63 protein-coding genes and 6 tRNA genes (1 of these 69 only partly in view) are annotated in these 53,118 nt (G+C 65.3%); 23 read left to right on the top strand and 46 right to left on the bottom strand.

The genetic code is table 11. The annotated features are described in order from the left end of the window. A protein-coding gene (locus PHR85_RS04140; protein WP_300050807.1) for an NAD(P)H-hydrate dehydratase crosses the window boundary here: on the top strand, window positions 1-1,163 show its 3' portion. Its footprint begins 412 nt before the window's first position; only the last 1,163 of its 1,575 coding nucleotides appear in the window; its start codon lies off the left edge, out of view; it ends in the stop codon at window positions 1,161-1,163. A gap of 12 nt (window positions 1,164-1,175) precedes the next feature. Here PHR85_RS04140 and PHR85_RS04135 read toward each other — a convergent pair whose 3' ends face one another. Further along, window positions 1,176-1,724, bottom strand: a complete 549-nt coding sequence (locus tag PHR85_RS04135; RefSeq protein WP_300050805.1) for a YggT family protein — start codon at window positions 1,722-1,724, stop codon at window positions 1,176-1,178. Window position 1,725: 1 nt separating this feature from the next. Then, the gene (gene rnr / locus PHR85_RS04130; RefSeq protein WP_300050803.1) at window positions 1,726-3,996 is read right to left on the bottom strand and encodes a ribonuclease R; all 2,271 of its coding nucleotides are present in this window, start codon (window positions 3,994-3,996) and stop codon (window positions 1,726-1,728) included. Window positions 3,997-4,047: 51 nt separating this feature from the next. On the opposite strand from rnr, the gene PHR85_RS04125 reads away from it, so the two are divergent. The 5 genes from PHR85_RS04125 (at window position 4,048) to PHR85_RS04105 (ending at window position 4,857) form a co-directional block, all read left to right on the top strand. Further along, window positions 4,048-4,132 (top strand) — tRNA-Leu (locus PHR85_RS04125). A 59-nt stretch (window positions 4,133-4,191) separates the two neighbouring features. Continuing rightward, window positions 4,192-4,276: transfer RNA gene (locus PHR85_RS04120), tRNA-Leu, on the top strand. A 204-nt stretch (window positions 4,277-4,480) separates the two neighbouring features. Further along, a tRNA-Leu gene (locus tag PHR85_RS04115) sits at window positions 4,481-4,565 on the top strand. A 61-nt stretch (window positions 4,566-4,626) separates the two neighbouring features. Further along, a tRNA-Leu gene (locus PHR85_RS04110) sits at window positions 4,627-4,711 on the top strand. 61 nt (window positions 4,712-4,772) lie between these two features. Next, window positions 4,773-4,857, top strand: a tRNA-Leu gene (locus tag PHR85_RS04105). 145 nt (window positions 4,858-5,002) lie between these two features. Here PHR85_RS04105 and rimO read toward each other — a convergent pair. Continuing rightward, complete coding sequence (gene rimO, locus PHR85_RS04100; protein WP_300050801.1) at window positions 5,003-6,382, bottom strand: 30S ribosomal protein S12 methylthiotransferase RimO; 1,380 nt, start codon at window positions 6,380-6,382, stop codon at window positions 5,003-5,005. A 34-nt stretch (window positions 6,383-6,416) separates the two neighbouring features. On the opposite strand from rimO, the gene PHR85_RS04095 reads away from it, so the two are divergent. Next, window positions 6,417-7,997, top strand: a complete 1,581-nt coding sequence (locus tag PHR85_RS04095) for a recombinase family protein (RefSeq protein ID WP_300050799.1) — start codon at window positions 6,417-6,419, stop codon at window positions 7,995-7,997. Window positions 7,998-8,068: 71 nt separating this feature from the next. Here PHR85_RS04095 and PHR85_RS04090 read toward each other — a convergent pair whose 3' ends face one another. Then, window positions 8,069-8,617 (bottom strand): hypothetical protein, encoded by a 549-nt coding sequence (locus tag PHR85_RS04090; RefSeq protein ID WP_300050797.1) that lies wholly within the window; start codon window positions 8,615-8,617, stop codon window positions 8,069-8,071. Between the two features lie 18 nt (window positions 8,618-8,635). After that, window positions 8,636-9,040: a hypothetical protein gene (locus tag PHR85_RS04085; protein ID WP_300050795.1), complete on the bottom strand. Its 405-nt coding sequence runs from the start codon at window positions 9,038-9,040 to the stop codon at window positions 8,636-8,638. Window positions 9,041-9,438: 398 nt separating this feature from the next. On the opposite strand from PHR85_RS04085, the gene PHR85_RS04080 reads away from it, so the two are divergent. From PHR85_RS04080 to PHR85_RS04065, 4 genes are read left to right on the top strand one after another with little or no spacing between them, the layout of a single operon-like run. Beyond that, a complete protein-coding gene (locus tag PHR85_RS04080; RefSeq protein ID WP_300050792.1) occupies window positions 9,439-9,681 on the top strand; it encodes a hypothetical protein in 243 nt (80 codons plus the stop codon). Beyond that, entirely contained in the window at window positions 9,678-10,499 is an 822-nt protein-coding gene (locus PHR85_RS04075; RefSeq protein ID WP_300050789.1) for a Rha family transcriptional regulator, read from the top strand. The genes PHR85_RS04080 and PHR85_RS04075 overlap by 4 nt, the downstream gene beginning before the upstream one ends. A 23-nt stretch (window positions 10,500-10,522) precedes the next feature. Further along, window positions 10,523-11,944, top strand: a complete 1,422-nt coding sequence (locus PHR85_RS04070; protein ID WP_300050786.1) for a hypothetical protein — start codon at window positions 10,523-10,525, stop codon at window positions 11,942-11,944. A 14-nt stretch (window positions 11,945-11,958) separates the two neighbouring features. Beyond that, window positions 11,959-13,335: a hypothetical protein gene (locus PHR85_RS04065; RefSeq protein WP_300050784.1), complete on the top strand. Its 1,377-nt coding sequence runs from the start codon at window positions 11,959-11,961 to the stop codon at window positions 13,333-13,335. 26 nt (window positions 13,336-13,361) lie between these two features. Here the strand turns inward: PHR85_RS04065 and PHR85_RS04060 are convergent, their stop codons facing one another. The 33 genes from PHR85_RS04060 to PHR85_RS03900 all read right to left on the bottom strand — a co-directional run bounded on the left by PHR85_RS04060 (window position 13,362) and on the right by PHR85_RS03900 (window position 38,575). After that, complete coding sequence (locus tag PHR85_RS04060; RefSeq protein ID WP_300050782.1) at window positions 13,362-13,916, bottom strand: glycoside hydrolase family 19 protein; 555 nt, start codon at window positions 13,914-13,916, stop codon at window positions 13,362-13,364. Continuing rightward, window positions 13,913-14,080, bottom strand: a complete 168-nt coding sequence (locus tag PHR85_RS04055; RefSeq protein WP_300050779.1) for a hypothetical protein — start codon at window positions 14,078-14,080, stop codon at window positions 13,913-13,915. The genes PHR85_RS04060 and PHR85_RS04055 overlap by 4 nt, the downstream gene beginning before the upstream one ends. Window positions 14,081-14,126: 46 nt before the next feature. Continuing rightward, entirely contained in the window at window positions 14,127-14,417 is a 291-nt protein-coding gene (locus tag PHR85_RS04050; protein WP_300050776.1) for a hypothetical protein, read from the bottom strand. Continuing rightward, window positions 14,410-14,871, bottom strand: a complete 462-nt coding sequence (locus PHR85_RS04045; protein WP_300050774.1) for a hypothetical protein — start codon at window positions 14,869-14,871, stop codon at window positions 14,410-14,412. Before PHR85_RS04045 ends, PHR85_RS04050 begins: the two co-directional genes overlap by 8 nt. Then, complete coding sequence (locus tag PHR85_RS04040) at window positions 14,871-16,307, bottom strand: SGNH/GDSL hydrolase family protein (protein ID WP_300050772.1); 1,437 nt, start codon at window positions 16,305-16,307, stop codon at window positions 14,871-14,873. Before PHR85_RS04040 ends, PHR85_RS04045 begins: the two co-directional genes overlap by 1 nt. A gap of 23 nt (window positions 16,308-16,330) precedes the next feature. After that, entirely contained in the window at window positions 16,331-17,497 is a 1,167-nt protein-coding gene (locus PHR85_RS04035; protein WP_300050769.1) for a hypothetical protein, read from the bottom strand. 23 nt (window positions 17,498-17,520) lie between these two features. Then, window positions 17,521-17,739, bottom strand: a complete 219-nt coding sequence (locus tag PHR85_RS04030) for a hypothetical protein (protein WP_300050767.1) — start codon at window positions 17,737-17,739, stop codon at window positions 17,521-17,523. Then, on the bottom strand, window positions 17,736-18,272 hold the full coding sequence (locus PHR85_RS04025; protein WP_300050765.1) for a hypothetical protein: 537 nt from the start codon (window positions 18,270-18,272) through the stop codon (window positions 17,736-17,738). The genes PHR85_RS04030 and PHR85_RS04025 overlap by 4 nt, the downstream gene beginning before the upstream one ends. A gap of 12 nt (window positions 18,273-18,284) precedes the next feature. After that, window positions 18,285-20,732 carry a host specificity factor TipJ family phage tail protein gene (locus PHR85_RS04020; protein ID WP_300050762.1) on the bottom strand — a complete coding sequence of 816 codons (2,448 nt, stop codon included), beginning with the start codon at window positions 20,730-20,732 and terminating at the stop codon, window positions 18,285-18,287. Next, the gene (locus PHR85_RS04015) at window positions 20,719-21,111 is read right to left on the bottom strand and encodes a hypothetical protein (RefSeq protein WP_300050759.1); all 393 of its coding nucleotides are present in this window, start codon (window positions 21,109-21,111) and stop codon (window positions 20,719-20,721) included. Before PHR85_RS04015 ends, PHR85_RS04020 begins: the two co-directional genes overlap by 14 nt. Further along, the gene (locus PHR85_RS04010) at window positions 21,108-21,596 is read right to left on the bottom strand and encodes a DUF1833 family protein (RefSeq protein ID WP_300050756.1); all 489 of its coding nucleotides are present in this window, start codon (window positions 21,594-21,596) and stop codon (window positions 21,108-21,110) included. The genes PHR85_RS04015 and PHR85_RS04010 overlap by 4 nt, the downstream gene beginning before the upstream one ends. Beyond that, entirely contained in the window at window positions 21,593-22,048 is a 456-nt protein-coding gene (locus PHR85_RS04005) for a hypothetical protein (protein ID WP_300050753.1), read from the bottom strand. Before PHR85_RS04005 ends, PHR85_RS04010 begins: the two co-directional genes overlap by 4 nt. Further along, on the bottom strand, window positions 22,048-24,603 hold the full coding sequence (locus tag PHR85_RS04000; protein ID WP_300050750.1) for a hypothetical protein: 2,556 nt from the start codon (window positions 24,601-24,603) through the stop codon (window positions 22,048-22,050). The genes PHR85_RS04005 and PHR85_RS04000 overlap by 1 nt, the downstream gene beginning before the upstream one ends. A gap of 12 nt (window positions 24,604-24,615) precedes the next feature. Continuing rightward, window positions 24,616-24,876 carry a hypothetical protein gene (locus PHR85_RS03995; RefSeq protein ID WP_300050747.1) on the bottom strand — a complete coding sequence of 87 codons (261 nt, stop codon included), beginning with the start codon at window positions 24,874-24,876 and terminating at the stop codon, window positions 24,616-24,618. A gap of 29 nt (window positions 24,877-24,905) precedes the next feature. Next, window positions 24,906-25,220 carry a hypothetical protein gene (locus tag PHR85_RS03990; protein WP_300050744.1) on the bottom strand — a complete coding sequence of 105 codons (315 nt, stop codon included), beginning with the start codon at window positions 25,218-25,220 and terminating at the stop codon, window positions 24,906-24,908. A gap of 2 nt (window positions 25,221-25,222) precedes the next feature. Next, window positions 25,223-25,693: a phage tail tube protein gene (locus PHR85_RS03985; RefSeq protein WP_300050739.1), complete on the bottom strand. Its 471-nt coding sequence runs from the start codon at window positions 25,691-25,693 to the stop codon at window positions 25,223-25,225. Between the two features lie 58 nt (window positions 25,694-25,751). After that, window positions 25,752-26,108, bottom strand: coding sequence for a DUF3168 domain-containing protein (locus PHR85_RS03980; RefSeq protein ID WP_300050737.1), 357 nt, complete (start codon window positions 26,106-26,108; stop codon window positions 25,752-25,754). Beyond that, entirely contained in the window at window positions 26,108-26,605 is a 498-nt protein-coding gene (locus PHR85_RS03975) for an HK97-gp10 family putative phage morphogenesis protein (protein WP_300050734.1), read from the bottom strand. Before PHR85_RS03975 ends, PHR85_RS03980 begins: the two co-directional genes overlap by 1 nt. Beyond that, window positions 26,602-26,763: a hypothetical protein gene (locus tag PHR85_RS03970; RefSeq protein WP_300050732.1), complete on the bottom strand. Its 162-nt coding sequence runs from the start codon at window positions 26,761-26,763 to the stop codon at window positions 26,602-26,604. Before PHR85_RS03970 ends, PHR85_RS03975 begins: the two co-directional genes overlap by 4 nt. A 2-nt stretch (window positions 26,764-26,765) precedes the next feature. Continuing rightward, window positions 26,766-27,095, bottom strand: coding sequence for a phage head closure protein (locus PHR85_RS03965; RefSeq protein ID WP_300050730.1), 330 nt, complete (start codon window positions 27,093-27,095; stop codon window positions 26,766-26,768). Continuing rightward, complete coding sequence (locus PHR85_RS03960; protein WP_300050728.1) at window positions 27,092-27,664, bottom strand: phage head-tail connector protein; 573 nt, start codon at window positions 27,662-27,664, stop codon at window positions 27,092-27,094. Before PHR85_RS03960 ends, PHR85_RS03965 begins: the two co-directional genes overlap by 4 nt. Window positions 27,665-27,681: 17 nt before the next feature. Next, window positions 27,682-27,945 (bottom strand): hypothetical protein, encoded by a 264-nt coding sequence (locus PHR85_RS03955; protein ID WP_300050725.1) that lies wholly within the window; start codon window positions 27,943-27,945, stop codon window positions 27,682-27,684. Between the two features lie 49 nt (window positions 27,946-27,994). Then, on the bottom strand, window positions 27,995-29,359 hold the full coding sequence (locus tag PHR85_RS03950) for a phage major capsid protein (RefSeq protein ID WP_300050722.1): 1,365 nt from the start codon (window positions 29,357-29,359) through the stop codon (window positions 27,995-27,997). Between the two features lie 12 nt (window positions 29,360-29,371). Continuing rightward, on the bottom strand, window positions 29,372-30,004 hold the full coding sequence (locus PHR85_RS03945) for an HK97 family phage prohead protease (protein ID WP_300050720.1): 633 nt from the start codon (window positions 30,002-30,004) through the stop codon (window positions 29,372-29,374). Next, a complete protein-coding gene (locus PHR85_RS03940; protein ID WP_300050718.1) occupies window positions 29,997-31,214 on the bottom strand; it encodes a phage portal protein in 1,218 nt (405 codons plus the stop codon). Before PHR85_RS03940 ends, PHR85_RS03945 begins: the two co-directional genes overlap by 8 nt. Then, window positions 31,211-32,845 (bottom strand): terminase TerL endonuclease subunit, encoded by a 1,635-nt coding sequence (locus PHR85_RS03935; protein ID WP_300050716.1) that lies wholly within the window; start codon window positions 32,843-32,845, stop codon window positions 31,211-31,213. Before PHR85_RS03935 ends, PHR85_RS03940 begins: the two co-directional genes overlap by 4 nt. Before the next feature lie 44 nt (window positions 32,846-32,889). Continuing rightward, window positions 32,890-33,462: a phage terminase small subunit P27 family gene (locus PHR85_RS03930; RefSeq protein ID WP_300050714.1), complete on the bottom strand. Its 573-nt coding sequence runs from the start codon at window positions 33,460-33,462 to the stop codon at window positions 32,890-32,892. A gap of 133 nt (window positions 33,463-33,595) precedes the next feature. Continuing rightward, window positions 33,596-33,805 carry an HNH endonuclease signature motif containing protein gene (locus PHR85_RS03925; RefSeq protein WP_300050712.1) on the bottom strand — a complete coding sequence of 70 codons (210 nt, stop codon included), beginning with the start codon at window positions 33,803-33,805 and terminating at the stop codon, window positions 33,596-33,598. Between the two features lie 258 nt (window positions 33,806-34,063). After that, a complete protein-coding gene (locus PHR85_RS03920) occupies window positions 34,064-34,462 on the bottom strand; it encodes a hypothetical protein (RefSeq protein WP_300050710.1) in 399 nt (132 codons plus the stop codon). Window positions 34,463-34,464: 2 nt separating this feature from the next. Continuing rightward, window positions 34,465-34,722 carry a hypothetical protein gene (locus PHR85_RS03915; protein ID WP_300050708.1) on the bottom strand — a complete coding sequence of 86 codons (258 nt, stop codon included), beginning with the start codon at window positions 34,720-34,722 and terminating at the stop codon, window positions 34,465-34,467. 431 nt (window positions 34,723-35,153) lie between these two features. Then, on the bottom strand, window positions 35,154-37,727 hold the full coding sequence (locus tag PHR85_RS03910; protein WP_300050706.1) for a VapE domain-containing protein: 2,574 nt from the start codon (window positions 37,725-37,727) through the stop codon (window positions 35,154-35,156). Window positions 37,728-37,810: 83 nt separating this feature from the next. Next, a complete protein-coding gene (locus tag PHR85_RS03905; protein WP_300050704.1) occupies window positions 37,811-38,104 on the bottom strand; it encodes a hypothetical protein in 294 nt (97 codons plus the stop codon). 3 nt (window positions 38,105-38,107) lie between these two features. Next, complete coding sequence (locus tag PHR85_RS03900) at window positions 38,108-38,575, bottom strand: phage regulatory CII family protein (protein ID WP_300050702.1); 468 nt, start codon at window positions 38,573-38,575, stop codon at window positions 38,108-38,110. 232 nt (window positions 38,576-38,807) lie between these two features. Between PHR85_RS03900 and PHR85_RS03895 the strand changes: the two genes are divergently transcribed. From PHR85_RS03895 to PHR85_RS03850, 10 genes are all read left to right on the top strand, one after another. Next, window positions 38,808-39,401 carry a helix-turn-helix transcriptional regulator gene (locus PHR85_RS03895; RefSeq protein WP_300050700.1) on the top strand — a complete coding sequence of 198 codons (594 nt, stop codon included), beginning with the start codon at window positions 38,808-38,810 and terminating at the stop codon, window positions 39,399-39,401. Between the two features lie 211 nt (window positions 39,402-39,612). Continuing rightward, on the top strand, window positions 39,613-39,813 hold the full coding sequence (locus tag PHR85_RS03890) for a hypothetical protein (protein WP_300050699.1): 201 nt from the start codon (window positions 39,613-39,615) through the stop codon (window positions 39,811-39,813). Continuing rightward, window positions 39,810-40,025: a hypothetical protein gene (locus PHR85_RS03885; protein ID WP_300050697.1), complete on the top strand. Its 216-nt coding sequence runs from the start codon at window positions 39,810-39,812 to the stop codon at window positions 40,023-40,025. Before PHR85_RS03890 ends, PHR85_RS03885 begins: the two co-directional genes overlap by 4 nt. Further along, complete coding sequence (locus PHR85_RS03880) at window positions 40,022-40,225, top strand: hypothetical protein (RefSeq protein WP_300050695.1); 204 nt, start codon at window positions 40,022-40,024, stop codon at window positions 40,223-40,225. The genes PHR85_RS03885 and PHR85_RS03880 overlap by 4 nt, the downstream gene beginning before the upstream one ends. 3 nt (window positions 40,226-40,228) lie before the next feature. Further along, window positions 40,229-40,789 (top strand): DUF4406 domain-containing protein, encoded by a 561-nt coding sequence (locus tag PHR85_RS03875; protein ID WP_300050694.1) that lies wholly within the window; start codon window positions 40,229-40,231, stop codon window positions 40,787-40,789. After that, the gene (locus PHR85_RS03870) at window positions 40,786-42,927 is read left to right on the top strand and encodes a ParB/RepB/Spo0J family partition protein (RefSeq protein ID WP_300050693.1); all 2,142 of its coding nucleotides are present in this window, start codon (window positions 40,786-40,788) and stop codon (window positions 42,925-42,927) included. The genes PHR85_RS03875 and PHR85_RS03870 overlap by 4 nt, the downstream gene beginning before the upstream one ends. Then, a complete protein-coding gene (locus PHR85_RS03865) occupies window positions 42,924-43,496 on the top strand; it encodes a hypothetical protein (protein WP_300050691.1) in 573 nt (190 codons plus the stop codon). The genes PHR85_RS03870 and PHR85_RS03865 overlap by 4 nt, the downstream gene beginning before the upstream one ends. Next, a complete protein-coding gene (locus PHR85_RS03860; protein WP_300050689.1) occupies window positions 43,493-43,894 on the top strand; it encodes a hypothetical protein in 402 nt (133 codons plus the stop codon). The genes PHR85_RS03865 and PHR85_RS03860 overlap by 4 nt, the downstream gene beginning before the upstream one ends. After that, window positions 43,891-44,100: a hypothetical protein gene (locus tag PHR85_RS03855; protein ID WP_300050687.1), complete on the top strand. Its 210-nt coding sequence runs from the start codon at window positions 43,891-43,893 to the stop codon at window positions 44,098-44,100. Before PHR85_RS03860 ends, PHR85_RS03855 begins: the two co-directional genes overlap by 4 nt. Beyond that, window positions 44,097-44,345, top strand: coding sequence for a hypothetical protein (locus tag PHR85_RS03850; protein WP_300050686.1), 249 nt, complete (start codon window positions 44,097-44,099; stop codon window positions 44,343-44,345). Before PHR85_RS03855 ends, PHR85_RS03850 begins: the two co-directional genes overlap by 4 nt. Window positions 44,346-44,519: 174 nt before the next feature. Here PHR85_RS03850 and phaR read toward each other — a convergent pair whose 3' ends face one another. The 4 genes from phaR to uvrC all read right to left on the bottom strand — a co-directional run bounded on the left by phaR (window position 44,520) and on the right by uvrC (window position 48,031). Then, window positions 44,520-45,044 (bottom strand): polyhydroxyalkanoate synthesis repressor PhaR, encoded by a 525-nt coding sequence (phaR, locus tag PHR85_RS03845; protein WP_300050676.1) that lies wholly within the window; start codon window positions 45,042-45,044, stop codon window positions 44,520-44,522. 170 nt (window positions 45,045-45,214) lie between these two features. After that, a tRNA-Val gene (locus PHR85_RS03840) sits at window positions 45,215-45,290 on the bottom strand. A 104-nt stretch (window positions 45,291-45,394) separates the two neighbouring features. Next, window positions 45,395-45,961, bottom strand: a complete 567-nt coding sequence (pgsA, locus tag PHR85_RS03835; RefSeq protein WP_300050674.1) for a CDP-diacylglycerol--glycerol-3-phosphate 3-phosphatidyltransferase — start codon at window positions 45,959-45,961, stop codon at window positions 45,395-45,397. Window positions 45,962-46,024: 63 nt separating this feature from the next. After that, the gene (gene uvrC, locus PHR85_RS03830) at window positions 46,025-48,031 is read right to left on the bottom strand and encodes an excinuclease ABC subunit UvrC (RefSeq protein WP_300050672.1); all 2,007 of its coding nucleotides are present in this window, start codon (window positions 48,029-48,031) and stop codon (window positions 46,025-46,027) included. Window positions 48,032-48,091: 60 nt separating this feature from the next. On the opposite strand from uvrC, the gene earP reads away from it, so the two are divergent. Both earP and efp read left to right on the top strand, forming a co-directional pair. Further along, the gene (gene earP / locus PHR85_RS03825; RefSeq protein WP_300050669.1) at window positions 48,092-49,201 is read left to right on the top strand and encodes an elongation factor P maturation arginine rhamnosyltransferase EarP; all 1,110 of its coding nucleotides are present in this window, start codon (window positions 48,092-48,094) and stop codon (window positions 49,199-49,201) included. A 128-nt stretch (window positions 49,202-49,329) separates the two neighbouring features. Further along, window positions 49,330-49,884 carry an elongation factor P gene (efp, locus tag PHR85_RS03820; RefSeq protein ID WP_300050666.1) on the top strand — a complete coding sequence of 185 codons (555 nt, stop codon included), beginning with the start codon at window positions 49,330-49,332 and terminating at the stop codon, window positions 49,882-49,884. 72 nt (window positions 49,885-49,956) lie between these two features. Here the strand turns inward: efp and PHR85_RS03815 are convergent, their stop codons facing one another. From PHR85_RS03815 to PHR85_RS03800, 4 genes are all read right to left on the bottom strand, one after another. Further along, window positions 49,957-51,408 carry an NAD(P)(+) transhydrogenase (Re/Si-specific) subunit beta gene (locus PHR85_RS03815; protein WP_300049974.1) on the bottom strand — a complete coding sequence of 484 codons (1,452 nt, stop codon included), beginning with the start codon at window positions 51,406-51,408 and terminating at the stop codon, window positions 49,957-49,959. Beyond that, a complete protein-coding gene (locus tag PHR85_RS03810) occupies window positions 51,405-51,737 on the bottom strand; it encodes an NAD(P) transhydrogenase subunit alpha (protein ID WP_300049976.1) in 333 nt (110 codons plus the stop codon). The genes PHR85_RS03815 and PHR85_RS03810 overlap by 4 nt, the downstream gene beginning before the upstream one ends. 25 nt (window positions 51,738-51,762) lie before the next feature. Further along, window positions 51,763-52,911 carry a Re/Si-specific NAD(P)(+) transhydrogenase subunit alpha gene (locus PHR85_RS03805; RefSeq protein WP_300049979.1) on the bottom strand — a complete coding sequence of 383 codons (1,149 nt, stop codon included), beginning with the start codon at window positions 52,909-52,911 and terminating at the stop codon, window positions 51,763-51,765. Between the two features lie 80 nt (window positions 52,912-52,991). Further along, window positions 52,992-53,118 (bottom strand): 4Fe-4S dicluster domain-containing protein (locus PHR85_RS03800; protein WP_300051198.1); only part of this gene is annotated, 127 nt, incomplete at its 5' end.

Raw genomic sequence — 53,118 nt, 5'->3', positions numbered from 1 at the left:
GTGGCCTGGCAGCCGGACCGATGGCCGACTGGATGCTGACGCTGCAGCGGACCCGCTCCACCGTGCTGTGCGTCGACCTGCCCAGCGGGCTGGACCCCGACAGCGGCGCCTGGCGCAACCCCTTCGAGCGGATGCCGGCCGGGCCGCGCCACACGCTGTCGCTGCTCACGCTCAAGCCCGGGCTGTTCACCGCCGACGGCCGCGATGCGGCCGGCCAGGTCTGGCTGGACCGGCTCGGCATCGATCCGGCCGGGATGCCTGCCGATGCCTGGCTGGCCGACTCGCACCGCGTCAGCTCGTCATTGCGCCAGCAACGACAGCAGCGTCATGGCGCCCACAAGGGCAGCCACGGCGACTTGCTGGTGCTGGGCGGCCAGGATGTCTCGGTCGACGGCATCGGCATGACGGGCGCCGCCTTGCTGGCGGCGCGCGCCGGGCTGCAGGCCGGCGCGGGCCGGGTCTACCTGGGCCTGCTCGGCGCCGGACCCGCCACGCCCGCGCTCGACCCGCTCTGGCCCGAGCTGATGTTCCGCCCGGCACAGGCTGCCGCCGAGGACGAACTGGCGCGCCAGGCCACCACCGTCTGCGGCTGCGGCGGCGGCCAATCGGTGCGCGCGGTGCTGCCGGCCCTGCTCGAACAGTCGCCGCGCCTGGTGCTCGATGCCGACGCGCTCAACGCGATCGCCGGCTCACCGGACTGGCGCGCGCAACTGGCCAGCCGGTACTCACGCGGCCAGCACAGCATCCTGACGCCGCATCCACTGGAAGCGGCCAGGCTGCTGGGCTGCGACAGCGCGCAAGTCCAGGCCAACCGGCTCGGCGCCGCGCGCCGGCTGTCGGAGGAACTGCGAGGCGTGGTGGTGCTCAAGGGTTCGGGCAGCGTGATCAGCGCGCCAGGCCAGACACCGCTCATCAACCCGACCGGCAACGCGCTGCTGGCGACGGCCGGCACCGGCGACGTGCTGGCCGGCATGGTGGGCGCGTACTGGGCACAGGCCAGCGCAGGCCAGCCCAGCCATGATTCGCAGCTGGGACAGGCGCTGGCCCTGGAGGCGGCGCGCCGCGCCGTCTACCAGCACGGCGTCTTGGCCGACCGCTGGCCGGCCGGACGCAGCCTGCGCGCCGGCGACCTGCTCGCCGGCATCACCGCCTGGCAGGACTGAACCTGCCGGCCGTCAGGCCAGCGCCAGCAGCAGGATCTGGAGCAGCAGCATCAGCACCAGCGCCGACAGATCGACGCCGCCGATCCGGGGCAGCCGTTGCCGCAAGGGCTGCAGCAGCGGTTCGAGCAGCGCGGCCAGCACCGCGCTGACGGGCGAAAAGGGCTGGATCCAGCTCAGCAGCGCATAGACCAGCGTCATCCCCATCAGCCCCTGCAGCGCGGTGCGCAGCAGGAACAGCAGCGCCTGGACCGGCACGCTCCAGAGCCAGCCCAGCAGGTCGAACCGGGGCAAGGCCAGCAGGCTCAGCCCATGCACCAGCAGGGCATAGGCCAAGGCCAGCAGTCCGGCGGCTACCAGGCTGGCCCAGTCCAGCCGGGCCTGCTGCCAGCGCCTGGGCAAGGAGCGGCGCAAGGGCCGGACGATCCAGTCACTGACCGCCATCACGAACAGCCCGGGCTGCTGGGTCATGCGCAAGCGGGACTGGTTCATCCAGGCGCGCAGCAGCGCCGCCGCGACCAGTACGAAGAACAGGTTGTCGAGCAGGAACCAGAGGATCTGCATCTCAGCGCCTGCCCTTGCGCGACTTGCCCGTCGGCTTGGGTCCGGCACGGCCCGCAGCCTTGCCAGCCGCCTTGCCGCCCGACCAGATGCCCGACGGACCCGATTGACCGGCCTCGTCTGCCTTGGGCTTGGGCTTGCGCGCCACCCTGGCAGACCCGCCCTCGCCTGCGGCCGCAGCGGAGCCACCCTTCTTGTCGCGCGGCGCGCGCGTCACCAGCTCCTCGCCCTCGCGCACCAGGCGGAAGTCGATGCGGCGACCGTCGAGGTCGACCCGGCTGACCTGCACCCGCACCGGCGTGCCCAGCGCGTAGCGGATGCCGGTGCGCTCGCCGCGCAGCTCCTGGCGCGCCTCGTCGAAGCGGTAGTACTCGCCGCCGAGCTCGGTGATGTGCACCAGGCCCTCGACATACATGCTGTCGAGCGTGACGAACAGCCCGAAGCTGGTGGCCGCGCTGACCTTGCCGCTGAACTCCTCGCCCAGGTGCTCGCGCATGTACTTGCACTTGAGCCAGGCCTCGACATCGCGGCTGGCCTCGTCGGCGCGGCGCTCGTTGGCGCTGCAGTGCAGGCCGGCGGCCTGCCAGGCCAGCAGCTCGGCGTTGGGCTTCTTGGCCCGCGCCGGCTTCTCGGTCGGCGGCTTGACCCGGTCGGCCAGCCGCTTGGCCAGCTTGAGCTGGGCCTCGCCCGGCGTCGGCAGATTGGGCAGCGAATACTTGCGCTCGCCCAGGACGCACTTGATGACGCGGTGCACCAGCAGGTCGGGGTAGCGCCGGATCGGGCTGGTGAAATGGGTGTAGGCCTCGAAGGCCAGGCCGAAGTGACCCTCGTTGTTGGGCGAGTAGATCGCCTGCGACATCGAGCGCAACAGCATCTGGTGGATCTGCAGCGCGTCGGGCCGGTCGCCGGTGGCGGAGGCGATCTGCTGGAACTCGAGCGGGGTCGGCTCGTCGCTGACGCTGTAGGGCAAGGCCAGCGCCTTGAGGTACTGGCGCAGGATGTCGATCTTGAGCGGAGTCGGCCCCTCGTGGACGCGGAACAGGCCCGGGTGCTTGCCGTGCTGGATGAACTCGGCCGAGCAGACGTTGGCCGCCAGCATGGCCTCCTCGATCAGGCGGTGCGCGTCGTTGCGCGTGCGCGGGACGATCTTCTCGATCTGGCCGACCTCGTTGCAGACGATCTGGGTCTCGGTGGTCTCGAAATCGACCGCGCCACGGCGCTTGCGCGCTTCCAGCAGGCCCCGGTAGACATCATGCAGGTTGAGCAGGTGCGGCACCAGCGCCTCGCGCTGCTGCGCCTCATGGCCGCGCGTGTTCTGCAGGATGGCCGCGACCTCGGTGTAGGTCAGGCGGCCGTGGCTGAACATCACCGCCGGGTAGAACTGGTAGGCGTGGATGTCGCCCTGGGCGTTGATCAGCATGTCGCAGACCATGCACAGGCGCTCGACCTCGGGGTTGAGCGAACACAGGCCGTTCGAGAGCTTCTCGGGCAGCATCGGGATCACGCGGCGCGGGAAGTAGACGCTGGTCGCGCGCTCGTAGGCGTCGATGTCGATCGCCTCGCCGGTCTCGACATAGTGGCTGACATCGGCGATCGCCACCAGCAGGCGCCAGCCCTTGCCGCGCCCGACCTTGGCCGGCTCGCAGTAGACGGCGTCGTCGAAGTCGCGCGCGTCCTCGCCGTCGATCGTCACCAGCGGCACGTCGGTCAGGTCGATGCGGTGCTTCTTGTCGGCCGGCCTGACCTTGTCGGGCAGCGCGCGCGCCTGCGCCTGCGCGGCGTCGGAGAACTCGTGCGGCACGCCGTACTTGCGCACCGCGATCTCGATCTCCATGCCCGGGTCGTCGATCTCGCCGAGCACCTCCTTGATGCGGCCGACCGGCTGGCCATAGAGCGCGGGCGGCTCGGTGAGCTCGACCACCACGACCTGGCCCGGCTGGGCCTTGCCCATGCCACCCTTGGGGATCAGCACGTCCTGGCCATAGCGCCTGTCCTCGGGCGCGACCAGCCAGACGCCGCTCTCCTGGAGCAGGCGGCCGATGATGGGCGACTCGGAGCGAGCCAGGATCTCGGTCACCCGCCCCTCGGGCCGGCCCCGGCGGTCCTGCCGCACGATCTGGACCTTGACCCGGTCGCGGTGCAGCACGGCGCGCATCTCGTTGGGCGGCAGGTAGACGTCGGACTGGCCGTCGTCACGCACCACGAAACCGTGGCCATCGCGGTGGCCATTGACCTGGCCCTCGAATTCAGTCAGTAGATTGGATTTTTCTTTCACTCGGCTTTTGCACTCATGTTTATCCGTGCTATAGTAGCGGCTTCCTGAGATGCCCAGGTGGCGGAATTGGTAGACGCACTAGTTTCAGGTACTAGCGGGTAACTCCGTGGAGGTTCGAGTCCTCTCCTGGGCACCAAAGACTTTAGCACTTGTTGGCTATGCTTTGTGCGATATCTCAAGAAACAAACCCTGAAAGCCCAGGTGGCGGAATTGGTAGACGCACTAGTTTCAGGTACTAGCGGGTAACTCCGTGGAGGTTCGAGTCCTCTCCTGGGCACCAAACATGAAACCCTGCAGATCTCACGGTCTGCGGGGTTTTTCGTTTTCCGACCTCAAGACAGGCGCACACTGATGGCAAGCGGCCAACCGTTGCCTGCAGCGCTGGCGCGGCAGCCAAATGCATCCAGCAGCCACCTATTCAAAAAATTTTCGGCGAGCGGAAAAAACACCAAAAACCCGGGCTATAATAGTGGCTTCCTGAGATGCCCAGGTGGCGGAATTGGTAGACGCACTAGTTTCAGGTACTAGCGGGTAACTCCGTGGAGGTTCGAGTCCTCTCCTGGGCACCAAGGTTCATTGCGGTCAATGCAAGCGGCCTTGTGTAACATCTCAAGAAACAAAACCCTGAAAGCCCAGGTGGCGGAATTGGTAGACGCACTAGTTTCAGGTACTAGCGGGTAACTCCGTGGAGGTTCGAGTCCTCTCCTGGGCACCAAGGTTCATTGCGGTCAATGCAAGCGGCCTTGTGTAACATCTCAAGAAACAAAACCCTGAAAGCCCAGGTGGCGGAATTGGTAGACGCACTAGTTTCAGGTACTAGCGGGTAACTCCGTGGAGGTTCGAGTCCTCTCCTGGGCACCAAACATCAAGCCTGCAGATCTCACGGTCTGCGGGCTTTTGGTTTTCCGCGTCCGACACGGGTGCGGAAAAGCCGCCCTCGCTGGGCGGCATGGCCTGTCGCTTTGCGGGCCGCCACCCGCAGGCGGCAACCCGACCGATCAGGTCATCAGACCGGCTGGCCGACCAGGTCGTGGCCCTGGGTGCCGACGATGCGCGCCTTGATGAAGTCGCCGACCTTGTAGGTCTTGCTGGCCTTCTCGGGCGGCAGCAGCTGGACGACGCCGTCGATCTCGGGCGCGTCGGCATAGGTGCGCCCCACCCCGCCCTTCTTGCCCAGGCTGAGCGCCTGGTCGACCAGCACCTGCATGGTGGCGCCGACACGGCGCTGCAGGCGTTCGATCGAGACCTGCTCGGCGACTTCCATGAAGCGGGCCTGGCGCTCCTCGCGCAGCGCATCGGGCAGCGCGCCCGGCAGGGCGTTGGCCAGGGCGCCATCGACCGGCGAATAGGCAAAGCAGCCGGCGCGGTCGATCTGCGCCTCGCGCACGAAGTCGAGCAGATGGGCGAATTCCTCCTCGGTCTCGCCGGGGAAGCCCGCGATGAAGGTGCTGCGCACCACCAGCTCGGGACAGATCTCGCGCCAGCGCTGGATGCGCTCCAGGTTCCGCTCGCCGCTGGCCGGGCGCTTCATGCGCTTGAGCACATCGGGGTGGCTGTGCTGCAGCGGCACATCCAGATAGGGCAGGCACAGGCCCTCGGCCATCAGCGGGATGATGTCGTCCACATGCGGGTAGGGGTAGACATAGTGCAGCCGCACCCAGGCCCCGAAGCCGCGCGCGAGCTCGCCCAGGGTCCTGACCAGATCGTACATGCGGGTCTTGACCGGCTTGCCATCCCAGAAACCGGTGCGGTACTGGACATCGACGCCGTAGGCCGAGGTGTCCTGGCTCACCACCAGCAGCTCCTTGACGCCGGCCTCGAACAGCTTGCGCGCCTCGGTCAGCACCTCGCCGATCGGACGGCTGACCAGGTCGCCGCGCAGCGAGGGGATGATGCAGAAGGTGCAACGGTGGTTGCAGCCCTCGCTGATCTTGAGGTAGGCGTAGTGGCGCGGCGTCAGCTTGATGCCTTGCGCCGGCACCAGATCCAGGAAGGGATCATGCGGCTTGGGCAGGTGCTTGTGCACCGCGTCCATCACCTCCTGGGTCGCGTGCGGGCCGGTGACGGCCAGCACCGAGGGGTGCACGCCCTCGACCATGTTGCCGCCGGCCTGGTCCTTGCGGGCGCCCAGGCAGCCGGTCACGATCACCTTGCCGTTTTCGGCCAGCGCTTCGCCGATGGTGTCGAGGCTTTCCTTGACGGCGTCATCGATGAAGCCGCAGGTGTTGACGATCACGATGTCCGCGCCGTCGAAGGTCTTGCTGGTCTGGTAGCCCTCGGCGCTCAGCTGCGTGAGGATCAGTTCGGAGTCGGTCAGCGCCTTGGGGCACCCGAGCGATACCATGCCTATACGCGGGATATAGTCTGTCTTTTCAGTCGTAGTCATGGGGTGAATTGTGACAGGTCGGGTTTATTCCTACATGCGGTTCAGCGATCCGCGCCAGGCCATCGGGCACAGCAGCGAGCGGCAGCTAGCCTACGCACGGCGTTGGGCGCAAGAGCACGGACTGGCGCTCGACGAGTCGCTCACGCTGCGCGATGAAGGCTTGTCAGCCTATCACCAGCACCACGTCAGGTCAGGCGCGCTGGGAGTTTTCCTGGCGGCAGTCGAGGAAGGGAAGATCGCATCCGGGTCATTCCTGGTGGTCGAGGGGTTGGATCGGCTTTCGCGCGCCGAGCCCATCCAGGCGCAGGCCCAGCTGGCCCAGATCGTCAACGCTGGAATCAGCGTCGTGACGGCCAGCGACGGCAAGGTCTACAGCCGCGAGCGGCTCAAATCCAATCCCATGGATCTGGTGTACAGCCTGCTGGTGATGATCCGCGCCCATGAGGAGTCCGACACCAAGAGCAAGCGCGTGGTGGCCAGCATCCGCCGGCAATGCCAGGGCTGGCTAGACGGCACCTACCGAGGGCTGATCCGAAACGGAAAAGACCCCGTCTGGGTGCGTCGCACGGATGACGCCTGGGAGCTGATCCCGGAGCGCGTCGAGGCTGTGCATGAGGGACTTCGGCTCTACCGCATCGGGTACGGCGCGACGCGCATCATTGAGGCGCTGCAGAAGAAGGGACTATCACTGACCGGCGGTGGTCCGCAGGCGCTGCAGATTTATCGACTGATCCGACAGCGCGCGCTGCTGGGCGAGAAGGAGCTGGAGGTCGATGGCGAATCATTCCGGATGCCCGGCTACTACCCAGCCCTACTGAATCCAGCGGAGTGGGATGATCTGCAGATGCTGGCCGGCGGTCGCGGTAGGCGAAAAGCGGCTGGACCGGTGCCGCACATCCTGACTGGCATGGGAATCACGATTTGCGGGTACTGCGGCCGGGCAATGGTAGGCCAGAACATTGGCACTCGACGGCGTGATGCTACAGGCCGAATTGCCAATGGCCACCGAAGGCTGCATTGCACGAGTAGCTCGCATGGCGGATGCACAGTGTCGGGGTCGACGTCGGTGGCGCCGTTCGAGCGCGCGCTGCTGCACTACTGCAGCGACCTGGTCAACCTGCAGGCACTCTATGGCCAGGACCGAGGCGCCGTGCCGCGCGCCGTGCTGGCCAAGGCTCGCGGACACCTGCAGGAGGTCGAGGCCAAGCTGCAGCGCCTGACCGACGCCATGCTGGAGGCAGAAGATGAAGGTGTGCCTCTGGTGTTTGCCCGCAAGGCACGTGAGCTTGAGACCGAGCAGCGGCAACTGACCGAAGCCATCGAGGCCGCCGAGCGCGAGCTGGCAGCCACGGTGCGCGCGGATCTGACGGGTGTCGACCAGAAGTGGTGCGAGCTGGCCGAGCGCGTCGAGGCCCAGGACGTCGAAGCCCGCCTGCAGGCCCGCCAGCTGGTAGCTGACACGTTCGAGCGCATCATCATCTACCACCGAGGTATACGTCCATCGGAGGACAACACAGGTCCGATGGATATGATGCTGGTCGCCAAGGGCGGTCACGGCCGGGTGCTACGCCTGAGCCGCAGGGGAGATTTGATCGATGCGGAGGACGTCGAGTAGTTCAATGCGAGTCCTATAGAGGGAAAATGGCAAGTCCGGTATCAATCTCATATCAATCAGCAACTCTCGCACTACCGAAGCGCGTACCGAATGTGCTCGGTGTAGTCAGCCTTTGTGCGCTGATCCGCGCAGTACTTGTTCCACTGCTTCGACGACAGGCTGACCACCGGCCCCATGGCCGTCGCGTACTCTGTGATGACGGCGTTGAAGCTGTTGGTGCCCCGGTAGACCATGCACAGCTTGCCGTTCTCCATCAGCGTTGCCGCTACGATCTCGAACGAGGTCGGGTTCTTCAGGTTCTGCTTGACGGTCATGGCGGAAACCAGCACGTCGCGCAGCTCCGCATCCTTCCTGGCCTGCTCGGCTGCCTTCTCAGCCTGAGCCTGGGCTTTTGCGGCCTCGTACTTTTCCCACTGTGCCTGCTGCTCAGGCGTCCGTACTGGCTCGGGCGGCGCGGTGTAGCGCTGGTAGCTCGACACCGCGTTGACCCCGACGACGGCCAGCAGCAACAGCACCCACCAGCGCCGCCAGAGCGGCGTTTTCTGTCTCGCCTCGCTGCGCCCGGCGCGCGCCTGCGCTGCACCTGCGGCAGCCCCCTTCAGTCCGTTCCACAATCCCATGATTTCCCCTCGAAATCACTACTGCTTCGGCTGCTCGGTCGGCACTTGCGACACCGCGCCGGCCGCGATGCCCATGCCCGACCCGAACGTGCTCTCCGTGCTGGAGGTACGCAGCAGCTTGCCCTCCTGGTCGAAGTTCAGGGTCACTACCGTGGAACGGGAGTCGCTGCCACCGATGAAAGCTCCCGCGAACGGGATGAAGGTCTCGGGGCGAACCTTTGTCTCGTAGTAGCTGTAAGTCAGCATGGTGGTGCCGTCGCCCATGCGGGTGCGCACCGTGGGCTTCCCCAGTACCTGGGCGGCGTGCGCCTCTGTGCTCTCCCCGGGCTTGAGGACAGAAAGCTGCTGGTCCGTGACCTTGACGCCGGCAGCGGCGCATCCAGCCAGCAGGGCAACCGATGCGATGAGTCCAAGAATCTTCATGTCTGCTCCAAGCGTTAACTAATTTTCAAAGTTCATATTCTCGCCTAGAAAATAACCCTGCTCGACACTGAAAAACAGATTCCCAGCCAGGCGAAAGCGCAGTAAAATCCCCCCGTGCTTCGGCACACGGGATTGGTCTCCCGGACTACACTAGGCGCAGCAAGCCGCGCGCCGCCTCACAGCGACAGCGGCTTTTTCTTATGTCCACGGCTGCGAGTGGCAACACGGATTCCTCATGGACGGAGCGACCTGCTCCGACGATTGGCGGGCCGTGTGGGGAACTTCCGCAAGGAAGTTCGCCGGTTCCTAGTGCCGGTAGGCCAACCCGCACGGTCTGCCTCCCCCTTGATTGGCCTCAAGGGCGGCAGGTTCGAGAACCTGTTCACTAGGAGCCATTCATGGCTGACACCCGCACTACCCTGCGCGCGCCCGTTCGCGCCGCCACCCTGCCCGCTTCGGGCATCCCCCTCTCCATCGCCGTGCTGCAAACGCTGGCCAGCTGCGCGCTGCAAGACGCCCTGGCGCTGATCGATGCGCCCACCGTCAGCACCGCCACGCTCGAGCGTGCGCTCGGCAAGGCCATGCGCGCGCGCACCCACCTCAAGCGGGCGATCCGCGCGCAGGAAGGCAGTGCAGCATGAGCCACGTCCACAGCGCACCCGCGCCCGTCCTGGCCGTTGTCAACGGCGTACCCACTACCACCACCCACGATATCGCCCGGGTCTATGGCAAGCGCCATGACCACGTGCTGCGCATCGTGCGCCAGCGCATGGCCGAATGCCCGTCTGATTGGTGCCTCCCCAATTTCGGGGAGGCATCGGTCGAACTGCCCCAGCCCAACGGCGGCACGGTCAGCTATCCCGTCATCCGCCTGAGCAAGAAGGGCTTTCACTTCGTGGTCGGCAAGTTCACCGGCGCCAAGGCGGTGCAGCACCAGATCGCCTTTGCCGACGAGTTCGAGCGCATGGAGGCCGAGCTGGCTCGGCGTGCCCAGGCGCTGCTGGCGGTACCGGTCGCCGCACCCGCGCTGCCCAAGCCAGCCATCCGCAGGCGTGAGGATCTGAGCTTCGCGCGCCACGACAAGAACGGCCACTGGCGCAACTGGTCGGTAGAGCCGCGCTGCCGCCAGTGGGAGGACGGCATCGAGCGCGGCGAGGCCTTCTTCCGCGAGGTCGCCGAACTGGCCGCCCACGACGAGGACGAGGCCTACGATGCGCTGCGCTTCGTGTTCGGCCGTGGCTGGGAATCAGCCACCAACGGCACCAGCGAGTGGAGCACCAGCCACCCAGGCGAGGAAACCGGTTTCGCCCGCGCCCTGGCCCGCGCCGCGCTCGATGGCCTGCGCGCGCGCCGCGCCGGCGCCGAGTCCTTCGACCCCGACCACCAGCCCAAGCCTGGCCGCCCGCGCAAGGACGGCTTCAAGCACGGCGCCCAAGGCCCCTCGGCCCTGGTCCACTGAAGCGGGGTGACGACATGCAGACCATGAACACTGCCCCCGAAGCGGCCGGCCTCAAGCACCCCGGCCTGGTCGCGCTGATCGATGCCTGCGACATCCTGCTGACCGGCGGCCAGAAGCTCGCACTGATCGCCCTGGCGCGCTGCCGCGACAGCCACACCGGCTGCACCACGATGTCGCTGGAGACCATCGGCCGACGCAGCGGCCGGGTGGACAAGAGACAAGCCAGCCGCTACATCAATGCCCTGGTGGGGCTCGGACTGGTGGACCGTGTGGGCATGAGCGGTAAGTGCCTCGTGTACAAGATCAACGTCAAGGCCCTGGCCGAGGCTGAGACCTGCAAAAAGCTCCCGCAGCAGGCCATCGCGCCTGTGGATAACTCCAACACCCCGGACATTTCCGACATCGACCCCAGACATTCCGAGCAGCCACCCACGACATTTTCGACACAGACCCATGACATGGATGTCGCACACTCTGGGTGGTTCTCTGGGTATTACTCTGGGGAGGAGTCTGATGCGTGCGCGCCGGCAGCCGACCTGGTGGGGACCACCTTCCCTCCCCTCCCGATTTTTGAAGACCTGAAGACCGAACAGCCCAGGACCGCCGTGGACGACGTGCTGGCCCACATCGCCGCAGCTCGCTCCGAGGGCCTGCCGATCAGCGGCCAAAGCCTGCGCGACCTGATCGAGGCCGCCGACGCCAGCGGCGAAGTGCCGCTCGCCGTGGCAGCGGACGCGGTGCGCGGCTGCCTGCCGGCTGTCGGTGCAGCGGCTGAACCAGCTGAACCACCAGCTGAACCGGCTGCACTGGCGACCCCTGCCGCGCCGATCGTCACGCCACCGGCACCGGCCCAGCCCGCCATTGCGGTGGCCATCGCCCCCGACACCCTGGCCGCCGTCAATGCCCAGCGGTTGCGCCACGGCAAGGCGGCGCTCAAGCCCGCCGACCTGCAGGACCTGCACCGCGAAGCCACCCTGGTCGGCATCGCGCCGCAAGCCGCCGCCGAATACATCCTGGCCAAGCCCAGCCGCACCTTCCTCCTTGCCCGCTACTACAGCCCCGAGCCGGGCGCCGCTATCCAGCCCGCGCCGATCGATGACGCCGCCAAGGCCCAGGGACGGGCCAAGATCGACGCAGTGCAGGCCGCGTTGTTTCGCGGGTCGATCGAGGCCATGCGCGCCCCGGTGCTGATCGGTCAGCCATTGGCCCAGCCGAAAGCCCCGACCAGCACGAGGACCGTGACGCGGTACAGCGCTGGCGCGACGGCCCTCGGTGGCCGGGCCGAAGGGTTGATCGACCCCGAGCAGGTGCTACGCGACTACGCCGCCGGGCTGCTGGTCAAGACCGCCCAGGTCGATCACGCACTGTTCGTCACCGGCCGCTCGCGCGCCGAGCTGCGCGCCCAGCGCGCCAGCGCCAAGGCCAGCCTGGCCCTGGCCACCTGATCCGGGAGAGCACCATGAACACGCATGACATCGAAAGCCGCATCCACCTGCGCCCGGGCGCGTACACCCTGATCGGCCTGGCACTGCTCGCGCTCGGTCTGAGCATTTCGTGGGTGAACGGGCAGTTCTACATCATCGGTCTGGGCCGCATCGAGCCGGACCTCGAAGCGCGACAGCTGCGCACCTGGTACGGCATCCTGGCCGTGGTCGCGCACCTGGCCTTCTTCTTTGCCGCCGCCCTGCTGCGCCACGATCGCTTTCGCACCGCGCGCCGGATGCTGAGCGCCTGCGCCCTGGCGCTGCTGCTGCTGGAGATCGTCACCGTGTACACGACCAAGGTGGTCCTGGCTCGCAGTGCCGAGACGCTGGCCGAAGGTGCTGAAAGCCGGGTGCAGCAGCTGCAGGCTCAGATCGCAACAGCCCGCAGCACCGCTGCCTCGCTGCGCGAAGCCGGCGCGAAATCGGCCCGCAGCTGGATTGCCGACAGCCGCGCCGACGGTGCGCGCTCGATCCGCGATGCCGCCGACCTGGAGGCCCAAACCGCCCCACTGATCGCCGAGCTGGCACGCGCCCAGGCACAGCGCCGCCCGACCGCAGTCGGCGTGCTGGGGAATGGCGGCGTGCAGCTGTTCAGCGCGGCCGGCGCGGTGGCCTTCATCCTGGCCGGCGTGGCAGCGGTCAGCGTCGGCGGTCTGCTGGTCGGCATCGCGCGTAGCCATGCGACGGCGGCGCGCGCGGCGACTGCACCAGCCTCGGCAGCGGCTGGCGCGATTGCACCGCACCGCATCGTCGACCAGGTCACCCCGCCCTACTCTGCAGCCCGGCGCTGGGCGGCAGCCGGCGTGCCGGCAGCGGCCATCCCGGCGGCGGCTTTCGCGGCGCCGGTCATGTCCGTGACTGCACCGGCCTACCCTGCCGCCAGCTACTCTGCGCCGGTCGCCACCGCGCCTGCCGCACCGATCGCACCGGATTCGGTGCATACGCCTGGCACACGCACTGCACCTGTTTCGGTGCAGTCCCAGCCGAACGAGACCGCACCGAATCCGGTGCAGTCGTCGGACGGGTCGGGCGGTGCAGTCGAGCAGGCGCCGGCCAAGCGCCGGGCCGCGCCGCGCAAGCCGCGCTCGGCTCCGGTCGAAGTGGGGCACAAGCGCGACTCGGGCGTAGGCGCCGAGGACGGCTACCGCTACCGCCGCATCCGCGATGCGGTGCAGGCCGGCACGCTGACGCCATCGATCCGGGCGATCCAGGCCGCCCAGGGCGGCGGAACCGACATCGTGCGCGGCTATCTGCAGGAGCTTGAGCGTGACGGCGTGATCGCGCGCCAGAGCAGGGGGTACGCGCTGCGCGGTGCGCCGGTAGATCAGCGCCAGATGAGCATGGCGGTTTGAGCTGGGGTGGGTCGGGCGGCTGCTGGTCACGCCAGCGCATTCATCGCCGCGCCATACAGCGCCACCCGCTCAGCCTGCCCATTCAGCCCGCCGTTGATCTTGCGCGTGATGCGCTCGAAGTCCCCGGCATCGGCCAGCGCAGACAAGCTGCGGCTGTGCCAGTACCAGGCAGCAGACAGCGCGGCCCATTCCGGCTGCTCAAGCAGCTCGGGGGTGCGCTCGAAGTCGGGCGCATCCTTGCGCACCAGCTTCAGCCCTGCCGATAGCGCGCGGTAGTTGAAGCGCCCGGTGATCTGGATCAGCCCGCGCCCCATGAAACGCTGGCCGTCGCCAGGCAGACGGTTTCCCAGGTCGGCCCGGCCCTCGTAGCCGGCCTGGGCCTTGGTCGGACCCCAGATCTCGCGCACGTAGCGCAGGCGACCGGATTCGTGGCCGATCTGCGCCAGGAAGGCGGCCAGCCGCCTAGAGCTGGTGATGTCGTAGAGCGTGCAGGCGCGCTCGATATGCGGCAGCCAGCGCACGGCGCGCTCCGGTGTGCAGCCCGTGGCAGCCTGCAGTTGCTTGGCAGTCAGCGGCGTCATCGGTCAGCCACCAGCACGCCAACCAGGCCGGCCAGGCCCAGGCCGGCCGACACGATGGCCTCGGCCAGATCGGGCGCGACTGGCACGCCGATGGCGGCGGCGATCAGGATCAGGCCGCGCCAGGTCGAAGCCTCGCGGGCGCGATTGATCAGATATGTCTTCATTTCCACAGCCTCCACCAATTGAAAATCATTGCGTAAAAGATTGGATTCATGGCGTCACCGCCTTGATCTGCTCGGTCACCTGCTGCCAGAAACCCGATGCCAGGGCCGCCATGACAACACCCACCAGGCCCAGCAGAATCTTCTGTGTCACGGCGGTCTGATAGCCCTTGATTTCGCCGGCCTGCCGGATCTTGCCGGCGTGGTATTGGCGATGCCCATCCGCATCAGGCAGACCCAAATCGTTGCGCGGCAGTGCCGTTTCGAGCCGCTGAACAGCTTGTTGCAGCTGATGCACCGCGCGCGTCAGTTCTTCTATCTGATCGTCTTTCTCACGCATGATGGTGCAGCCTTTCCCCATGTCGCATGATGATGGGCCGCAGCCAGATCCAGATCGCGCTGATCATGAGTGCCAGCTCACCACCAATGGCTGCTGGCGGCGGGTAGACCGATAGCAGCATCGCCACCACGGTATATCCCCAAATACAGGCATTCCAGGCCGCAAAGCAATGCGCCCATGGCTCGCGGTAGGCGTTATAGACCACGATTGATAATTGCACGATTGATGTTACAAGGAAGGCAATTGCCCAGGCTATCTCCGGCGCGACGTGACTCATGACTGTATATGTCGGCCGCTCGAAAGTGTTTCCCGGCCAAAACAGCATGATAGCCCAGCACATTTCAGCGGTCGCCAGCGCCAGGCGCGTGCTGATCAAGTCGCTATCAAACAGAGCGGCTCGAAATCCATCGGTGAATTTTTGGCGTTGATGTCGTCGCATGGTTGTATTGGTCATCACAATTTAATGAACGAGGTCGATGGCATGAAATGGACCGGTTTGGCCATCAAAAATGATTTTGCCACTCGAATATTTCCAGCTGGCGTAAGGTGGCTTATGTCTTGCGACTCCTGATCCTCTGCCTCAACCCAGCTATTGAATGCGTTTGCAAACAGAACCCCGTATTCTGAGAACATTCCAACAGCAGCTTCCGTTTGCTTCGCGCATGTGTAAAGCACAGCAGGATCATGCTGGTTCGCCGAGTTAGCAACAGTTGATCCATAGATGATAGTCCGGCGGCGCGCTACCCCGGAATCTTTTCCACACCAGCCAAACGCCAGAAGACGAACGGACTTCGTTCCGCCAACCTCGCACGTTACACGAATGTTGGCAGACGCTGGGAGGTTTTCAATCCACACCACCATAGGCCATCGGTCATCGTTGAATGCGCTGGTCCAGTAGCAGTTTACGGTAGCCACCGTAGCACCATTTACCGTGATCGTGGCAATACCCTGTAATGACGGGTCAGTCTCAAGGAATACAGCACACGACCTTTGGTTGCTCAGTGTGATCTGCGAATACTGACCGTTTGTTAGTCTTGTGACCCATCTACCACCAGTTGTATCTCCATAGTAGAACGGATTGAAAGACATTTTGTCCGTGGCTACAGTATCTTGAATTGATTCTGATAGACCGGCCGTCGTGACAAATCCTGGGGTTGATCCAACTCCTTTTCCGCCCAAAATAGGATCGGCCCACCCGAGATGGGAAATTCCTCCCCAATGGTCTACCAGCAGGCGCGCAATGTTAGCCTCGTGTGAGCGCCTAACGATCTTGTAAAATTCCTCTGTGGTCGAATACGGGTTGACTGAGTTCCACCCACCCATCACACAGATGACGTAAGGCGCTTCTGCAGCCCCAGCATACGGTCCAAGGTTACCCATCTGGTTGAAAATCGACCACTGGGCGCCTCCGCTTGCATTCCACCCAAGGCGCTGACCCCCAATGGCAAAATTACTGACAGTCATGGCGTTATCTAACAGATCAGCCACAATGTGTGGCCATCGATACTGAGGCAAAAGCCTTCCCAGGCCATCTGTGTAATAAACACCAATTGCTGCATTCGACCCGCGAGTCTGTGAGTCCCCTATGGAATACAAAGTAGATGAAATTGTCCGTGGAATAAGAGCAATATTGGCGGTTGGGGTATAAGTGATAAGATCACAAATCTCCCGCAGCTTCTCCTGCACATTCGTTGCAACTGCGCCAGTTCCTGCCGGCATGTATGTAACGCGATCTGCCGTCGTCCCAATTCGCTGCACCGTAGTGCCGTCCAGCTTCTCAGCATAGAGGTGGCCGTCCTCGGTATTGAGGGCTAGCTCACCCAGCACGATACTGGATGCGGCCGGAATTACCCCTGCTACGGTAGAACGCTTCGTTTTCAAAATAGCCATTCCGGTTTTTCCTTTTCAGATGCTTAGAAAGTGCCGCCGTCGATGGTGCCGGTGGTGACAACGCCCAGCGTCGTGATCGAGGTCTGACCGGCGTATGTGCTGGCAATGTCAATGCTGTCGGGATTGACCGTGATGCGGTTCGTTGTTCCGACCACATCAAGCGTGTTGCCGTTCTTCGTCAAGCCGTTGCCTGGAGTGATCTGACCCGCACCAGAGAACTGTGACCAAGTGACGGCCGTGGTGCCTAGCGTTCCGCCCGAATCGACTGTGCAGACCCACCCGCTATCGGAGTTGGCCGTACCTTTCTCGACGAAGACAAATGACGACACCAGTTCCGTCCATGCGTCGGTATCAGCGGATCGTGTCCAGGCGGCTGCATTGACGACATAGATGCCGTTCTGGTTGGCGGTAGTCTGGTCCTTGACCAGCACTCGATCACCGGCCACAACTGCCACACCATCAATCGTCTGGGGGGCGGAGAGCGTGATATTGGCCGTGGTCGCTGCCACGACGCTGTGCTTGATGTCCAATCCCTGCGCAACGCCATCGACATAGGACTTGGTGGCGGCATCTTGGGCGGCGGTCGGATCGGCCAGGTTGGTGATCTTCTGCGAGTTCAGGCTGACGGCCGCAGTCGGAACAGCCATCTGATCCAGGCGAGATGTGCGAACTTGCGTGTCGAAATCGCTGATCTTCGTTGCCGTCAGGGTCGGGATGTCGGTTGCGGCCAGAGATGCGCCAGCGGTCACGCGACCCTGGGCATCGGTCGTCACCTTGGTGTAGGTGCTTGCCGATCCGGTATTCTTCAGCGTCAGGGTGATGGAAGTGGTGCCCGAGCCTGTCACATCACCGCCGACGGTGATGCTCTGGTTGCCAGCGATGTAGCCCTGGGCTTTCACGAACGCCGTGCTAGCCGCTTTCGTGCTGCTGTCCGACGTGGCAGGAGTGGGAACCACGGGGCTACTGGAGAACGTCTTGATGCCAGCGACCGTCTGATCGGTGCTTTTATCGACGAAAGCGCCCAGACCGGCAATCGCCTTGATGCTGGTGGCGCCGCCCGATCCGTTGTCTCCGGTGCCCAGGTACAAGACGTCATCGACTTCGTTGAACGCCGGCTCGCCAGAATTGAGGGTGGTCGGTGCGCCTGCGGCTCCGCCTGCTGCGCGGCGCTTGACTTTGATGATTGCCATGGAATTTTTCCTGAAAATTGATGTTAGAAATTGCCTCCATCGACGATATCGATGGTCTGCGGGGAAGAAATATTCACAACAACGTTACCCTGTGCATCCGCTGTTGTCTGCACCGGATTACCACGAAAGTCGAGAGACTTCACGATAGTGCCGAGAGGGGTTCCTTCATCGGAAATCGAAATGGCAGCTGGAGCTCCAGTATTTGAAAATTGCGCGAAAATGAATGCCTTGCTGATGCTCATGCGTAGTAACCCCCATCAATCACCGTCACTGGATAGCGGAAGTTGTTGATCACCACGATATCGCCACTGACGCATGGAGCCGCCAGCGTCAACGCGCTATTGGTATGGCTGTAGTCATCGGGTGAATAGAGTCGAATTCCGTTGTAGAACACCTCGACGTTTCCCTCTGCGAGATCAAGACCGCTGAACGTTGTCTGACCTTCCGATGTGCCTGGGGTGGCGCCGATCTTGTATGACCATGCGGTCGCGGCAGAAAGATTGAACTGGGACGAAATTATCGAATCCAGCTCGGTAATCTTTGAGGCGAGAACCGAATCAACATCCGTCATCTTCTTCGAGACAGATGCATCAACATCAGAAAAGACGTCTTTAACAGCGCTTTGAATTCCAGCCAGCGTGCAGCGCGTGACGCCTTTCCGGTCAGAGTAGGTCGCGCTCGTGCTGTTGACCAAGTGATCCAAATTCTGCGAGTTGTCATACAGATCGCGCGCATCAGTGCTGCCGATCGCGTTGCCGGTGTTGTAGGTCGTCATCAGGGGGCCTTTTCAGACGAAGGGAGAGTTGTCGTCATCGGCGTACACGCGTGCGTCGTAGTTCACGGCTGTCACGTCAACGGTGTCGCCGGAGGGGGAGATCTCGGAAATCAGGACCGGGTAGGACCAGGAGGTCGTGGTGCCGAACAGCAGGTGGGTCGGATCACTGGCGCAGCTGGTCACCGGGGTGAAGTCAAGCGAGCCCGCGATCTGCACCTGGTAGTCGTCGACGCGGGTTGCCGCGTGCGGGCCGGACAGCGTGCCGTCGGGCCGGCGCAGCGCGATCACATGGCTGGCACCGGTCACCCAGGTCAACGGCTCGGACGCGCGCAGCAGCAAGCCGCCCGTCACGCTGCTGTAGCCGGTCAGGAGCGCCGACTGGCCGTAGCCCGGCACGTCATCGGACACGGCGCAGTAGCTCAGGTAGCGGCTGTTCAGGGCGTCCCACTCGGTCGAAAACGTGTAAGTCTTGCGCCGGTAGACATGGGCGCGGCGCTGCCGCATGCCGATGCGCCAGGCTCGCGTGCGGTCGGTCACGCCTTCGAGCCGGATCTTCTCGACCCGTAAGCCCTGGTCGCCTGGCAGGCGGCATTGCACCGTCTCCTGCTCCCAGGTGGTCGAGCTGACGTACTCGACGTCGACGCCGTCGTAGTCGTCCGGGTCGTAGGCGGTGAACTGGCGGCGCAGCACCGACACCATGTTCTGCGGGGTGTAGAGGTGCTCGAAGGTGGCGCGGGTCTGGTCGCGCACGGGCCTGATCTTGCCGGCGTCGATGGTCAGCTCGGCAAAGCCAGCGCGCAGCGCGGTGGCCAGCGCATCCTTGACCGTGGTCTGGTCCAGCGTGACATGGTCGAAGCGGTCGCCGCGGGCGCTCCACACGGCCGCCAGCGCGGACAGCTCGGATTCGTCCAGGTCGCTGGCCGAGTAGCCGATGTCCGCGCACACGTAGCGAACCCAGTCGTCGATGTCGCGCGTCGCGACGCCGCCCAGCTTGCGCGTGGCGATCAGGCTGATCTTGTTCTCGGTGTTGGCGCTGATGCGGTCAGAGCCGCGCACGGTGACGGCCATGGTTGTGACGCCGGCATAGCTGGATGGCGACTCGAGCAGGCAGCGCATGCCGTACCACTCGAGCCGGTCCAGATCCTTGATGTCGATGCTCTCAACGCCCAGGCGGCGCATGCGCACGTCGACATTGGCATGGGCAGCTGGCAAGGTGGTGGCGAATGTCCAGCCCATCTGGTCGCGCGACGCGCCGGTGAGGTCCTGGTAGATCGAGGTCCAGGCGCCACCGGCAACGCGGTACTGCAATTCGATCCGGCGCGTGCGCTCAGAGATGGCGCCGCTGTCTTCCACCCGGCCTAGGCCGCTGGGCGCGAAGACGTCGTACTCGATCTGGCTTGCAACCTCGTTGGCCGGCGCCAGGCGGAACGGCCCCAGCCACAGGCCAAGCGTGATCTGACCGGTCACCAGCACGGGCGCGGCGCCAAAGGTCGCGCCCGTGCTGCCGGTCAGCGTCAGCGGCTGGCCGGTGTACGGGTAGCGGGAACTGATGACCAGCCGGCCGGACGCATCGATGGCCGCCGCCAGCCGCTGCGGGTCGAGCTGCGCCTCGATGGCGGGCAGCAGCGCGGCGGCGTCGAGGTAGTTAGCGTTGAGCGTGACCGAGTCGCCGTCGACCGCCCAGGTCACGGGCGTGGTCGCATACAGCAGCGACGGCGCAGCCGATCCGGTGATCGTAGACGGCGAGCCGGTTGGCGTCGCGGGGTCTTCGTCGATCAAGCGCAGGCCGGCGCCGGCGCGGGTCGATCCGACTTCGGGCAGGTTGTACCAGTTCTGGTGTGCGGCGTGGCCCGTGACCGTCTGGCCCGGGCCGAAGATCTGATAGCTGACCTCGTCGCCCAGGGTCGACAACGGCGTCTCGCCGATGTAGATCTCGTCGGGGTCGATCTCGAACTCGCCGCGGCCGATGCACAGCATCGCGTCGATCGCCTCGGTGCGCGTGTCGACGAAGCGGCGGCGCGGCTGGCACAGGTAGTCCGGGTAGACGCGGTACCGGCCGGCTATCTCCGGGATGACCTGGTTCAAGCGCGGCGTGTTGGCCTGCAGGCTGGCCGACTGCAGCTGCCGGCCCTGCTGGCCGTTGGCCATGCTCGGCATGCCAGGCATGAACAGCTTGAGCACGGTCGGTGCCAGCAGCACCCCGGCGATGATGTAGAGCGCCGTGGCGCCATCGCGCGGGTTCGGCCGCAGCTCGACGGTCTGACCGGTCAGCTCCAGGGCTTGCCACTGCTCAGGCGGCACGACCTGGCCGTCGACGGATGCCGATATCGGCTGCTGCGCGCCGGCGCGATAGCTCGGGCACTGGCGGCTCAGCCAGTCGTGCAGCGTCCCGCCGTCAACCTGGTGGCGCTCGAGCGGCTCGCCCGGCAGCGTCGACGGGTAAACCTCAATCGTTGTCATAGAAGCTCACGTTCGGATAGGCCCGCTTGAAGTCGGGCAGGCGCAGCCAGCGCACGCCATGGCGCCGCCCGGTCTCGAGCACGGCCAGGCGCTGCTCGATATCGACCACGATGCCGACATGCAGGCACAGCACGCCGCGCCAAACGGTCGCGATCGCGCCCGGCTGGGGCGCGCTGCACTCGCGAAAGCCCGCGCCGTGCATGACCTCCCCGGCCGCACCGGTCAGCGCCGGCTTGTCCTGCGGATCGATCGCGCCGTAGCTGGGCAGCAGGTCACCGCGCAGGGCGTGGCGCACCATGCGCACCAGGCCCCAGCAGTCGCAGCCAGCCCAGTCGCGGCCATGGTCGCGGTACGGGATGCGCAGCCAGTCGTTAATCACCCGAAATACCTCAGGCCAGGGGCGAAGGTCGGCGTGTAGAACGCGCGCGGCCAGGCCGTGTTGATCGCGTCGTAGAACGCGGCGTTGATCTGCACCGTTGCGCCCTCCATGGCGCCGTCGCGCACCACAAAGCGCAGCGGCGGCTCGGCCGGCGCGCTCTTGTCGCTGCTCAGGTAGTGGCGGAAGGTCAAGTGCACGCGCTCCCCGGCTTCCAGCGCCTGGTCGATCAGCGCCTGCGCGTCGCCGGTCACGTTGTCGATTGCAAACGTCAGCACCTGGGTGCCGGAGGTGTTGCGCTTGGGCAAGGCGACCTGGATCCCGGACGCGCGGAACGTCAGCACGCGGTTGTCCTCGGTCGTGCAGGTGTGGTCCTCCCAGCCGTTGCACAGCAGCAGCGGCGCCGCCCAGGCCGCGCAGGTGATCTCGAGCGTCGGAATCACCACCTCGGTGCCGCCGCTGGCAAACACACGTTCCAGCACGGTCATGTCGGCCACTCCCGGTTGATCGCCTGGTCAAAAATGGCGGACTGCAGCACGAGGCTCTGGACGATGTCGTAGCCAGGCGGCAGGGTCGGACGGTCGCGCAGCTCGAGCTGGGCCTGCACCTGCCAGCGATCGACGCCGACCAGCTGCGGGCCGGCGTACATCTCGGCAAACCGGCACTCGTAGGCCATCAGGCCCATCGGGGTACGCACGCGGGCGTTGAACCATTCGGTGCCGTCGGCCAGCTGCCAGCGAAACCAGGCCTCGAAGAACTGCGCCTCGCTCTGGCTGAAGATCCAGGACACCGACGCCAGGCTCGGGACGCTGGTGTAGCGCCGACGCTGCCGGGCACGGCCCGACTGCATTTCGGACCGCATCAGCGGCGAGGCATGGTTGACGTCGTAGCCACTGCGTAGCGGCAGCGGCAAACCGACCGGGAAGTCGATCGCGGCCATCAGTAGCCCCGCCTCTGCAGCCCGAAGGCTTTCTGGATCGCCTTGCCGCGCGGACCGTCGCCCATGATGTCGGCCACGAACACGTCGATCTCGCGCGCGCCGCCGTTGTTGCGCTCCTGCGTCTGGCCGGCACGGCTCTTGTCCTCGATCAGGTTGACCGTGACGTCACCGCCCTGGGCTGGGCCGCCCAGCGCATGGTTTGGGATGATCGCGCCGCTGGTGTTGGGCGTGAACAGCTCGGGACCACGCTCGCCCACCAGGTAGGTCTGGCCGCCGGCGACGGGGCCGCCGTTGGCGCGCGCGCCGGCCAACTTGGGGATCAGCGCCATCGCGGCGACGATGCCGGCCACCGCCAGCAGCGTATTGGTGCCGGCAGTGGCCACCGATGTGGTGACAGCCGCCGGCGCCATGCTGGCCGCGATCGCTGGCCCGGTGGCAGCAGCAGAAGCCGCCGCAGCGGCGTTGGCCGCTACACCCGCTGCAGCCTGCGCCGCAGTGCCGGCGACCACTGCAGTCGTCGTGGCCTCGCTTGCCAGCTGCTTGATCAGCTCAGCCGCCGCCCACTGCGCCGCCATCTGACTGAGCGCATTGACCACCGACCGGGCCATGCCCTCGGTCAGGCTTGTGATCGCGTCGCCAAGGCTCTGGCTCTCGAAGATCATCTGCTCGAAGGCGTTGCCGAAACCGCTGCTGAAATTGTCAACGACGCTGATGGCCAGCTTGTCAAAGTTGGTCATCGCCTCTTCGGCAGCCGACAGCCAGTTTCCCCAGTAGTCGGCATCGTTGGCCTGCTGCAGCTTGAGCAGCTTTTCCCGGGCAGCGATCTCCTGATTGATCAGGTCGATCTGCGGTTGACTTCCCTCAAACCCACCCAGTGTGTCTGCCTTCTCGCGCAGCCTAGAAATCGCCAGTCTCTCGATCGCCTGCGGCGCTTTTTGCTTGTAGATTCCCGCAAGCTGGGTGTCCTCAATCTGCTTTTGCAAGTTCGAAATGTTCTCGAACGCGGACCGGGATTCCTGTTCACGGGCGTCCTTCAGCTCCTTGGCAGCCTTGGTGCGCTGCTGAATCAGGTCGAGCTCCTCGTAAGCGAGCCGGATGCCATCCTGCTGGTTCTTGTTGTAGCGAGACCATTCGGTCGAGGCCATGACATCGGCAAAAGCGGCCTGGGCCTGCGTCAACCCGTCAGCCTCAGACTTGGCGGAACGGATCATGTCATGCACCGCCTTCAGGCCGCTGGCCGCCTGGGTGCTGAGCGCGATGGCATCGGCCTGGTTGTAAGCAAGCTTGATCTGCTCCCGAAGCGCGCTACTGAAGCCATTCCACTCTTTCGACGCCATGACTTCGGCGAGCGCCGATTGCGCCTGGGTCAGATGCATGGACTCGGCACGCGCAGCCCTCATGGCGGTCTTGGCAGCCTCCAGCGCTTTGATGGCATCCTCGTTTTTTGGCACCCAGGGCGTATTGCTCGGCGTCATGCCAGGCGGCGGGACGGGAGACGGCGTAGGGCTGGAATTCCCCTGTCCAGTTCCGACCAGGCTCTTGATCTGCTCGTTGATGCGCGCGACGTTCCTGAGCTCGGCATCGAGCTTGGCACGAATCGATGCGGCCGCACCTTCGCCCATTCCGAACGGCATGTCGAACGCCGTCTCGAGCTGGCGTGACAGCGACTCGACACTCAACTGCGCCGCCAATGCCTCGCGCTGCAGGTTGCCCAACTCGTCGACGTTGAACGCGCTGGCCATAGCCTCGCCAAAAGTCACCAGAGCTGCCTTTCCCGTGCCAGTACTCTTTGCGACCTCCAGGAATTTCCCGGAAAAATGCGTGAGTGTCGGAATCATCTCGGACATGATCTGATTCTTCAGCCCAGTGATCATGCCCATCATCTCGTCGAGATTCTTCGACAGGGCGAGCGAATCGGCGATGAGCTTTTCGCTCATCACCTGGCCCGTTTTCTCCGCTGAGTCGCCCAGACTCTTGAACTGCCGGCCACCATCGCGCAGCAGCGGAATCAGCTTGGTCGCATCGTTGCCAACCGACTCGAGGTAATACGACATCTGCTCGGTCGAGACGCCGGCTTTTTCAAGCGAGTTGAAGTACAGCTGCAGCGCTTGAGGCCCCGAAAGGTTGCGGAACGAGTCGGCGGTGACGCCAGCTTTCTTCGCGACGTTGTCGAAGAAATCCTTCATCTCGCCACCGCCGGTCGCGACGAATTCGCCGATCTTTTCTCGGAAGTCCTTGAACATGTCACCGAGCTGGTCCTGCTCGACGCCGACCGACTTGGCGGCGATCGCGATCTTCTGGAACTCCTCGACGCTGGCGGCCGAGATGCGCGCCAGGTTCGTGATCTCCTTGGCGCTGTTGTTGGTCTGGGTCACCATGGCCGTGAGCGCGCCGCCTGCGACGGATGCAGCCGTCGCGATCTGCCGCCCCATGCGCTCAAACGCATCTGCCATCGCCTGCGAGCGCTTTTTCGCGATGTCGGCGGCGCGTTTGGTGTCGGTCTCGAACGCGCCCGTCTTCATCAGCAGGTCAATCACAATCGATCCAGCTGCCATCTCTTTTCCTTGTTACTTGATGCCCAGCGCGCGCAGGGTGTTGATGTCAGCCTGGCTGAGATCGTCCTGCCACTGGGGCGGGTGCAGCCAGTCGATCAGGCCCTGCACGTTGGTGCCGGACATGGACTGCGCTACCAGGGCAGCGGGGCGGTGGTAGCGGTGCAGGTCATCGAACGGATTCGCGCGGTAGAACGCGATCCAGTCGCGGAACTCACGCTGGGTCATGGTTCGCTTGAGCTCGCCGACCGTCTTGCCCAGCGCCAGGGCCAGCACATGCCAGAACCGGGCCTCGCCCGGCTCGGTTACGGCTTTCCCGACGCGCTGCCGTTGACCTCCTGCACGGCAGCGAAGATCGCGTTCAGCGGCTTGTTCTTGAGGGTCAGGGCCTTCTCGTAGCTCATGGCCGGCGAGCCGTCTGGGTTGACGAGGCACGAAGAAATCAGCCGGGCTGCTGCCCCCAGTCGCACCATTTCGTCATCGCTGGTCGAGAGCGTGTAGAAGCGGATGAACTCGATGGCGGGCAACTCCTTGAACCAGAGCTTGACCTGCTTGTCCTTGGCCACTTCGACCTCGCGCTCATGCAGGTCGGTTCCGACAAACAGCGATTCGTCTAGCATGCTCAGACCTTCCAGTTCATGGTGACGGCGCCCGAGCGCTGCAGGGTCAGTGTGCCGCGGATGACTTCATTGGTCGCGATGTCAAGCGCCACGTCCGCGATGTAGGCAGCGAAGGCGATCGACGAGCGGCCAACCGGCGGGGTCAGCGCGCCGGCCGCGTAGGTCGGGTCGGTAGTGCCGTCGGACAGGCAGACCAGCCAGCTCAGCGTCTCGCCGCTGGCCTTCAACTCGAACAGGCGCTTGTGACTGGCAGCCGTCGGTTTCATGATGAACGGAACGCTGACCTGGCCGGGGCTTCCGAGGCCGCGCGCGTACTGGCGATCAGTGGTGACGTCGAGGTCGGTCACGTCGATCTGGTCGGCCGCGCCGCCCAGGCCGGTGATGCCGGTCGGCGCTTCCATCTTGACCATCGCCGGGATGGTCGCGCTGTTGTCGGCAAAGAACAGCTCGGTGCCTTGGGTTTTCACGCTCATCGGGAGCTCCTACAAAAAAGCCCGCTCAAGGCGGGCATGGGGTTGAACAGGGGACGAATCAGCGGGACAGCAGGTAATCGAGCTGAAGCGCCATGCGGTACAGCCCGGTTTCTGGCTCGCGGCCGTTGAGGAACAGGGTGGTGACACAGGCGTGCTGCTCGATCGCGCTGCGCACGGCGCTGGTCAACTGCACGATGCCGGCGCTGGTCGGGTGCCAGCAATCGATCTGGATCGTCCAGCGGTCGGACGGCGGCGGGCCGTCGAGCACCAGGTCGGGCGGCGCAGCGACCACGAACCAGGTCACGTAAGGACGGGCGACATCCTGCGGAGCCTCGGCGTGGGGGTAGATCCGCATGCCCACGATCTCCGCTGTCGCGGCGTCCTGGGACAGGATCAGGTAGATCGGAGGCAGCATCAGCGTCGCTTGGCCAGCTTCTTGATGATTCGGTCCAGACCAGCACGCAGCTCGGTCACCATGACCTGCGCCGCTTCTTCGTGCTTGGCCGCAAAGGCGGGCCGGATCCAGGGCTCGGCAGGCTGCTTGGACGTGCCTGCTTCCAGCATGAACGCGACATCGTTGGCCTTCAACGGCGTGCCACGAAACTTCCGGCCGCCCGGATGGACAGCGGGACGCACCGTGACGATGAAGCGCTCGCCCTTGATCTGGGTCAGCTTCTTGCGTTTGATGATGATGTGACTGGCGGCGAAGCCAGTTGCATAGTTAATCCCGGTCTTTCCAGGGCTGTTGCCGCGCGCGATCATCTGCACTTTGGCTTCCTCACGGATCAGGACTGCACCCTTGCGCACTGCGCGCCGCACCGGGCCGCCGCCCTTGCTGACCAGTTCGGCCGGCAGCGATTGCAGCAACTCGATCAGCCCCTCGGCGCCGCTGATTTCGGTCTCGGTTTTCATAGAGGCATGGACGGGTCACGTTCACCGGGCAACGGGTCGCCGTCCAGCGAGCATTCCGAATCGGACTCGTCGCCGTCGTCATCAAGCAGCGCGTTGACCAGCAAGAGCAGCAGGCTCTCGATGCGCCCGAGGCGTTCTTTCAGTTCGTCATCATCCATCATCAGCTCCTCAGATTGGTGGAACACATCAGCGTCAGGTGACGCCGCAGGGTCGGGTCAGGCAGCACGGCCTCGACGTTGTAGACAGTGGCCCCATACACCACGCGCATCAGCGCGGTCAGGCCCGGCAGGTAGCGCACCGTGATACGCGCCGTGACGCTGGCCTGCGTGGCCTGGGCGGCCAGGAACTCGCGACCGCTCAGCGGCACGATTTCGGCCGGTACGCTGTCATGCAGCGGGGCCCAGGCCTCGATCACGCCGCCGAACGCGTCGCGTGTCACGGCCAGCGATTCGATGCGGACGCGATGCCGCAGGCGATCGGTCAGGCTCATAGCAAGATATTCCTGTAGGTATCCAACAGCCCATCAGCAAACGACAGCCGGTTCACGCTGCTGCCGATGTTGGTGGCCTGCCGGTTCTCAAACAAGTCGCCGAGGGCCAGCAGGATCCAGGCCTTGATCGGAGACGGTACCTTGTCTGCCGTGTCGCCGTAACCGGCTAGATATTCGATGTCCACCGCTTCGATCACACCAGTCAGCGTGGCAGGCCAGCTCTGACCGGGGGCAGGCATCAGCAGCGGCTGCCCGTTCAGCCGGCCCAACTGGTAGGCCGATTGGCTTAGGATCTGGGTGGTTCCAGCCTGGTCCTTGTAGGTCACGGCCGTCACGCTCTGCACATCACCCATGGGCAGATAGATGACAGGCCGGAAGGCTGGCAAAGTCAGCTTCCAGCTGCTGGTGATCAGCGTGCGCTGCAGACGGTCTTCGCAGGCCGCGCGGGCAGAGCTGCTCATGGCGCTAACCAGCAGGTCCTCATCGTCGTGCGTCAGACGCAGATGGGCCTTGGCCTCGGCCAGCGTGATCGGCTCGCTGGCCGGCTGTGTGATTCGGGTAGTGGTCATGGCGCGGTGCTATCCGGTCAGGCGGCCAAAGGCGGCAGATCCAGGCCGGCCTGGTCGAGCGCGTCAGTCGCCTTGCTGGCCTCGACGTACTGCTCGACCTGTTCCGGCGCGTCAGTCGCCTTGCTGTCGCGCGGCTGGCGGGCCTTGCTGGCCCACTTCTCGGCCAGCGCGACGTTGATCAGTTCCTGGTCGTCGGTCTCGACTTCGGTGCCGGCCTGGTACTGGACCACGTCGCAGCCGCGGTGTGCAAAGGCAAAGTCCTTGGTGATCTTGAGCTTCATGGGGGTTTCCTTGATGGACCCAGCCGCAACAGCGGCCGGGCCCGGTTCATCAGGCGCTGAACTTCAGCAGCTTGATCGCCTGGCTGTCGACCACCATGCCGCCGACGCGCTTGGTCACGTAGAAGCCGACGTAGGGCTTGTTGGTGTACGGGTCGCGCAGGATGCGGGTGCCGATGCGGTCGACGATGGTGTAGCCGCGCTTGAAGTCGCCAAACGCCAGCGACAGGCTCGAAGCGGCCTTGACCGGCATGTCCTCGGCTTCGGTGATGGCATAGCCCAGCAGGCGGTCGGGCTGGCCGGCTTCAAGGCCCGGGCGCCAGATGTAGTCGCCTTCCAAGTTCTTGAAGGTGCGGACTTCGCCGAGCAGACCCTTGTTCATGACCCAGCGGGCATTGGCACGCATGCCCGCCTTGAGTTTGAGCGTTAGCGCGATCAGGATGTCGCTCGGGTTGCTGGCGGCCCAGCCACCCGCCACACCGGTCACCAGGTGCTCAAGTGTGCCGAAAGCGCGGCTGCTGTCGGCCATAGCAGCCGTGGCGTAGGCCAGGAAGCCCTTGGGCTTCTTGACGCCGTCGCCGGTCACGAAAGCCGCACCCTCGGCGCGCGCGAACTCGGTCGCGCATTCATCGGTGATGAACTGCTCGGCGTTGAAGAACACGTCGTCCAGCATCTGCTGGGTCGCCTGCGGGTAGGCATACAGCTCGCCCATGAACGGCGTGACCTGGGCCATGGAGCTGCCGGCGGTCGCGTTGCGCGCGTCGTCTTCGTCCACCCAGCCGCTGGCGGTGCCGCGGATGTTGACCAGCTTCTTGTAGTCGCTGGTCGAGACGGTGCGGACGTTGGCGATCTCGCGGATCGGGGACACGTCGACCAGCTGGCCCAGGATCTCGCGGTCCAACTCCTCGGGCACGGCATAGCCTCCGTCGGCGTCGGTGGTGATGTTGTAGGCCTTGGCCTGCAGCGCGGCCAGGTTGGAGTCATCGCCCTTGCGCAGGAACTGCTTGAAGGCCTGCTTGTGCTCGGCGCGCGCCGGATCGACATCACCACCAGTGCCCGGGCGGCCGGCCTTCTTCTCGATCTCCTTGACCTGCTCCTTGATGGCGTCCATCACTTCATTGAGCTTGCCGAGCTTGGCCTCGAAATCGCCGACCGCCTTGCCATCGGCCTTGGCCTGCAGGCGATCGTCGTTGGCCTTCTTGAATTCCTCGAAAGCCTTGCCCTGCTCGGTCAGCAGCTTGGTGATGTCCTTGATCTCGAGCTCGCCGGCCATGGCCAGCGCGCCCAGGCCGGCCAGCCAGGCCGGATCCATCAGGCCGAGGCCCAATGCGTTGCCAGCTGCAGAGGCCAGGGCGACTGCGACCAGCAGGCCAACGGTCAGGTGCTTGCGGGAGAGGTGCTTACCAATGAATTGCATGATGTGCGTCCTTCAAAATGTCAACAGGGAGGTATTGCGCTGGATCAGCGCCTTCAGTTCGCCCAGCCCATCGGACTCACTCCGACCCTGCAGGGACTTGATCCGGGCCAGCATGGCCACGGCTTCGCGTTTGCCGAGCCCGCCTGCCTCTCGCAAGTAGGCTTCGGCATCCGCCAAAGACTTGATGGATTCGATCGACTTGACGCTGGCCACGCGCGCGGCGTCGTTGGCCGGAAAGGTCACCAGAGACACTTCCCACAGGTCCACCTTCTTCAAGGTGCGCACGCCCGTCACGCGGTCGTAGCTGTCCTCGCGGGTCACAAACCCGATCGACAGGCCGCTGATCGCGCCCATCTTCAGCAGCTCGTAGGCCTCGGCGCCGCGCGCGGTCTTGAGGGCCAGCTTGCCCTCGACATACAGGCCGATGTTGTCTTCCTTGACCGTGGTGTAGACGCCGATCGGCTCGCCGCTGCGGTGCTGCCAGAGCAGCGACGGCGTGCGGGCGTCCAGGCTTTCCTTGAAGGCGCCGTTGGCGACTACTTCCTGGTAGCTGTCGACTACGCCGAAGACCGAGCCGTAGCCAGAAAAAAGGCCGTCTTCGCTGACGGCCTTGATCTTGAAAGGGATGTCGAGATAGTCACGCATTCGCGTTTCCTTGCGGGGGCTCGACCGGGCTGAGGTCGGCTGTCAGGTTGATCGGGGTCAGGGGCTTGTCCAGCCCGTCCAATGGGTTGCGCTCCATCAGCTCGCGCGCCTCGTTGCGGGTCAGCACGCCACGCTCGACCAGCTTCGAGAGGTATTCGGCCTCATCCTTCATCGCGCCGCGCAGCAGGCCGCGCTCGTAGAACTTCACGTACAGGCCCGCCTTGCGCTCGGGCCGGCTCAGCAGCTTGGCATTGGCCGACTGCTCGATCCGGCTGTACCAGGGCATCAGCGTGTGCACCAGGTGGGCCAGGAACATCTGCTCGGCGCTGGCGTAGGTAGCGGCCTTGTCGCTGTAGCCGACCATGATCGGCATGACACGGAAGAAGCGGCAGACCTCCTCGATCTGGAACTTGCGCGTCTCCAGGTGCTGCAGGTCCACGCCCTTGAACGCATACGGTGTGAACTTGGCGTTGCGATCCAGAATCATGGGGCGCGCAATGTTTTGCAGCCCGGTGAACTCGTTGTCGAGCCATGTCCGAAGCGCCTTGTACTGGTCGGGCGTCAGCTGGCCGTCCACGCTGTATAGACCCGACGGCGCCGCGCTGTTGCTGTGCACGCGCGCGTGATGTTCCTCGGCGGCCAGGCTCAGGCCGATGGCCTCGCGGGCCAGCTTCAGCACCTCAAGGCCCTCGAAGCCGTTCCAGCTCGGGCCACGCACGGTCCAGATCGACTCGGCCGGGAATACCTGTTGCGCGCCGCTCGGCGCCGACACCGTGTACTGCAAGCTGTAATCGGCAAACTGCTTGGTCACGACCGACCCAGCCTGCAGCGGAATCAGCTCAAGGATCCGTCCGCCGGTACCTCGGTTGATGAAGCAGTGGCCAGCACCGCACAGGGCGGCATGCCAGACCATCAGCTCTCGCAGCTCGAACGAGGTCATCCAGCCGTTGGGCTGGTGCGCCAGGATGTCGTACAGGTCATGGTCGGTGGCCGACTCCAGGTCGCGGCCTTGCTTGCGCATGAGCTTCAGCGGCACCTGCGCGACGCCCTCGCCCAGCACGCGCAGGCAGCTGAAAACGGTCGACAGTTGCAGCGCCTGGACACGGCCCACCCGTACCCCGGACTTGACCGGCGCGGACAGACCGAAGTCCTTGACCAGGTCGCTGATCGCATAGGACTTCCGCCCAAACAGGCGCGCAAACAAATTCACGATTCGATTTCCCAGAAGGATTTTTCACTGCTGGGCCTTGCCAGCGCCCGGCCCAGCGCCATCAACATGGCGATCGGACCGTCGATCTTGTTTTCAGGCCGCTCCTTGGTGGGCGACTTGAGCTCGGTGAACTTGCTTTCCTTCACCACCAGGTTCGACACCATCCAGCCCATGACCGGGTTGCCGTCGTGGGCCAGCTTCTTTTCCAGCACCAGGTTCTCGACCTGGATCAGCGGCGGTGTGAAGAACAGCGACCGCTGGGTGATTTCCACCAGCGGCAAGCCCTCCTCGATCAGCTTTCCCGCGAAGTACATGCTCAGCGCCGGGTCGAAGGCAATCTCCTGCACATCGAAATCACGGCACAGCTGCCGCATGTCTTCGGCCACCACGTCAAAGTCGGTGATGTCACCATCGGTGACCGTCACATATCCCTGGCGGGCCCAGCCACTCAGGTGCGCGTTGCCGCTTTCCTGAATCGCCAGCTCGTTCAGGTACAGACGCACGCACACATGCCACTTGCCGTCGAGCTCGAACACGCACACCAGTGCGGCAAAGTCCTTCTTCTGGGCCAGATCCAGGCCAGCCCAGACCTTGACGCCCTGGCCGGAATAGGCGCTGACGTCGCGCAGCGCTTGGTCGGCGCAGCGCTCCCAGGCGCGCATGTCCATCCAGGGCGACTCGCCCGACACCCAGACGTTCAGACGCTTGGTCAAGAAGTTGTTCAGCGCCGACGGCATCGCCTTGGCCTTGCGGGCGGCGGCCTCCATGTCATCCGGCAACACCGACTTGCCAAAATTCGGATTAGCCTTGGGCCACACTGCTGGATTGAAAGGATCATCACCATCGTCGATGGTGTAAATGATCCCGAACACACGCTCGTCTACGACCACCTTGTTCAAGATCTGGGTGATGTGAGTGCGTCGCTCGTAGCAGATGCCAGATCGGTCGGTTCCGGCAGTAGTGATGGTCCACAGCAGCGACTGCTCGCGCGCGCCGCGGGCGGTGTCGATCACGTCGTAGACGGCGCGGGTCTTGTGAGCGTGCAGCTCATCCAGCAGCGCGAAATGCACGTTCAGGCCATCAAGCGTGCTTCCCTCGGCGGCCAGCGGAGCGGCCTTACTGCTGGTGTGTGCAACCGTCAGGCTGTGCTGCATGATGGCCACGCCCAACCAGGTGCGCAGGTCAGGCGTTCTTTCAGCCATGACGCGGGCATCGTCGAACACGATGCGTGCCTGGTCGCGGGTAGTGGCAGCGGTGTAGCACTCGGCGCCGTATTCGCCATCGGCTGCCAGCATGTACAGCAGCAGGCCAGAGCCCTTGGTGCTCTTTGCATTCTTGCGCGCAACCTCTTCGTACGCTTCCAGGAAACGACGCAGGCCAGTTTCGCGGTGCACCCACCCGAAAACGGTCGTGATGACGAAGCACTGCCACGGCTCAAGCTCGATCAGTCGGCGCTCGCGCGCCCACTTGCCCTTGGTGTGCGGCAGCAGTTCGATGAAGGCGCACGGCCGCTCAGCCGCCTCGGGGCTGAACACCCATGGCCAGTCAGGTCCAGCGGGGCGCGCCAGGTCGGCCAGCTGCCGCTCGACCGCCAGCTGGGTCCATTTGCAAACCGGGATCTCGCCGGCCACGACGGCGCGGCTGTAGGCCTGTGCGGCCTCGACGTAGCGGTTGCTCAACGCCCACCCCCAACCACGGCGAAGCGAGCGAAGCCGTTGGCTTGCGCATGGGGCTTCTCATCGATGCCGGGCAGCGTCGGCTGCACGTAGTTGCTGGCCTGCACTCGGCCGCGCGCGGCTGGGCTCAGGCCGAAGTGCATCAGGTAGCGGTTGACCTGCTCCCGATGACTCTTGATCAGCTGGACCATCACGCTCTGCTGCGCGTAGCCGCTGGGCGTGATCGCGTGACTTGCACGGTAGACCGCATCGGCATAGTCAATGCCTTCCTGCTCGACCAGGCGCGCGACCTGGCCGTTGAATGCGGTCTCGAGCTCGGCCAGCCGGCCCACCGCTTGGCAGTACAGCGCCAGGGCGGTTCGGTCCAGGCCGCTGATCAGGCCCAGCTCTTCCAGCAAGGGCGTGATGCGCTTCCACTCCTTACGCGCTTCGGGTCCCAGGTGCCTGGGCACTGTCGGGATCTCGATACGCGGATTGACGCCCGCCGACATGTCGAGCGCGCGTTTGCCGGGGTTGCCTTCCAGTAATTTCAGGGCCGCAGGCTTTGGAAGCGGCCCGCGGGATCCAGTCATGATGATGTCCTCGGGTGAATCAGGATCAGGCCTTTGGGGGTACCCCCCCCTTCAAAACCTGCGCGCACAAAAATGCTCTTATGGGTTCCGGTTTCCGCTAATGGGCTGCAGACTTTTCATGCCCCCTCCCCCACTACCGGCGAGCTCGATGCCTACCGCGCAGAGCCTCTGCATGGCTCTTGCTTTCGTGACATGAATGGCACAGTCCCTGAATATTGCTGTCATCATCAGCACCGCCCTCAGCCAGCGGCTTGATGTGATCGCGCTCAGTAGCCAGAGTCACACGCCCATGCTTGCTGCACTCAGTGCACAAAGGTTCACGGGCAAACAATGCAGCGCGCATAGCCTGAAGCTTTCGCCCTGTCACGCGCTTTGTCGCAGTAACAGGCTTGGACCACTCAGGCCTCGGGTGCTTGTCGCACCGGCCCGATCCATCGCGCACCAGGACACCGCAGCCAGGATGGGTACAGGGACGCGGTGCAGCCTTGAGCATGGGGGTAGAAAAAGAAAGCCCCGCCAGCGGAAACCACTGCGGGGCAGAATGTGCGGCAGGCGTTGGACACACCGACTGCACAGCTTGCCTGAAATGTACCAACAAAGTCTAAGGAGTAAAACTCCTTTTGGCTTCGGCCGCCTCGCGCTTGGCATCGAACCAGCGCGCGATCTCGGCATCTGCCTGCTCGAGCTGGGCCTTGATGGTCGACTCAGCGCGCCGCATGCGCTGGGCACACAGCCGGATCCCGGTGTTGCCGACGTAGATGTGCTGCAGCGTCAGGTACAGGTGGGACTTGACCAGCTTGAGCGACTCGACGGCGCGGTCGGTCTCGGCGGCTTCGAGCTCGTTGATCGGAACCACGGTCTCGCGGTAGCCGCCGGCGCCGCCACCGCCCAGGCTCAGCAGGATGTTGGTGCTCGGGAAGCCCAGGCCGCTGTCCTCGCGCCTGGCCCGCCAGGCGCCCCAGATCGCCAGCCGGGCGCTGACCCATTCGATGCGCGCCATGGTCAAGCTCCCGGCGCCGACTGGCGCGCGCTGTCGGGCTGCCACATGATCATGAAGCTGCAGCCAAACTGCACCATGTAGCGCGCCATCTCGGCTGTCACGTCGGGCATGCTGAACGGCGCGCCTACCACGCGGCCCCGCTCCATCGCATAGAAGCAGTTGGCCTCGCCCTTGATGCCGCGCCTGACAAGTGCATAGGCCTGGCGGCCCAGATCCGAGTCCTTGGCCCGCTCAAGGATGGCATGGTAGGTCTCGGGCATGAGGGACTTGATGTCACGAATCGCCTGTTCGACATCTACTGCGGTCCTTGAAGTGTCCAACTGTCCATCCTTTCTATAGAGAGGTAATGAGAATTAATGTGTCCGCGCGTGTGCGCACGCGCCTAGGCACCTGCCTGCCTGCCTGCGCCTGCCTTGGGGGTGGTGGCCGGGGATGGCCTGGCTTTGGACAATGCAGCAGCTCGACCTGCTGATTCAGGCCCTATAGCTGCCAATACGCTTCCATGGAAAACGCCGGCCACCCTGGACACTTGGACACTCAGGGCACTGCCTGAGCCACGCGCATCCATGCGCCCGCGTGCTGGCTGGGGCGCTCGGCCCCAGTGCGTTCCGCATCCCATTCGCACTCGGCGCGTGAGACCAGCACACGGGCGCCATTCAGCGCCGTGTCCTGTGTGGTGATGGAGTGACGGTCAGAACGGTTCATCGTCTGCCGGCGGTTCGGTAGATGCCCCAGCGTCCGCTGCTGGCATGTCGGTATCGGGGGCGGGCCAATCGGCCGGCCTCTCCCAACCATGAGCGCGCACGCCGTTGACCTGCTTCTTCTTGTGCTGCCAGCCCTGGTGCGTCATCCAGCTGCGGATCTGCGATTCCAGGCCAGCCGTCGACTTGCCCGCATCCATGTCGAGCGCCTTCACCAGCTGGGCCAGCGTGACGAAGTCCGTCAGCTGGTTGACGATGGCGCCAATGCCGGTGGCAGTGGGCTGACGGGTCAGCACGGCCAGCAGCTCGCTGGTGACAGCAGTTTCGATCAGGCGCGACTCTTGCACCGGAGCAAACAGGCGGTCTTCCTGCTCGCGGGTCGGGATGCAGCTTATTCCCTCGGCATAGAGCGTGAAGGCCTCGGCAAAAAGCTGATCGCGCCATTTGGCCAGCCATGCGATCCGGATCGGATTGCGCACCGGGATCGGCCAGAAACGTCGGTTTCCGGTGCGATCGCGCAGGTAAGTGAATTCGTTGGTGGTGCCTACCAGCACGCACTGGCGCGGGTATTCCTCGACCACACGGCCATAGGCTGGACGGTAGCGGTCAACTTTCGAACTGATGAATGCCTTGATGGCGGTGATCTCAGCCTTACCCATCTGGGACAGCTCGCCCAGTTCGTACCCCCAGATGCCCTGCACCTGTTCCTGTGACTCCTTGCCCTTCCCGATTTCGAACGGCGCGTCGCTGTACCAGGCGACACCAGCCAAGGTTTCAACCATGGTGGATTTGAACAGACCACCCGGGCCTTCGAGCACCGGGCAATAGTCAAACTTGCTGCCGGGCTGCATCACGCGCATGACCATGCCGATCAGCCAGAAGCGGCCGACCAGCGCCAGGTACTCGTGCATCGTGGGGTCGAGCGTCTCGGCGGTCTCGCCGATGGCATGGATGAGCCACTTGTCAGACCGGCTCTTGCCGTCCCACTGCAGCCCGCCCAGCCACTCCCTAACCGGATGCCATGGGTTTTCGTAGGCGATGGTCTCCATTGCCTCCATGATGGCCTGGCGAGTGATGGACGGCAGGCCGTAGCGCCGGCTCAGCCAGTTGCCCAGCAGCAGGTCGACGGCGCCGGTGATCTTGCCGGCCCGGCCGTGCGGGAAAGGCCAGTCACGGCGCGCCTCCATGGTGTTGGACAGCTCGTTGTAGCCCAGCACGCCCTGCAGCGCGGGATCGTGGCGCAGCGCCAGGATCACGGTCTTGCGGCTCAAGTTCCAGCGGCCCTTGTCAGCGTCGTAGAAGCACTCGAGCCACCAGGGCAGCGCCGCAGGCGAATCAGGGGAATCGCTGCCGTCAGTGCCAACGGGGCCATCGATTTTTTTTGCCACCGGCGGCTCTGGCGTGGTCGGCTGGTCGACCTCGGGCGGCAGCGCGTAGGCGGTGGCAAAGAAGGCCAGCACGCGCGCAAAGTCCCAGCCGTCGGTCTCGATCGCGTCGGCAGCGTCCCAGCCGTCAGGCTTGATGCCCGGGCCATCAATGGCCAGCAGCTGGACCTTGCAGCCGTGCTCGCGCTCGAGCAGGCGGCCGATGCCCAGCATCGCGGCCATGCCGGGTTGCTTGTGGGCGGGCAGGTAAGGTTTGCTGGCCCTAAGGGCGTCACGCTCGGCATCGTCGGCGCAGGCGTTGGCTTCCTTGGGCGGCAGCGGCACACGCTTGCTGTCGGTGTCGGGCCAGGCCAGCACAGTGGCGCCGGCGATCCACGACCAGTCCGCCTTGGCCCAGGCCTTGCAGCCACCCGGCCAGCCCACCACGCAGTAGATGCCCGGGGCTTGCGCGTCGAGCAGCTGCTGCAGCACCTCGCCCTTGCGCTCGCCCTCGACCAGGATCACGGTGCGGCCGGCGGGCAGGCTGTGGCCGGGCAGGTAGAGCGGGCGCGGTTCGTCGAACTGCCGCCAGTGCCATTTTGCAGCGCCATCGCGCGCGCTGGTGCACCAGGTATAGGGCAGATCATCTTTGCCGCCGTCGCTTGTGCGGAAGCGCACGACGTAGCCGTGCAGCTCATCGCCCAGGCGGTATTCGGCCGTGCGCACGATGTCGCTGGCCGGCCGGCTGTAATGTCGGAAGGTAGGCGCCGGCATGCCAGGCGGCACCGGGCGCACCGTGGTCCAGCCCTCTTCCTGGCGGGCGGGCTTGGCCGTGGGCGGCGGCGGCTCGGGACGCTCCGGCCGCTGATGGCTGGTGTCATGCTGCACGCCGGCTACGTCTTCCAGCCCTTCGTCGTGCGCGACGGCGACAGCTGCCCTGCCCTGATCGAGGCCGTGGATAGCAGCGTACAGGCTGACCAGGTCGCCGCCCTTTTCATCGGAAGCGAAGTCGGCCCAGCGGCCGGTGCGCAGGTTGACCGAGCAACTGGTGCCCTCGCCACCGTGCAGGCCGCCGCAGACCCACTCATGGCCGACGCGGCGACCGCCCGGCAGCCAGACCGGCACGATCTGGTCGGCGCGCGACAGCAGCGCATCGGACAGGGCGTTGAAGTTGATGGGAGGCAGAGGTGCGCGGTTCATGCGGCACCTCTCGGATTCAGGGTGATGTCAGCCCAGGCCGGCGTGTCCACCGCTGGCGGCACTGGTGCAAATGTCATGGAGGGTTAAGGTTTGACCCAGCTGTGCAGGGTCGATTGCAGGGAATGCACGGCTGCCAGCTCGATCGGCTGGCTGACCGGCGCGTACTCCGCCACAGGGCGGTTCCGGTAGGCCACCCGGCGCGTGCCGCAGATCTGCAGCAGGCCAGCGCGGCGCAGGTTCTTGACTGTGTGGGTCGCTGCAGCCACGCCGACCTGGGCCTGGTGGGCCAGCTCAAGCAGCGTCGGGCTCTGGCCCAGGCCGTGGCAATGGCGGACGGCTTGCAGCAGCGCGGTGCGGACTTCAGATGCGGGGCGCATGGATCACTCCCCCCGCAGATGGCGCGGCTTGCCAGCCTGGTTCAGGGACAGCACCGCCTCGCCCAGTCGGGCCAGTGCCCCCATGAGGTCAAGCCGCTCGCGACCGATGCGCTCGAGCTCGTTGTCGCTGATGTGGCCGTCGGCGGCCGAGGTGCAGACCTCGGCGCACAGCTCCGAGAACTCGCGTGAGGCTTCGGCCATCTGGTGCAGCACTCCCTGGGCATCTGCTGCAGAATCGGCCGGCATGGGGATGCAGACGTGACCGCAGGCCTCGGCGAAGGCGTACAGGATGCGGTAGTCGCCCGTCAGCTGGCAGGTCTTGACCGCGTCAACCAAGCCGAACTTGGCGCTGCCGTTGCCGGTGACCTCGTGGTTCAGGGTATGGGGGCTCTTGCCCATGCGCGGGGCCAGCGATGGCGCGCCGCCGGGGTAGTCGTGAACGGTGTGGTAGGCGGCGTCGAGCAATTGCATGGCAGACCTCAGAAAATGCTGCTAGTGACACGATTCCTGGCCGGTGCGACACTGGCTGTAGGGAGGAACCAAACATGAAAGACGGAAGAAGAAATCACAACCCAGCCTTGTCTGCCTCGACGACATCCGGCTCGGTACTTGCCATCTCAATGAGCTTGGCTCCAATGCTGTAGCGCGGATCTACGGCCTTGCTGTTGTAGAGCTGCGATATGGCTGACTGTGTGCATCCAGCGTGCACGGCGAGCTGACGCTGATTCAGTTTGTGTCGATCCTGTGCTCTGTCGATGACATATTTCCAGTCCATCCACAAATTATAAGACAACTTCTTAAACGCATGAGCGCTATGATCGACAAGGTAGGCAGCATGGGCCGCATGCCAACAGACTTCGGAAAACGCGTGAAAGACGCCCGCAGGCACGCAAAGCTGAACCAGCGTCAGCTTGCTGCAGCAGTGGGTGTGTCCCAGTCCAACATTTCTCAGATCGAGTCATCAGCCTACGAATCAGCGTTCACCGTCCAGATTGCCATCGCCTGCGAGGTTGACGCAGTTTGGCTCGCCACCGGCGAGGGAGACATGACACCGACCGCCAAAGCTTCCTCTGCCGTCATCCGGTCTATGCCTGCCCCGCGCGGCATAGAAGGTGCGCTGGCAGAGGTTCAGGCTGCCATCAACGGCCTTTCTCCCTTGCTACAGGATGCAGGCCGTGGAGTCATGATCAAGTGGCTAAATGGTCAAGCCACCTTGGAAGAAGCAGGAGCGACGCTAAAGAAGTTGCAGCAAGCCAGCGCCGGCGACACTCCGGACGCCGAAAACCGAGTCGCGTGAGCGCTCAGATCTTGCAATTCAGGTTGCGGTCTGACAGGCCCGATCGACTCACAATCTAGAGCCGACCGAACCCCATCGTCAATCCGATCAACCCAACCGCCCGATGGCGGTTTTTTTACGTCCATGCAAAACCGACACAAGGATCAAACATAAGAAATTGAATCAATAAGATCAGTCATCTTATAATGTTCTAGTCAAACAGGAGATGCCGATGCAAGTCACCCTCGCCCGCAGCTACCGCTGCACCTACGACCCCAGGGACGGCTACGGCCAGACCATCCAGACCGAGGACGGCGCCCTGCCGTCGATCCAGCTCAAGGCAGCTGATGCGGTTGACGCGCGGCGCAAGGCCGAGGGCGTGACAGGCTGTGTCGTGACCGATGTCGAGCGACTGGACGAGGTGGCGGCATGAGGATCACTGCTGCTCAACAGCTGGCCGCCGTGATTGGCCTTGACCTCAAGAATGTGGTTGCCTTCACCATCCGCGCGCGTCTTGATGGCACCACCGTCACTGTCGTGAAGCAACACGTCTTTGCTGCTGGACTTGGAACAGCCTGCTCCCGATTTGAGTTGCGTCAGATCGCGCCAGAAACGGCAACTACTGACGACAGGGCTTCGGCATGAAGATCCAGCCCGAACCGATTGCCCTGCCCATGCTGGGCGCCCCGCCACACGAGCCCTACCTGGGCGCCGACTGGACCAGCAGCACGCTGCGGACCGGCTGCCAGGACCACCTGCTGCACCCCAGCCGGCGCGGCGACGAATTTGTGTTCCATCGCGGGCATGCCATCACCACCACGCTTCCCCTCGCATCCAAGGCCTGAACCATGCCATCGATCACCCTGACCCTCACCGACACGCCCGCCGGCGGCGTTTCCCTGACCAGCAGCTTTCAGCCGGCCATCGGCTACCCCTGCAGCGCAGCCCAGGCCTATGCGCTCGACATCATGGCGCGCACCCGCAAGGACTGGGGCCTGCAGCCCGAGGTCGACGCATCGGTGCCGACCCCACGCGCAGGCTGGCCGCGTCTGTATTTGTGCGGCCCCATGACGGGCCTGCCCGACTACAACTACCCCGCCTTCAACGAGGCAGCGGCCCAGCTGCGCGCGCTGGGCTATGCCGTGGTCAACCCCGCTGAGAACGGCCTGCCCGCAAGCGCAACCTGGGCCCAGCACATGCGCGCCGACATCAAGGGGTTGTGCGACTGCGCGGCGCTGGCGGTGCTTCCTGGCAGTCAGGCCAGCAAGGGCGCCCAGCTTGAGATCGAGCTGGCCACGCGCCTGGAACTGACGGTGGCCAGCGTGGCGACCTGGTCGGACCTGGCCACCAGCGGGCAGATGAGCCAGCTGGTCCAAGCCGCAACCTACCAGACCCGGAGCGCATCATGAACCCAAGCCACCCACTGCCCGAGGTCGACCACTTCGACCACCTGCCGCTGCCAGTGCTGGTGACCAGCCCGACCAACCCGCGCAAGCAATTCGACCCGGCCAAGCTGCAGGAGCTGGCCGAGAGCATCCGCGCCACCGGCGTGCACCAGCCCATCCTGGTGCGGCCGCTGCCGGGCCACCGCCTGCAGGAGACCTTCGACATCCACGCGGCCAGCGGCGGACTGCAACCGCGCCCGACGCATGAGATCGTCGCCGGCGAGCGCCGTTTCCGCGCCTGCCAGATCGCCGGGCTGGCGACGGTGCCGGCCATGGTGCGGTCGCTGACCGATGACGAAGTGCTCGAAATCCAGCTGATCGAGAACTTGCAGCGCGACGGACTGACCGAGCTTGAAGAGGCCGAAGGCTACGAGACCCTGATGCGGCACAGCCAGCTGAGCGCCGAGGCCGTGGGCGCCAAGATCGGCAAGAGCCGCAGCTACGTCTATGCCCGGCTCAAGCTACTTGAGCTGGGCCCCGACGGACGCGAGGCGCTGCGCCAGGGTCGCATGGACGCCAGCCACGCGCTGCTGATCGCGCGCATCCCTGACACCAAGCTGCAGGCCGCGGCAGTCAAGGACATTGCCGCCGACTCCAATGGCGAGAATGCCGCCAGGTCATACCGGCAAGCCCAGCGCCTGGTGCGCAATCACTACATGCTCAAGCTGAGCGATGCACCGTTTGACATCCACGACGCCAACCTGGTGCCGGCCAGCGGAAGCTGCGCCACCTGCCCCAAGCGCACCGGCGCCGACCCGGACCTTTTCGCCGACGTCGATGGCGAGGATCTGTGCATCAACCCGGGCTGCCACCAGGCCAAGCGCGAGGCGCTGGCCACCCGTACCAAGCGCGAGGCGCATGAGCGCGGCCAGGTCATCATCGAAGGCCGCGATGCCAAGGCGCTGATGCCCATGACCTTTCAGAGCCGGGTTGACGGCCACTGCCGGCTTGACGATCCGGCTGACAGCCCGACCAGCCAGCCGCTGCGGGCCATCATCGGCAAGGTGATGGCGGAGCAAGGCATCGTCCCAGTGTTGGTCGCCAACCCCTACAAGGATGGCGAGCTGCTGGCCTGCCTGCCGAACGACGTGGTGGCCCAGCTGCTGAAGGCTGCCGGCCGCGCCGAGGAAGCCGGCGACCAGGAGCTGTACAACCAGAACCAGAAAAAGGCGGCTGCCGAGAAGGCCAAGGCCGAAGCCAAGACCGAGTACGAAACCGAGTGGCGCTGGCTGCTGCTGGTGACCACCTGGCGCGAGATCACCGAAGGCCGCGACGAAGTGATGACCTGGCCGGCGCTGATGCGCCACCTGGCCATGGCCTACGCGCACAAGCTCAACCAGGAGCAGTGCGGGCGTCTGTGCAAGCTGCTTGAGTTGGGCAAGGTCGCGCCCAAGCAGGGCTTGCTGGACTGGGTCAAGGACGGAGATACCGACCCGACCAAGGCCGTGCTGCTGCTGGTGATGTTTGCCGACGTGGGCTATCTGCACTGGCTCGACGAATCCGATACCAACGTCGGGCTGCGGCTGGTGGCGAGCGAATTCGGCATCGATCCGGCTCTCGTACAGGCCGAAGTCAAGGCGCGCACGCGCGCGGCGGTCAAGGCCGTGAAGGCCGCCGAGGCTGCGAAAGCGGATCTACCCCTTCCCCCTGCTGCGCAAGCCAATGGGGTGCGGGGGGAGGCAGTAGCCAGTGACGGCCCTGCTGCGCGCGGCTCGCGCAAGGGCGAACCCGGGCGCGGCCGGGGCAAGCGCAAGGCCGAGGCGCCGACCAAGCCGAAGGCGCGCGAGAAGGAGGTCAGGTCAGGCATCGCTGCCGCGATGCGGGGCTTGGAGGATGAATCAGTCGCCGCCGCTGGCGGCGAAGGGGATGGAGCGCGGCCAGAGGCCGCGGGAGACAGGCCCGCAGATGTCAATGAAAGGCCTGGTCTGGGCGGGAAGCGAGTGGCAATCCTAGGTTCCGCTATCGGAAAAGCTGGCCGGGTCGTCGGCCAACATTCCAGCGGCGACTTGTTTGTCATTCCTGACGGGCTGGATTGCGAGTACCGATTCAGCCTGGATGAGCTTGAACTGATCGTCGACCAGGAAGAAGGAGCACAGGCATGAGTAAGCGTAAAAAGCCCCAGCTGACTGTAGTGCGCACCTACAGCCGCATTGACGAGATGATGGCCAGCCCGCACCAGCCCCTAAGCGCTGAACGGCGCCGGCACCAGCTCTCGCGCATGTGGGAAGGCCTGCGCGCGATCGAGACCGCGCCCAATCCGACCAACGACGACTGGCGCTTGTGCAGCGATGCCGTCAACCTGATGGAAACCCTGCTGCGCAATGGCGACGCGCGACCCGATGAGCATGGCCAGGTCAGCTCGAACTGGTGGCGCGACTGCGCCGGCGACTGGGTGCAGATCCACGACAGCGGCAAGCTGCTGATGGATGCTGTGGCAGCCATGGCCGCCGCCGGCATCCGCAAGCTCGACGGTGGGCAGATCCGTCTTGACGCCGATGGCACCCAGGCCGTTCGGGCGCTGCTTGAGGACTACCGCGACCTGCTCGACGTGCTGCCCGCGCGCACCATCATCCGCGCGCACCGGCTGACGGAGAAACGGATCTCAGCCATCTTCTCCGGCCGCTGCCGGCCGCATGACGTCGAGATCATCGACTTGAGAGGTGCAGCATGAGCGCTCAGCACACGCAAGGCCTGCTGGCCGTCAACCCGACCGAGCTCGACCAGATCACTGCAGCAGACACCGGCAAGGAAATCGCTCGCGCCACGCACTTTGGACATTCGGTCGACACCATCATCGCGAACGCTCGCCGCCTGGCGGCCTGCTGGAACGCCTGCGATGGCATCTCTACCGATGACTTGGATCGATACTACGGGTGCCAGGCGGGTATCGACGCCGCGCTAGAGGAAGCCAGCCTGCAGTATCAGCTTTCCGTTGTTGTGCAGCGCAACGAGCTGCTGGAGGCGCTTGAGCTGGATCACCTGCTGCTGTCCGGCGCAAATATGAACCGAAGCGTCGTCAATAAAAAAGTGCTTTCCGCCATCGCAAAGGCGAAAGGTGGTTCAGCATGAGCCCGAAAAAATGCAGTACCTGCAACCGCGACCCCAAGCGCATGAACAGCGATTTCGCCGAGTGCTCGCACATCGACTGCCCGGCTCGCCGCAAAGCCTGGAGCGAACAGCCGAGCCACGCCGAGTTTTTCAAAGGCCCATGGCCGAAGAGCGAAAGCAGTGATCCAGTGCCTCTGGATCAGTTACTGAAAGGCGATGCATCATGATCGGAACCCAACCCACCGGCGCGATCGAGGGCGTCGTGATCACCGCAGTGGCACATGAGGGCCTGACCGTTCTGGCCAACGGGAAGCCGGCCAGGTTGGCCATCATCGACGAGGCAGGCAACGTGCTGGCAGCCGGCGCCGATGTGGCGCGCGAGGCCGAGGCAGTCGCCCTGAACTGCTACAGAAATTTCCTGAAGGGAAACGGTCATCTGCGCGTCTACAAGGGCGTGCCGCCGACCCACTGACTTGCCAGCGCCACCACTGCCCGCTCTCTGAGGCGGGATTTTTTTCCGCTTGAACTGTATACGTTGACTATCTCACGGGCAACCCAGGCTGACGAAGCCCACTTTGGGGGCCTTGGCTATGGTTTCAGTCATGACCCCGATTGTCTCAGGTCGGGGCGGACCCGGCGCAACCACTCAGCGCTTGACCCCGAGGGCGTCGAGCATTTGCTGCTGCAGCTGGTTGAACGCCTTCTGCGACTGCTCCAGGTAGCCGCCGATGGCCGCCCCCGGCAGCAAGGGCGCCTGCACCCCCATGAACGGCGGCCACATCTCGGGCGTCAAGCCCTTGGTCTGATCGGCCATCTGGCGCTGCAGGTCGGCAATGGCCTGCACGCTCTGCTCCAGGTAGTTGCCCATGAAGCCCTGCATCGAGTGGCCGTAGAAGCGGATGATGTCGGCCAGCATGCGCTCGGAGAAGAAGGGCATGCCGCCGGACTCCTGCTCCAGGATGATCTGCAGCAGGATGCTGCGCGTCAGGTCGTCGCCCGTCTTGACATCGCGCACCACGAAATGGGTGCCACCGAGCACCAGGGCGCGCACATCGGCCAAGGTGATGTAGGTCGAGGTGGCGGTGTCGTAGAGGCGACGATTGGGGTATTTCTTGATGACCCGCACCTCCTCGGTGCGTTCAGCCTCCTGGCCGGCCTGTTCGTGTTGCACTGCGCTGACTCCTGCCCTGCGGGCCTTGCGCCCCGCGTTCGGCGCGGGGACCTGTTTCGATTCCATGAACAAAGACCGGACCGCGGAGCATGCGGCAGAGCGGCCGAGCCAGGACGCAAAAAAAAGCACTTGCCTTTTTAAACAAGTGCTTGATTGACCTGGGTTTTCAGTGGTGGGTCCTGACGGGCTCGAACCGCCGACATCTTCCGTGTAAAGGAAGCGCTCTACCAACTGAGCTAAGGACCCGAGTGCAAAACCCGGCTGTTCACGCGGAGTAAACAGTCTCGCATTCTAGCTGCTGTTCGCGCCCCACCGGCGCGACGGGTCAAAATTGTCTTGCGCGGCTGCGCTCAGCGCACCTTGGCGCGGATCTCGGGCAGCGCCTTTTTCAGGTAGTAGGCCATGGACCAGACCGTCAGCACGGCCGAGGCCCAGATCAGCGCCTGGCCCCAGGCCCGGGTGTCGAGGCCGAACAGCGGTGCCTGATAGAGCAGGAAGGGGATCGCGATCATCTGCACGCTGGTCTTGAGCTTGCCGACCATGTGCACCGCCACGCTCTTGTTGGCGCCGATGGTCGCCATCCACTCGCGCAGGGCGGAGATCGCGATCTCGCGCCCGATGATGATCAGCGCGACGAAGACATCGGCCCGCCCCAGGTGCACCAGCACCAGCACGCAGGCGCAGACCAGGAACTTGTCGGCCACCGGGTCGAGGAAGGCGCCGAAGGACGAGGTCTGGTTGAGCTTGCGCGCCAGGTAGCCATCGGCCCAGTCGGTCGCGGCGAACACCACGAACAGCACCGTCGCGATCAGGTTCTGGCGCTGGCTTTCCAGGCCAGGCCAGTAGAACACCGCGACGATCAGCGGGATGGCCACGATGCGGGCCCAGGTCAGCAGTGTCGGCAGGTTGAAGAACATGCGGCAGATTATCACCGCTGTCCATGTCGATTCGAGCGGGTCGCGTTCAGCAGGGGCTGGCGCTCAATGCAGCGCGCGGTAGATCGCGTTGGCCAGTTCGCCCGAGATGCCCTCGACGCCGGCCAGGTCCTCGACGCTGGCGTCGGCCACGCCCTTGAGGCCGCCGAAGCGCTGCAGCAGGCGGGCCCGCTTCCTGGGTCCGACCCCGGGGATGTCTTCGAGCTTGCTGGCGCCGGTGCGGGTCTTGGCGCGCTGGGCGCGCATGCCGGTGATGGCGAAGCGGTGCGCCTCGTCGCGGATCTGCGCCACCAGCATCAGCGCGGCCGAGTCGGCGCCGAGGTAGATCTTCTCGCGGCCGTCGGCGAACACCAGTTCCTCCAGGCCGACCTTGCGGCCCTCGCCCTTCTCGACGCCGACGATGCGGCCCAGGTCGAGCCCGAGCGCCTCGAACAGCTCGCGCGCGACGCCGACCTGGCCCTTGCCGCCGTCGATCAGCACGATGTCGGGCAGGCGCGCGCCGCCCTTGCCAGGCGACTCGCTACCACCGGCCTCGCGCAGCGCCTCGGCCAGCTTGCCGTAGCGGCGCTCCAGCACCTGGCGCATGGCGGCGTAGTCGTCGCCCGGCGTGATGCCGTCGATGTTGTAGCGGCGGTACTGGCTGCCCTGCAGCTTGTGGCCCTCGAACACGACGCAGGAGGCGACCGTCGCCTCGCCGGCGGTATGCGAGATGTCAAAGCATTCAATGCGCAGCGTCTCCAGCTGCTCGTCGGGCAGGTCGAGCGCCTGCGCCAACGCGCGGGTGCGGGCCTGCTGCGAGCCCTCCTCGGCCAGCAGGCGCGCGAGCTGCAGCTCGGCGTTCTGCTGCGCCATCTCGAGCCAGGCGCGGCGGTGCTCGCGCGGGTGGAACACCGGGTGCAGCTTGACGCCGCTCTGCTCGGTCAGCAGCTCCAGCAAGCCGGCATCGACCGGCGCGCCGAGCACCAGCACCGGCGGCGGCGCGGCCTGGGTGTAATGCTGGGCAATGAAGGCTTCGAGCACGCGCTGCGCCACCAGGGCGACCGGGTCGCGCGCCTCCTGGGGCGCCGCCGCGTTGTCAGCGAGGTCCGAGGGGTCCGCCAGTCCCGCCAGCAGCGCGCCATCCTCGACATGGGCCGGAAAATAGGGCCGGTCGCCCAGATGACGGCCGCCGCGCACCAGCGCCAGGTTGACGCAGGCGCGACCGCCCTGCACCCGCACCGCCAGGATGTCGACATCCTGGTCCGAGACGTTCTCCATCGACTGCTGGTGCAGCACCCGGGACAGCGCGCTCAGCTGGTTGCGCGCCTCGGCGGCCTGCTCGAATTCGAGCCGTTCGGCATGCGCCAGCATCCGGGCCTCGATCTCAGCCAGCACGGACTGGGTCTCGCCGCGCAGGAAGGCGCTGGCCGCGCGCACATCCTGCGCATAGTCAGCCGCCGACACCAGGCCGACGCAGGGCCCCGAGCAGCGCTTAATCTGCGCCAGCAGGCAGGGCCGGCTGCGGTGGCTGAAGACTGTGTCCTCGCAGGTGCGCAGGCGGAACACCTTTTGCAGCAGCTCCAGCGTCTCCTTGACCGCCCAGGCGCTCGGGTAGGGGCCGAAATACTGGTGCCTTTTCTCGACCGCGCCGCGGTAGTAGGACATGCGCGGGTAATGCTCGGGCCGGGCTGGGCCGCCCTGCCCCGCCGGCGAGCGCTCGAAGGCCGGTGTCCAGCTGCTGGCGCTCAAGCGCAGATAGGGGTAGCTCTTGTCGTCGCGAAACAGGATGTTGTAGCGCGGCTGCTGGGTCTTGATCAGGTTGTTTTCCAGCAGCAGCGCCTCGGCCTCGGAGCGCACCACCGTGGTCTCCAGGCGCACGATCTTGGCGACCATGTGGCCGATGCGGGTGCCGTCATGGGTTTTCTGGAAATAGGTCGAGACGCGCCGCTTGAGGTCCTTGGCCTTGCCGACGTAGAGCAGCTGGCCGTCGGCGTCGAAGTAGCGGTAGACGCCCGGCAGCGCCGGCAGGGCGGCGACGGCCTGCAGCAGGGAATCGGGATGGGTGGCGCTCATGAGGGAAGGCGGCAAGCGGTTCGCTGACAAGGAAAGGCGCCACTGTAAGACAATCGGGCGGTGAATTGCGAACATCCCCCCATCCTGAGCTGGGACATCTGCTGCCATGTGATCGACAACTGGGGCGACCTGGGCGTCTGCTGGCGGCTGGCGAGCAACCTGGCCGCGCGCGGCCAGCGGGTGCGGCTGTGGGCCGACCAGCCCGAGCTGCTGGACTGGATGGCGCCCGGCGCGCGCGCTGGTGCCTTTGTCGGCATCGAGGTGCGGCACTGGCCGCGCACCGACCCGACCGCCCTGCCCCCGGCACTGCCGCCCGGCGATGTGCTGATCGAGGCCTTCGGCTGCGAGATCGCTCCGGCCTGGGTAGCGGCGCTGCAGCCTGAATCCGCCCCGGGCAAGCCCCGGCGGGTCTGGCTCAACCTGGAATACCTGAGCGCCGAGCCCTATGTCGAGCGCTGCCACCAGCTGGCCTCGCCGGTGATGAGTGGGCCGCTGGCCGGGCGCGGCAAATGGTTCTTTTACCCCGGTTTCACGCCCGCCACCGGCGGTCTGCTGCGCGAGCCCGGCCTGATGGCGCAGCGTGCGGCCTTCGAGCGCGAGCCCTGGCTGCGCGGCCAAGGCCTGCCAGACAGCACGGATGGCGGCGGCGCACCGCGCGTGACGCTGTTCTGCTACGAACCGGCGCGGCTGCCCGAGCTGCTGCGCGACCCCGCGCTGGACGGCGCGCACTGGCTGGTCGCGCCAGGACGCCCGGCCGCCGCGCTGGAACGGGTCTGGGACGCCAGCGTTGCGCTGCGAGCCCAGCGCCATGCCCTGCCCCATGTGGCGCAAACGGAGTTCGACCGCCTGCTCTGGGCCAGCGAGCTGAACCTGGTGCGCGGCGAGGACTCGCTGGTGCGCGCGCTCTGGGCCGGTCAGGCCTTCGTCTGGCATATCTACCCACAGCATGACGACGCGCACCACTTGAAGCTCGAAGCCTTCCTGGACTGGCTCGACGCGCCGCCCTCGCTGCGCGCCTTCCACCGGGTCTGGAACGGGCTGATCGACGCGCCGCTGCCCCCGGTCGATCTGCCGGCCTGGCGGACCTGCGCGCTCGCGGCCCGGGACCGGCTGCTGCGACAGGATGATCTGGCCAGCCAGCTCTTGAGCTTTGTGATGAAAAAACGGTAAAATCAAGGGTTTTACGCAGATTCCGGTACAAACCGGGTCGTAGCTTAAACAGATTAACGGGCTCAACGCCCTCTCGCCGCACGAACGCGCCCGAACAGGACGGGGCGGCAAATTCCACAGGAAGCACCATGAAAATCGCTCAAGAAATCCGCGCCGGCAACGTGATCATGCACGGCAAGGATCCGATGATCGTCCTGAAGACCGAATACGCCCGTGGCGGCCGTGGCGCTGCCACCGTGCGCATGAAGCTCAAGGGCCTGCTGGGCAACATGGGCACCGAAGTCGTGTTCCGCGCCGACGACAAGATCGACAACGTGATCCTGGACAAGAAGGAGTGCACCTACTCCTACTTCGCCGATCCGATGTATGTCTGCATGGACGCCGACTACAACCAGTACGAAGTCGAAGCCGAGAACATGGGCGACGCGCTGAACTACCTGGAAGACGGCATGTCGCTGGAAGTCGTGTTCTATGACGGCAAGGCGATCTCGGTCGAACTGCCGACCAGCGTCGAGCGCGAAATCACCTGGACCGAGCCGGCCGTCAAGGGCGACACCTCGGGCAAGGTGCTCAAGCCCGCCAAGATCAACACCGGCTTCGAAATCCCGGTGCCGCTGTTCGTCGCGCAAGGCGACAAGATCGAGATCGACACCCGCACCGGCGAATACCGCAAGCGCGTCTGATCCCATGCTCCGGTCCCAGCGGTCGGCGCAGATCAAGAAAAGCTCCCAGGCATAAGCCCGGGAGCTTTTTTTTCACTCGATCGCCTTGGTCATTTCCTCGACCACCTTCTTGGCATCGCCGAACACCATCATGGTCTTGTCGAGGTAGAACAGCTCGTTGTCCAGGCCGGCGTAGCCCGCCGCCATGGAGCGCTTGTTGACGATCACGGTCTTGGCCTTGTAGGCCTCCAGGATCGGCATGCCGTAGATCGGGCTGCCCTTTTGCAGCGCGGCCGGGTTCACCACGTCGTTGGCGCCCAGGATGATCGCCACATCGGCCTGGCCGAACTCGCCGTTGATGTCCTCCATCTCGAACACCTGGTCGTAGGGCACCTCGGCCTCGGCCAGCAGCACGTTCATGTGGCCCGGCATGCGGCCCGCCACCGGGTGGATCGCGTACTTGACGGTGATGCCCTTCTCGGTCAGCTTGTGCGCGAGTTCCTTGACCGCGTGCTGGGCGCGCGCGACCGCCAGGCCGTAGCCCGGCACGATCACCACCGTCTCGGCGTGGCCCAGGATGAAGGCCGCGTCGTCGGCGCTGCCGCTCTTGGCGGTGCGCTGCACGCCGCCACTGGTCGAGACCCCTTCGCCGGCCTCGGCGCCGAAGCCGCCCAGGATCACGCTGAAGAAGCTGCGGTTCATGGCCTTGCACATGATGTAGCTCAGGATCGCCCCCGATGACCCGACCAGGCTGCCGGCGACGATCAGCATCGCGTTGTTCAGGCTGAAGCCGATGCCGGCGGCCGCCCAGCCCGAGTAGCTGTTGAGCATCGAGACCACCACCGGCATGTCGGCGCCGCCGATCGGGATGATGATCAGCACGCCCAGCACGAAGGCCAGCGCGAGCACGCCGAGGAAGGCGGCGAAGGCGGTCTCGCCCGAGCCCAGGGTGAAGACCAGCCCCAGCGCGAGCATGGCCAGACCGAGCACCAGGTTGAGCAGATGCTGGCCGGCGAAGGTCACCGGCGCGCCCTGGAACAGGCGGAACCTGTACTTGCCCGAGAGCTTGCCGAACGCGATCACCGAACCCGAGAAGGTGATGGCCCCGATGGCCGCGCCCAGGAACAGCTCGACCTTGTTGCCCAGCGGCGCTTCCGCCCCCTTGACCAGGCCCGGGAGCAGCGCCCAGGGCTCGACCACGGCCGCGACCGCGATGAAGACCGCCGCCAGGCCGATCATGCTGTGCATGAAGGCGACCAGCTCGGGCATCTTGGTCATCTCGACCCGCCTGGCCATGACGGCACCGGCGCCGCCACCCAGCACCAGACCGGCCAGCACCCAGCCCAGGCCCTGCACGGCGTCGACCCGCATCTGCTGCGCGAGCGTGAGGATCAGGCCGAACGTGGTCAGCACGGCAATCGCCATGCCGCCCATGCCGAAGGCGTTGCCCCGGATCGAGGTCTTGGGGTGGCTCAGGCCCTTCAGGGCCTGGATGAAGCAGACCGAGGCCAGCAGGTAGAGCAATACGACGAGGTTCATGCTCATTTGGCGGCTCCTTCAGCAGCGGAGGTGGCGGGCGCCTTGCGCTCCTTCTTCTTGAACATCTCCAGCATGCGGCGCGTCACGAGGAAGCCGCCGAACAGGTTGACCGCCGCCAGCGCCACGGCGAGCACGCCCATGGCCTTGCCCAGCGGGGTCTCGGTCAGCGCGGCCGCCAGCATGGCGCCGACGATCACGATCGCCGAGATCGCATTGGTCACGGCCATCAGCGGCGTGTGCAGCGCGGGCGTGACGTTCCAGACCACGTGGTAGCCGACGTAGATCGCCAGCACGAAGATGATCAGGTTGATGATGGTGGGGGATACGGCTTCCATCGGTGTCTTTCCTGTGAGGGGTCGGTCAGGACGGGCGGCGGACCTGGCCGCCCTGCGTCATCAGGCAGGCCGTGACGATGTCGTCGTCCTCGGGCAGCTGCAGCGCAGCGGCATCCTTGGGCAGCACGAGCTTGAGGAAGTCGAGCAGGTTGCGCGCGTACAGGCTGGAGCTGTCGGCGGCCACCCGCGCGGGCAGGTTGGTCTCGCCGATCAGGTGCACGCCGTGGCGGATCACGGTCCGGTCGGCCTCGGTCAGCGGGCAGTTGCCGCCCGGCGCGCCGTGCGGGCCGACCGGCCCCTTGCCGGCGGCGAGGTCGACGATGACCGAGCCCGGCTTCATGCGCTTGACCATCTCCTCGGTGATCAGCACCGGCGCGGCGCGACCGGGGATCAGCGCGGTCGAGATCACGATGTCGGCCTGGGCGACGCGCTTGGCGACCTCGGCTTTTTGGCGATCGAGCCAGCTCTGCGGCATCGGGCGCGCGTAGCCGCCCACGCCCTCGGCGGCGGCCTTCTCCTCGGCCGTTTCATAGGGCACGTCGATGAACTTGGCGCCCAGCGACTCGACCTGCTCCTTGACCGAGGGCCGCACGTCGGAGGCCTCGATCACCGCCCCGAGGCGCTTGGCGGTGGCGATCGCCTGCAGACCGGCCACGCCCACGCCCAGGATCACGACGCGCGCGGCCTTGATCGTGCCAGCCGCCGTCATCAGCATCGGGAACAGGCGCTGGTACTGGTTGGCCGCCAGCATCACGGCCTTGTAGCCGGCGATGTTGGCCTGCGAGGACAGCACGTCCAGGCTCTGCGCGCGCGTGGTGCGCGGCGCGGCTTCGAGCGCGAAGCTGGTCAGCCCGGCCGCCGCCAGGCGGGTCAGGCCCTCGGCATCGAAGGGATTGAGCATGCCGACCAGCGCGGCGCCAGGCTGCATCCGGGCCAGTTCGGCCTCGGACGGCGCGCGCACCTTGAGCACCAGCTCGGCCCCGAGGGCCGCCGCCGCGTCGACGATCTCGGCACCGGCGGCCCGGTAGGCCTCGTCGGTGGCGCTGGCCGCCACGCCGGCGCCCGACTGCACCCGTACCCGATGGCCCTGGGCCACGTACTTCTTGGCCGTCTCGGGCGTCACCGCCACCCGGGTCTCGCCCGCTGCCGTCTCGGCAGGAACTCCTATCAGCATACCTGTACTCCAATGGTTGAGCGGCTTGATAGCCACCTCTTATTATTCACTATACAAATTATTTGCGACAGTTTCGCGAATCACATGCCGGCGTAGTTCGGACCGCCACCGCCCTCGGGCGTGACCCAGACGATGTTCTGTGTCGGGTCCTTGATGTCGCAGGTCTTGCAGTGCACGCAGTTCTGCGCGTTGATCACCAGCTGGTCG

It is taken from the genome of Malikia sp. (genome assembly GCF_028687635.1).
Classification (GTDB): Bacteria; Pseudomonadota; Gammaproteobacteria; order Burkholderiales; family Burkholderiaceae_C; genus Malikia.
Note: the sequence above shows the minus strand (reverse complement) of the source record. Positions and strands in the feature narration are given on the sequence as shown.

Bases quoted from the DNA above. Each gene is read 5' to 3' on its own strand.
- PHR85_RS03930 (WP_300050714.1), bottom strand. From the start codon at position 33,462: ATGACTGGATCCCGCGGGCCGCTTCCAAAGCCTGCGGCCCTGAAATTA.
- PHR85_RS03975 (WP_300050734.1), bottom strand. From the start codon at position 26,605: ATGAAAACCGAGACCGAAATCAGCGGCGCCGAGGGGCTGATCGAGTTG.
- PHR85_RS03980 (WP_300050737.1), bottom strand. From the start codon at position 26,108: ATGCTGCCTCCGATCTACCTGATCCTGTCCCAGGACGCCGCGACAGCG.
- PHR85_RS04020 (WP_300050762.1), bottom strand. From the start codon at position 20,732: ATGACAACGATTGAGGTTTACCCGTCGACGCTGCCGGGCGAGCCGCTC.
- PHR85_RS04010 (WP_300050756.1), bottom strand. From the start codon at position 21,596: ATGACCGTGCTGGAACGTGTGTTTGCCAGCGGCGGCACCGAGGTGGTG.
- PHR85_RS03925 (WP_300050712.1), bottom strand. From the start codon at position 33,805: ATGCGCGCTGCATTGTTTGCCCGTGAACCTTTGTGCACTGAGTGCAGC.
- PHR85_RS04040 (WP_300050772.1), bottom strand. From the start codon at position 16,307: ATGGCTATTTTGAAAACGAAGCGTTCTACCGTAGCAGGGGTAATTCCG.
- PHR85_RS04000 (WP_300050750.1), bottom strand. From the start codon at position 24,603: ATGGCAGCTGGATCGATTGTGATTGACCTGCTGATGAAGACGGGCGCG.
- PHR85_RS03865 (WP_300050691.1), top strand. From the start codon at position 42,924: ATGAGTAAGCGTAAAAAGCCCCAGCTGACTGTAGTGCGCACCTACAGC.
- pgsA (WP_300050674.1), bottom strand. From the start codon at position 45,961: ATGTTCTTCAACCTGCCGACACTGCTGACCTGGGCCCGCATCGTGGCC.
- PHR85_RS04045 (WP_300050774.1), bottom strand. From the start codon at position 14,871: ATGACCAATACAACCATGCGACGACATCAACGCCAAAAATTCACCGAT.
- uvrC (WP_300050672.1), bottom strand. From the start codon at position 48,031: ATGAGCGCCACCCATCCCGATTCCCTGCTGCAGGCCGTCGCCGCCCTG.
- PHR85_RS03910 (WP_300050706.1), bottom strand. From the start codon at position 37,727: ATGAACCGCGCACCTCTGCCTCCCATCAACTTCAACGCCCTGTCCGAT.
- PHR85_RS03860 (WP_300050689.1), top strand. From the start codon at position 43,493: ATGAGCGCTCAGCACACGCAAGGCCTGCTGGCCGTCAACCCGACCGAG.
- PHR85_RS04075 (WP_300050789.1), top strand. From the start codon at position 9,678: ATGAGCCACGTCCACAGCGCACCCGCGCCCGTCCTGGCCGTTGTCAAC.
- PHR85_RS03970 (WP_300050732.1), bottom strand. From the start codon at position 26,763: ATGGATGATGACGAACTGAAAGAACGCCTCGGGCGCATCGAGAGCCTG.
- PHR85_RS03810 (WP_300049976.1), bottom strand. From the start codon at position 51,737: ATGGAAGCCGTATCCCCCACCATCATCAACCTGATCATCTTCGTGCTG.
- PHR85_RS03965 (WP_300050730.1), bottom strand. From the start codon at position 27,095: ATGAGCCTGACCGATCGCCTGCGGCATCGCGTCCGCATCGAATCGCTG.
- PHR85_RS03890 (WP_300050699.1), top strand. From the start codon at position 39,613: ATGCAAGTCACCCTCGCCCGCAGCTACCGCTGCACCTACGACCCCAGG.
- PHR85_RS04005 (WP_300050753.1), bottom strand. From the start codon at position 22,048: ATGGCCGCGATCGACTTCCCGGTCGGTTTGCCGCTGCCGCTACGCAGT.
- PHR85_RS04080 (WP_300050792.1), top strand. From the start codon at position 9,439: ATGGCTGACACCCGCACTACCCTGCGCGCGCCCGTTCGCGCCGCCACC.
- PHR85_RS03915 (WP_300050708.1), bottom strand. From the start codon at position 34,722: ATGCCCGAGACCTACCATGCCATCCTTGAGCGGGCCAAGGACTCGGAT.
- PHR85_RS04085 (WP_300050795.1), bottom strand. From the start codon at position 9,040: ATGAAGATTCTTGGACTCATCGCATCGGTTGCCCTGCTGGCTGGATGC.
- PHR85_RS04060 (WP_300050782.1), bottom strand. From the start codon at position 13,916: ATGACGCCGCTGACTGCCAAGCAACTGCAGGCTGCCACGGGCTGCACA.
- PHR85_RS04070 (WP_300050786.1), top strand. From the start codon at position 10,523: ATGAACACTGCCCCCGAAGCGGCCGGCCTCAAGCACCCCGGCCTGGTC.
- PHR85_RS03855 (WP_300050687.1), top strand. From the start codon at position 43,891: ATGAGCCCGAAAAAATGCAGTACCTGCAACCGCGACCCCAAGCGCATG.
- PHR85_RS04050 (WP_300050776.1), bottom strand. From the start codon at position 14,417: ATGCGTGAGAAAGACGATCAGATAGAAGAACTGACGCGCGCGGTGCAT.
- PHR85_RS03920 (WP_300050710.1), bottom strand. From the start codon at position 34,462: ATGGCGCGCATCGAATGGGTCAGCGCCCGGCTGGCGATCTGGGGCGCC.
- PHR85_RS03950 (WP_300050722.1), bottom strand. From the start codon at position 29,359: ATGCAATTCATTGGTAAGCACCTCTCCCGCAAGCACCTGACCGTTGGC.
- PHR85_RS04090 (WP_300050797.1), bottom strand. From the start codon at position 8,617: ATGGGATTGTGGAACGGACTGAAGGGGGCTGCCGCAGGTGCAGCGCAG.
- PHR85_RS03955 (WP_300050725.1), bottom strand. From the start codon at position 27,945: ATGAAGCTCAAGATCACCAAGGACTTTGCCTTTGCACACCGCGGCTGC.
- PHR85_RS04025 (WP_300050765.1), bottom strand. From the start codon at position 18,272: ATGACGACCTACAACACCGGCAACGCGATCGGCAGCACTGATGCGCGC.
- PHR85_RS03945 (WP_300050720.1), bottom strand. From the start codon at position 30,004: ATGCGTGACTATCTCGACATCCCTTTCAAGATCAAGGCCGTCAGCGAA.
- PHR85_RS03960 (WP_300050728.1), bottom strand. From the start codon at position 27,664: ATGACCACTACCCGAATCACACAGCCGGCCAGCGAGCCGATCACGCTG.
- PHR85_RS04135 (WP_300050805.1), bottom strand. From the start codon at position 1,724: ATGCAGATCCTCTGGTTCCTGCTCGACAACCTGTTCTTCGTACTGGTC.
- PHR85_RS03805 (WP_300049979.1), bottom strand. From the start codon at position 52,911: ATGCTGATAGGAGTTCCTGCCGAGACGGCAGCGGGCGAGACCCGGGTG.
- PHR85_RS04095 (WP_300050799.1), top strand. From the start codon at position 6,417: ATGCGGTTCAGCGATCCGCGCCAGGCCATCGGGCACAGCAGCGAGCGG.
- PHR85_RS03990 (WP_300050744.1), bottom strand. From the start codon at position 25,220: ATGCTAGACGAATCGCTGTTTGTCGGAACCGACCTGCATGAGCGCGAG.
- efp (WP_300050666.1), top strand. From the start codon at position 49,330: ATGAAAATCGCTCAAGAAATCCGCGCCGGCAACGTGATCATGCACGGC.
- PHR85_RS03870 (WP_300050693.1), top strand. From the start codon at position 40,786: ATGAACCCAAGCCACCCACTGCCCGAGGTCGACCACTTCGACCACCTG.
- PHR85_RS03885 (WP_300050697.1), top strand. From the start codon at position 39,810: ATGAGGATCACTGCTGCTCAACAGCTGGCCGCCGTGATTGGCCTTGAC.
- PHR85_RS04065 (WP_300050784.1), top strand. From the start codon at position 11,959: ATGAACACGCATGACATCGAAAGCCGCATCCACCTGCGCCCGGGCGCG.
- rimO (WP_300050801.1), bottom strand. From the start codon at position 6,382: ATGACTACGACTGAAAAGACAGACTATATCCCGCGTATAGGCATGGTA.
- PHR85_RS03900 (WP_300050702.1), bottom strand. From the start codon at position 38,575: ATGCAATTGCTCGACGCCGCCTACCACACCGTTCACGACTACCCCGGC.
- PHR85_RS03985 (WP_300050739.1), bottom strand. From the start codon at position 25,693: ATGAGCGTGAAAACCCAAGGCACCGAGCTGTTCTTTGCCGACAACAGC.
- PHR85_RS04030 (WP_300050767.1), bottom strand. From the start codon at position 17,739: ATGAGCATCAGCAAGGCATTCATTTTCGCGCAATTTTCAAATACTGGA.
- PHR85_RS03880 (WP_300050695.1), top strand. From the start codon at position 40,022: ATGAAGATCCAGCCCGAACCGATTGCCCTGCCCATGCTGGGCGCCCCG.
- PHR85_RS03905 (WP_300050704.1), bottom strand. From the start codon at position 38,104: ATGCGCCCCGCATCTGAAGTCCGCACCGCGCTGCTGCAAGCCGTCCGC.
- PHR85_RS03815 (WP_300049974.1), bottom strand. From the start codon at position 51,408: ATGAGCATGAACCTCGTCGTATTGCTCTACCTGCTGGCCTCGGTCTGC.
- PHR85_RS03850 (WP_300050686.1), top strand. From the start codon at position 44,097: ATGATCGGAACCCAACCCACCGGCGCGATCGAGGGCGTCGTGATCACC.
- PHR85_RS04035 (WP_300050769.1), bottom strand. From the start codon at position 17,497: ATGGCAATCATCAAAGTCAAGCGCCGCGCAGCAGGCGGAGCCGCAGGC.
- PHR85_RS03875 (WP_300050694.1), top strand. From the start codon at position 40,229: ATGCCATCGATCACCCTGACCCTCACCGACACGCCCGCCGGCGGCGTT.
- PHR85_RS04055 (WP_300050779.1), bottom strand. From the start codon at position 14,080: ATGAAGACATATCTGATCAATCGCGCCCGCGAGGCTTCGACCTGGCGC.